This is a genomic window from Aporhodopirellula aestuarii, from assembly GCF_023701485.1.
In the GTDB taxonomy this organism is placed as follows: domain Bacteria; phylum Planctomycetota; class Planctomycetia; order Pirellulales; family Pirellulaceae; genus Rhodopirellula; species Rhodopirellula aestuarii.
In genome coordinates this window covers 1-46,881 of record NZ_JAMQBK010000004.1, presented here as the reverse complement: position 1 = coordinate 46,881, position 46,881 = coordinate 1, and the positions used below count along the sequence as shown (strand labels likewise).

Genomic DNA, 46,881 nt, shown 5'->3' with positions numbered 1-46,881 from the left:
AATGCGACTAAACCTAAGGGTTAGCCTCGCTTTGCCGTCGCTATCCCCTCGCCAACGCAGAATCAGCAAATACGCGTTCGTCGGGATTGGAATCGGCATCTTAGCTGGCGCTGGTTTTGCATCCACTCAATCTCTGAGCTCCGACTTATTTAAATTGATGGTTGCGACCATTGCGTTTGGCGGCACACTTGCGGGTGTCACAATCTCAGTGTTGACGCGAAAGAAGGAAGCGGGTGAGACATTTCTTCCGCAGGCAGGCAACAGCGTCGCTGATAAGTTTCCGCTAGTCTCCATCGTCGTTCAGTCTTTCGTAGTGATTGCAGGCGCACTTTAAATCATTTTTGCGATGTATCGTCACGGACCGAATGGATTCTTTGTCGGTTCACTTGTTGGTTGGGTATTGGGAGGAGCCTGGTGGATTCGAAAACAAGTCAGGGCCAGGAGCGATCGTGAAGAACCTTCAATGCTGTCTTGAGAACGGATAACCATCGCGTACACTCGAAGCGACAATGGAGACTTTTTGCAAGTTTTTGCCTGTTTTCCGCCGCCCGCACAACGCCACCGTTTACCGACTGAAATGAGCTTCGGCTGACATGTCAATGCGAGACCATTTCTATTCGTTGACGTCCATCGAGGCCATTCGAGCGTGCGTTGCGTCTGGCAACGAAAGCGCCGTTGAAGCGATCGTCCGAGGATATCTGGAAGACAGCGATCTCGAACTCGATGATGAGCCCGAATATCGTCACAACGCGGAGACGATGATCATGTGTGAGAAGCCACCTCGCAAAGAACCAGGGTGTTGGTTTCACGTCGTGCCATATTTGGCGGTGCACTTGGGGCTTTCCCCTGATGACAACCTTCCGATAAATGAGGGCTGGAAGCATAGTCACGTCTGGCATCCGTATCGAAAACTGCTCAGACGGCATATCACGCGCGCGTCTCGCCAATATCTCGCCCATTTGGACGATGGTCGTCCATTGCTGGGCAAAGCGATACAATATAATGGATGCGTTTTTTCATGGTTGATCGGAACTGAGGTCCAAGACCTTTACGAATCTCTGTCGAAATTGGATCCGTCCGTCATCACGATCCCCGACCTGACTGGCTTTCATGAAGACTTCGTGGAATCACTTCGTATTGTCGCGTCTCAATCGAGGGATTTATTTGCAGGCGCGTAACTCCAATCGCGGAGAACCATGCCGCGCACGCGGAGCACGGCTTGCGAGGTTTTACAAATGGAAAGTCGTCTCTCCGCACCGGGTGACGGAGGGCGTTCTGTGGGTGAGTAAATCAGCATTGAAACGTGACATGAACATTCGATCGAAGCCTCTTTCCATGCCCCAACGTATCCGAGTATTGGCAGTGCTCGCGGGCGCGGGCGTTATTCAAGTCGCAGCTACTCTTCTTGGTTTTGCTATTGGAATCTCCAAGCCTCTGTGGATGGCTCTTCCCGTCGGTCTCGTCTTGTGGCCGCTCGCATTCTGGTACGTTTTCGTACATGTCGGAAGGAAAGCAGATGGCTTGCCCAAATAGCCGCCACCTCACGTAAAAGAAGTGATGCACGGACGTTCTGTCGCTAAATGATGAGTTCGCCTAACGTTAGGCTGTCGTCACCCATTAACTCCAAAAGAGGATTCACATGTCACGAGTCGCTCGAGCAATCCTCGGCATCGTCGCCGCACTCGCCATTCCTGCCAGCTTTGCTATGGCGTTGGGGTTCCAACTCGGTGAATCGCGAGAACAGCTCAAACTCAAGTACGATATTTCGGTTTATGATCACGACACCGGTCGAGTCACGGTGAAGTTTACGCTCGAGGACGAAGGGCGACTCAAACCGATTACCTCGATCGATTTTCACATCCCCAGCACCGAGGCGCATGACGGTGGTGGGTTCAAATCCGATCTCACAATTTCAATGGCTACCAGCAATGAAGGAACAAAGCAGGTCGGACGAATACACATCCGAAAGGACTGGGCTGAGCAAGCCGAAATCCAAATAAAGACTGGTCACCTTGATGGAAAACAGGAAGCCCGGACTTGGTATTACCACACAATTCCGCTGAAGGATCTCATTGCTCCGGTCAAACCGCACGAGACAGTGAACTAACAGGACAACGTCACTTCGATCGTTCAATAGGCATCTATAGTGTTGTGGGTGCGTTGTTTGCGAACAATGCATTGGCAACCCGCAGCGTGAGAGGGATCCTTCGTAATTCCTTCACTTGCTTACGCGTCGGGTTACCTTTTGCTCGAAAGTGGCATTGTCCAGCTAAGGTGCATCTGCCCGCGAACGCGATTGATGAGTCCGCAATGGTGGCGATATCGCACTTTCGCGGGCTTACCGACGTAACGCTTCTTCCAAACGCTCCCAAACGGCCTAGCTTGAATCGCGCAGAGATCGATGCGCAGAGAGATCGTTTGTCGAAGAATTGTGGTGTGGAAGTCGACGGGCCGTACGACGCAGCCGAACTCTGATAAGGTGAAGAGTTCCGTGCGCTGGACGTTCGTTACAGCTGTGTAAACACAGAAATATTGGTCAGCCTACTTACAGACAATGATCCACATCTTCATGAATGGGGGATCGGCAGTTTCTGGGTGAGAGGATTAATGCCTGTTTCTTGCCGTCCGCAAGGTGGCGGCTATCAAGAATCAACTATTCCGGTACTGGTGTCGTCCACGGTGCGCAGCAAACCCCTGATTAAATTCGTGATCACGACGTACCGGCAGACGAACAGCTTGAGAATTGCGACCTAGAAGACAGATTGTTACGTGGCACTTCCGATGTCCATCAAAGATGAAAAGCTCACCGCGCTATATCCTACTGACGAGTTCCCAACTGATTCATTTTGAGATTAATGCTGGCGTACGAAAACTCATTGCGTCGGAGCGGCGAACTGACGGTTTTTGAAAGCGACATCAACCGTCTCAACGCGGTTTACCTAAGCGTTCTGCAAGAAGAAGATGTCTCTAGCATTGCCCACCAACATCGCAATGCGTAGCAATCTCACGGAGATCCTCTGCGAAATGATGGGCGAGATGCCCAGACCAGTCACAATTCACGTTTGCGACGGAAGACTTACCGATCACCACCTTGATGCCAACGCGTTCCAAGAGACCGTCGCCGTCATCGCCCGATGCCGATTCGTGTATGTCCTTGATGGGATTCGCGGGCGGGTAGAACCGATTGCCGCGTTTGTCGCGAATGAAACAATTGGTCGCGGACAGCTTCGTTACTTAATTGACGGTCGCCCACCTGCGGCTGCGGGCAATTTACCGCGCCACACGACAGACAAATTGGGTGTCTACTTTCGGTCGCGGTTTGCTGATAATGGATGGCTCCGTGCGGTAACGGTTCCGGGCCACGTCAATGCACTCGACGGACTGTTCGGGCTTTGCGTGACGGATGGTGAATCGTCTACGGTATCTTTGAGGGACGCTGGACATCGCCCACTTTCATCGCGGACAATGGCACAACCGAGCGGCCAACCGGAGACACCGAAATCGTGTGCTTTTGAAGACTGATTATCCAGGTGCCTCGGTGGTCGTTCAAGCCGATCGAATTGATCATAATCCCTACGCAAGTCACGAAACGTCTTGGAGTAAGCGAGAAAGTTTGATCCGACGATTGCAGGAACAGACGGTTAAGATCGTCCTTTGGATGCTCGCGAAGCCTATCGACGCAAATGTCACGTTACGAATTAACGAAAGAATTCAACACTGATGAACTGATCGCCCACTCACACCATTTACCGACAACCTTGAAAGGCTCTTGGCCGATGGTCAGTCATCCGATCAGCCTCGGCTATCATCGCCTTTCTCATTCTTCCCAAAATGCTAGACCGAATTATTCAATTGCTTAGCGTTCGCCCGCGATCCCGTATCTGCTGCTTCCACTTCGGGAGATGCGGCAGCACTCTGCTGGGAAACATGCTTGGAAATCACCCCCACTTAGAATGGGCCGGAGAACTGTTCCATGCCCACCATGTAAGGACAGACCGTTCAAACGAATTGGATCCTTATCATTTATTGCAGAACAGGATCAAAACGTCACAATTCCGTAGCTTTGGATTTGAAACTAAGTTCCAACATCTGGATTTCAATGGATTGAATATCGAATTGACTTCATTCCTTGAGAGTTTACTGTCGTTAGGTTTCAACAAATTCGTTTTGCTCAAAAGACAGAATTACTTGCGTCAGGCGATCTCGGTGAGGAAAGGTCAAATATCGGGAATTTGGCACGCCGACCCGTCTGCTGCGATTCGCAACTCTTCCCCTGTCTTTTTGGATCCTACTTGCATTTCACTAGGTGGGACAAACCGAAACATTCTCGACTGCTTTCAATTCCTTGACGAGTCTTACGCAAACGCAAAGCGAATCTTCGAGGCTCTTCGTATTGAATATATTGAAATTGTTTATGAGCATCATCTTGAGAAGCATCCATCCGAAGGATTCGACCTCGCCATTGAATTCTTCGAAATGAAACCTGCAGCTTCAAGAATATCAACCAAAAAACTTGAATCACGTCCTATCAAAGAGATCGTTTTAAACTATGACGACATTTTGGACTGCCTGAAAGACTCGAAATATGAGTGGATGTGTCATCGCTAGGTGGCGCACGATTACAATGTGATGTGCACGATGCCGGAATTGCGTGTGCTTGTTGTTATTGATGAACGCTGGTCCCGGCTCGGTAATTCAAGCCGTTAGCGGACTGAGAAGCGGCGAGCTCAATGAGGTGGGAAAACAATTTCAGCTTATTTTTGATTCGGGTCTCGCCAGAGCTGCCAACAGATGAGGCAGTGACTTGCATCCAGTGATCCGGCGAAAGCCTTTCTCGGCCTCCAGCAACGCGTAGGAAAGCCAACGGCTTGCTTGATCCGTCTCAGCTCGAAAGCGTGTCACGCGGTCGAGCTTGCGGCGTGTGGTGCGGAACGAGTTCTCGATCGCATTGGCGCTCAGTAGGCAACGATGAAGCGTGTTGGGAACGTTCAAGCGATGCAACGCCAGAAGGTCTTCCCCGGCTTCGTGCAGGCTTGTGTGCGTCTCGGCGTTGATCGGCTTGATAAATTTATCCAGCTCATCGAATACTTCTTTAGCTGCCTCGTAGCCTTGGACACTCCGAAGACGCGTGAACAGACGAGAGACCTCGCCCCAATGTCGTTTGGATAGCTTTGCCTTCAGATTTCGCTCTTTGTGAACCAAGCAGCGTTGAACCACTGCATCGGGAAAGTGTTCTTTGACGGCACCACGCAACGCGTCACTTCCGTCGAGAACGACGTACAGACGATGAGAGCAAGTGAACCCGCGGTTGATGATTCGGCTCATTAAATCACTCGCAATTTCCAAGTTTTCGCTACTACCAAGGACAAAGTCCAGGACCTGTTTTCGGCCCTCAGTGTCGATCCCTAACGCGACGACTGCAGTCTGATCGCTACTCAAGCGAATCCCATCAAGCATCAGCACACACCAGCTCTGAGTCCCCAAGTCCTTGCCTCGCAATTCATCGATGAACTTGTGGCCCACCTCTTTCCACAATCGCGATACATTCGACCGGCTGACTTCTGGGGAATTCGGTTTGATGTCCTCAATCGATCGGCTGCTGACGCCGGACACGATCGCCTGGATGATTTGCGTCTGCAACTGACTGGGATCCTTCGCCACTCGATAAGTGGCCAGTTCGACTTCGTGACTGGCCCCGTCATCGCCCCTGCGCCGTACACGAGGCCGAACGACTTCTTCTCGTTCACCCTCGTAAAGAAGGCGACCGGGACTGGTTCCGGCTCGATAGTGATCCCCTTCGTGCGGTGCGTGCTTGGGACCGCAGAGCTGCGTGACTTCAGCCGCCATCACCTCACTGATCATCTCGCGGACGTGGCCACGGATGAAGTCTCGAAAGACTTCCCCGGTGTCTGACGCTGAAACTTGCCCAAGAGATTGCAAAAGACTAACTTCATTCATGATGGTCTCCCCGTCGGTTGCACCCGACGAAAATTGGAAAATTGCGAAGGGCAGATTCTGCCCTCCGGGAGACCATCTTTCAACTTTCAACAATTATTGGAACACTTCCATGTTTAGAGACGCGCCACATGTTGACGATTCGCTTATTTGAGGAAGCCGACTGGAACGCCACCTGGCGGATTGTCGAGCCCGTTTTTCGCGCTGGCGACACGTACCCCTATTCGCCCGATATCACTCGAGATGAAGCATTCGATGTTTGGGTCGCCATTCCGCAAGCGACGTACATCGCGATAGACGACGAGAACGGTGCGATCCTTGGCACGTATTACATCAAACCAAACCAACCAGCGCAGGGATCGCACGTCTGCAATTGCGGCTATATTGTCTCCGACGCCGCACGCGGTCGTGGTGTTGCATCTCAAATGTGCGAGCATTCACAGCAAGAAGCAGTCCGTCGCGGATTTCGCGCGATGCAATACAACCTCGTCGTGGCAACAAACGAGGGCGCAGTCCGCCTGTGGCAGAAACTGGGCTTCCAGATCGTCGGAACGTTGAGCGAAGCATTCAAGCATCCAATACTCGGATACGTTGACGCCCACGTCATGTATAAAAAGCTAACCATATAACCATCGGCTGGCGCGGCGGTGGCGACGGTTTTGGCAAGCGATAATGACATTCCGCCACCCGCGGAATCGTACTGTCTTGTTTAATGAGGACCTCATCCAGATTGAGAGTCAGTTGCCAAACTGCGGTTGCATGCGTCACGCATACAGCGCATGCATCTCGAATGCGGTTGCTACGAGCAAGTGGAATTCGGCGGGACAACATAGGTCCGAAAATCTCATACAGAATTCTCCCAAAGTCCTATCAATGGGGCGAATATTCACTGGCCCAAAATTGGTGAGACGGTCCGGTCCAAGAGCCCGATTTGCGTCGTGACTTGAAACGGCGTGTTCCCGGCCCGAGCGAACACCGTGAGGACGCATGTCCGCCGCTGGCTTGGTGGATTCATTTCTCAAAGGCCAATTCGGCCCGAATTGCGGACATGTGACCGGCTTCCAAGTCGGACGCGGTAGATGTTAGCCTAAGGTTTCGCTACGCGCCGGGTGAGCCAGTGGTGTTTGATTGCACAAGGGTGTGCACGATGCCGCCCGATTGGTTTGCTGGCGATATTGATTTCACGTGCTAACCAAACAATGACTAACTGGACAGCTCCACTTTCGAGCAAAAGGTAACCCGAAGCATTGTTCGTAAACAACGCACCCACAACACTTTAAATGCCTGTTGAATGATCGAAGTGGCGCTGTCTTGCTAACCACTGCCGGGCAAGCCAGCCAGTAGTTGCAACTGAGTAAGAACATGAAACGAAACGCTAAAGTCCTCGTCGCTGTCTTTGCCACCCTCTGCTGCATCAGTCCAGCGATGGCAGGCAAACCGCTGAAAATCTACATCATGGCCGGACAGTCGAATATGGTCGGCACGGGTGGGATCGCAACTTTTGGCCATATCGGAGCCGATCCCGAAACCGCACCGCTGCTCAAGAAGATGCTGGGCCCCGACGGTAAACCGAAAATCTGTGACAGGGTTTGGATCTCGTCGCTCAATGGCAAGATGAACCAGTACGGCGGCGAGGGATTCGGTAGGTTGACCGCCGGTTACGGGGTACGCAGGGAGGATCCCGCGAAGCCCGATGATTTCATCGGACCTGAGTATTTGTTTGGCATCACCATGGAAGAGTCATACGACGGGCCGATCTTAATCATCAAGACGGCTTGGGGCGGCCAGAATTTAAGTGTGGACTACCGATCGCCGGGCTCCGGTCCCTACGTATTGAACGACCAGCAGGTGGAGATGTACACCGAACGAGGCAAGCTCGATCAAATAAGGACGCAAAGAACAGAAGCGACGGGACGGAACTATCGCTACATGGTCGATCACGTCAGGAAGGTTTTGGCCGATATCAATCGGGTGTACCCGGACTACGATCCGGAAGCAGGTTATGAACTGTCGGGCTTCGTTTGGTTCCAAGGATGGAATGACTTCGTTGATACGGCCACGTACCCGGATAGTCTTGGAGAGAACCAGTATGACGAGTACGGCCAACTCTTGGCGCAATTCATCCGCGATGTTCGTCAAGACCTGAATGCTCCCGAGCTTCCTTTCGTGGTGGGGGTGATTGGCGTCTACGGGAACTACACGCCGGGCACTTTTAGAATTGTGAATCAATCTGACCGTCGCATGAAGCTGTTCCGCAAAGCCATGGCGGCACCGGCAGAGATGGAGGAGTTCAAAGGAAGCGTCGTCGCGGTTCAGACCGCGCCATTCCGAGAAGATGCGCTCGGTTTCATCGAACAGAAACAACTCAAAGTGCAATCCCTCGGCAGGCAACTGGCGAAGAAGCATCCTGACAGCGCAAACGCAGATGGATCGATGACGCCAGAGCAGAGAAGAGCGTATCTCGACGATTACAGATCGAAACTTCTTACCCCTGAAGAAATTGCATTATGGGATCGCGCGACCTCGATCGGCGGATTCGTGCACTATTACGGATCGGCCAAATTTCATGCCCAGGCCGGTAAGGCATTCGCCGAGGCGTTTCTGGAGATGGAAGAAAAATCGTCGCTTTAAGGGTTTGGAGTGAGGAGGGATGAGGTGTGGGGAGGGATGAGGTGTTGGGAGAGATGAGGTGGGGCGAGAGATTAGGATTAAGAATATGATTAAGATTAAGAGTGTGGGTTTGGTGGGGATTTGTTTTTGAGTTTCGCGAATGGTTAGTCACAAAGTGACGACATGGTGAAGCCTCGGACGTGAGTCCGAGGTATTGCGAACAAAGCAGAGCGAGACAAGTCGCTGCGTGGCGGAACGTGTCATCGCTTCGCGAATTGCGTTGTGTGACTGCGAATTCGTCCCCGGACTGGCGTCCGGGGCTGGCGCGTGCCGTTGCTATCGCGATTGAGAATCCATGCAAGACTCGCGCAGCCTCGAACTGAACTATAGTGGACGTCAGGTAATCGTCGCTTGGGACGCTGATTGTTTAAATGCTCTTTTTATCGGAACGGCGTTCATTCGAGCGGTGACTTGAGACTTTCTAAAAAAGCGAGCAGCAACTGCTTTTGATCTTCGTTCAGATTGAGGAATCTTCGCTTGGACGTCTCGGCTTCGCCACCGTGCCACCGGATTGCTTCGGCCAGGGTTTCGGCACGTCCATCGTGAAGATAGGGTGCGGAGTCTGCGACACCCCATAGCGGCGGAGTCTTCCATTCCCGCTGCAGAGCATCCCATGAATATCGGAATTGCCCCTGCAGATCAGCGTCACTGATATCGCCGCGGGGAAACTGCGGTTCCGCGGGAGCATCCATCGCAATTGCTTGAGGCGCACTCGCCAAAACAAAGGAACCGGCATCTCTAGCGCCGGAGCGTCCACGATCGGGAGGACGTCCCGTCCGGAAGGAGGATTTCTCGTCACGCCCGTATCGGTTTCTATAGGGGCTGGCGGATACGGCTGTCCGAGTGCCGGTCTGCTGGTACGCGGGAGCCGGAGAAGGATCTTGCAGTTCAACTCCCATGTCGTGCAACAACAAATCGCTGTAGATCTCTCGCGCGGGCAGCAGATCCGCGATGTGACAAGCTGCGCAACCCACCGAGCTAAACACCTGTTCTCCGCGGCGAACCCGTCTGCGCTCTTCCAGCGACAGCAATTGCTTGGATGGAGCTGGCAAGTCACTGACGTAGCTCGTTAAATCTTCGATCTGCGTCGTTGAGATATCCGATGCCAGGCTGATGTAGCGTGGATCTGCTGGATCAACGGCTTGTTGTGCGATGCCGGACACGTTTAACCCCAACTCGGTCGCGCAGGCTCCCACCACAAAATCGGACAACGTGCTGACTTGGCCTCGCCAACCGTACTTCCCTGCCACTCGGCCGGAGATCGCACCACCGGACAATCGGTTTTGAGAGAGCGAGACTGCATGCAATCGATTGATCGAAATTCGCTCGATCTCTCCCATGCCATGGAGCGGTGTTGTGTTGCGTTGGCTGAGGTAGTAATCGAGCGATCCATATCGCCCTGCGACAACGGGTTGCATGGCGATTGCTTCGACGGTCCGCTCCTCAGGACTGAACCATTCGGGCGATAGTCCGTTGGGCACGCCAAAGGACAAACGTTGACGGATGACTTCATAGCCCGGCCGCGTGGATCGGTCATGAACGACTGTCTTGAAGGACAGCAGGTTGCCGGAAACCAGCCCGGGAAAGAAATCCATGACGGAATTTTTTGGATCCCCGCGACCGCCACGGCCGGTCGGCTGCTCAAAAAATGGCGAGCGAGGGTCAACCGTGAGCCGCGTCACATTGTGATTCACACCCGATGCGCCGCCGCTGGGGTGACACGCTGCACAAGAAACAGCGTTATACAGGGGCCCTAATCCGTCGGCCGGGAACTCTTGCCCATCTGCCGCGAAGCCGTGCTCTTGAGGCACAAAGCCTCGCCCATCTCCGGGGAACACCGATGCCAAGCCTCGGCCATTTCCGTCGTGTTCCGGGCGGGCACCTCGCTCCATCCTTCGGCCGTGCCCACGATCTCTGTGATGGGGCATCGGAAGCGTGGAATCCCATTCTCGGATTTCTGGTGCGCGGTCCAAAAATTCCCATTCGCGTTCAAATAACTCACGACCAGCGATTGCATCCTGACCGATCGCTTGAGGAGCAAGGACGAGAACCAAGATCAGCAGCACAGCCAGTCCATACTGATGCCTGGCAACCATAAGACGTTTCCTCTCGACTGGATTCAAATAGAGAAGCGGAAAACTGCACGGCAATTCCCACACCTCAGTAAGGGCCGAAATCGCAATCAAATGCAACGCACACGGCAAAGATTTTCGGATTTCTAAGAATCGCTATTCAGGCATCGCGTGGATACCACGTGTGTCCACTCAGGATGAGTGTTATGAATGCTTTACGGTTGCTTGAACCGGAGGGCTCGCGCCCTGCCGCTAGAAAAAGTTAGCGGAACGGCGAGAGGCGCCCGGTAGATTTTGAACAACTTACTCACTGCAACCGAGCGGCTTGCGCCGCAGCGCTAACGAAGTAGATAGCTTTGGGTTGGCGGGATGGCGATAAGAAGGGCGTAGCGCAAATGCGTGAGGAGAATGGACAGCTGGGATTGGCAATGCGAGGAAGACCTACAACCAAATTACGGCAACAACCTTCTTCGTCAAACAGATTGGCATACCGCGACTACGGTCATGCACAACCGACACAGCTTCCTTTTAAAAGATCGAAGCCATGTTGGAATTCCGTGCGCAAGGACGATTTGCATCCAGCTCGCACCGCCACGAGAAGCGAGCGGTAAACGAGAATCTACCGCTCGTTAGCGTTTCAATACCCTTGCACGTTTGCCAGTATCCAAACCTACGAGTTATCAGTGGCCGATAACATCAAGATCGCGAGAGGCGGGATATTGAGCTTGAGACTTTGTTCGCGTCCATGAGCGGCGACCGGTTCGCTGACAAGTTTGCCCATGTTGCCGACATTGCTGCCACCGTATAGCTGTGAGTCGCTGTTCAAGATCTCGATATATTTGCCGGGTTGCGGAACGCCGATCCGATATCCAGCATGAGGCGCGGGTGTGAAGTTCAGCACGACCACGACGGTGCTTCCGTCGGCGGCGATACGACAGAACGTGAAGATACTCTTGTCCGCATCATCGGCGGCGATCCACGAGAATCCGGCGGCGTCGCAGTCGAGTTCATGAAGCGCCGGATAGTCTTTGTAGATCCGGTTGAGATCGCCAACGAATCGTTTCACCCCGTCGTGAACGTCGAATTGTAGTAGCGACCAATCGAGTTGACTCTCGGCATTCCACTCGGACGATTGCGCAAACTCGCAACCCATGAAGAGCAGCTTTTTGCCGGGCGATGCGTATTGGTAGCCGAACAGCAACCGCATGTTTGCGAACCGTTGCCACTGGTCACCGGGCATGCGTGAGAGCAGCGAACCTTTGCCGTGAACGACCTCGTCGTGCGAAAGCGGCAACATGAAGTTTTCACTGAACTGATACACCGACCGGAATGAAAGCTCATTCTGGTGATACTTGCGATAGATCGGATCGCGTTTGATGTACTCGAGGGTGTCGTGCATCCATCCCATGTCCCATTTCATTCCGAACCCGAGTCCACCGTTGTAGACAGGACTCGAAACGCCGCCAAATGAAGTTGATTCTTCGGCGATGGTCAGAACACCGGGGAAGTCCGCATGCAAATGCGTGTTGAATTGCTTCAAAAATTCAATGGCTTCGAGATTTTCGTTGCCGCCGAATTGATTCGGAACCCATTCACCTTCGTCACGTGAGTAATCCAGATACAACATCGAGGCGACCGCGTCGACTCGCAGTCCGTCGATGTGGTATTCCTTGCACCAGAACCGTGCGCTGGCGTGAAGAAACTCGCGAACTTCGTGTCGCCCATAGTTGAAAATGTGGGTGTTCCAATCGGGATGGAAACCTTGGCGTTTGTCGTGGTGTTCGTAGAGCCCGGTGCCGTCGAAGTACGCCAGTCCGTGTTCATCATAAGGGAAGTGAGCTGGTACCCAATCGATGATCACGCCGATGTCGTTGCGATGGCAGTGATCGACGAAATAGCGAAACTCGTCTGGGCCGCCAAACCGGCTCGTCGGCGCGAAGTAACTGGTTACCTGATAGCCCCACGAACCGTCAAACGGAAACTCGGTAATCGGCATCAGCTCGATGTGCGTGTATCCGAGCTCTTTGACGTAGTCGACGAGCATGGCAGCGAGTTCACGATAGGTGTGATACTTGCGACCGTCCCAAGGGCGTTTCCATGACGACAGTTGCACCTCGTAAACCGAAATCGGTTGCTTGAGCCAATCGACTTGACCTCGACGGCACATCCAGTCTTCGTCACGCCACCGATACTTGTCGAGATCGTGAATGATCGACGCGGTGGCCGGCGGATGTTCGGCGGCGAAAGCAAACGGATCGGCCTTGTCGACGACCACGCCCTCTTTCGAACGGACGCCGTACTTGTAGCGTGTGCCGATGCCGGCTCCGGCAATGAACCCTGTCCAGACGCCCGAATCACTACCGTGCAACCAGTCGGCGCCGTGCTGCCAGCCATTTCCGTCAGTCAAAACACTGACTTCGGTGGCGTTAGGCGCCCAGACGGCAAATCGTGCGCCCGCGACCCCGTCCCGAACTTCCGGGTGTGCTCCCAACCAATGGTAGCGTTCGTTACGTTCGACCGTTACGGGTTCTTTTGCGCTGGTTTTCATCTGGATGGAGGCCCATGAAGTGGATTCGAGAAGGGTATCCAGTGGATTTTACAGGATTCGCAGACACGCGTGGGAGGGGGTGCGACGATGACGCGTGCCCGAGCACGCAATTAGGACAGACCCTCCATCGTTCCGGTGCTGGTCGCGAACTGGTCGACTTCCACACCAAACTTCTGCAGCAGCGACAAGTAGAAGTTCGGCAACGGGTAATTTTCCTTCTGACTAAACGCGAGGTGCCCGGCGTGACGGAACGGGCCGCCGGCGATCAACATCGGCATGTTGCGGTTGCTGTGATTGGACGCGTTACCCAGATTGCTGGTCAAAAACGACGTCGTGTCATCGAGCAGACTGCCGCGTGCATCGTCGGAATTTACGAGCGTTCGCAGGAAACTGCCCCACTGGGCGACGAGAGCCTCTTCGACGAGAGCGAGTTGCTCGAGTTTTGTATCGTCTTGGCCGTGGTGGCTGAGTGAGTGATATCCTTCCTGCACGCCTTCGAGCGGCACCACGCCGCCACCGCCCGGGAGGTGCAAGGTGATGAAACGTGTGGAATCGGTTTGCAGTGCCAAGTGCATCAACTCGCACATCGTCTGAAACCGGCCGATCAGATCGTTCGGGTTTCGAATGTCGACGGGTTTATCCGCGTCTACCTTCGGTTTGGGAAGATTTGCCCAGAGTTCGGATTGCTGCATCCGTCGCTCGAGACCGCGGACACTTGAAAAGTACGCGTCGAGCCGATCTCGATCTCCTCGGCCGAGCGTGCGTTGCAGCGACTTGGCGTCCTCGGCAACCACATCCATGATACTTCGCCCCTGTCGCACGCGTGCCGCCTGTTTCATTCGTTCTTGGCGTGAGTCGTCGACGAACAACTCCGCGAACAGTTGCGCCGCCGAGGTAATGGGCGGAATCATCGCACCGCTCTCGGTATAACACGGACTGTTGGCGCCACCGGTTGCCAACACCAGCGATGGATAACGTGTGGCGTCACCCCGGTGCTTCGCGAGTAACTGGTCCACCGAGATCGTATTCACGGCGCGACCCGAAGTTCCCATCGGGGTTGCCGTCAGAATGCTCGCTTCGGCACGGTGTCCGCCACCGACTCCCGGATGTGACACACCCGATGCAATCGTCATCTGATCTCGCAGGTCGTCTAATGCGCGAAGATACCGCGACGGCTGATATTGTTTACCCTCACCGCTGGGCATCCAGTTTTCGCTGACCAGTCCCAAACCGACGGTCACGGCGACGAGTCGACGAGGGTTCTGCGGCGAGCGGTCGTTGTGATCGGGATCGCGAGCGAACGCAGATCGCATCGCTGAGAGCCACGGTAGACTCATGGAGACACCGCTGCCTCGTAGAACGGTTCGGCGGCCAAGTTGTTTTTGAAAGTTGAACTGGGTCGTTCGGTTATCCATGATCGATACCGTCTATTTTTGGAGGAAGGTGTTGCTCGCTACGACCGCATGCAAGATCGAGCGGATGCCGTAATCGGACTTCTTTGCTTCTGCTACGATGGCATCCACGACCGGCCGATCGGCGAACTGGATCTTGGCACCAGTGGCGTAGGTGAGGAGCTGAGTCGCAAAGTTGGCCGCGAGACATTTTTCGTCGGCAGCGATCAGACTGCGAAACTCTTCGAAGGTTTGGAATTCGTGTCCATCGACCATCCGATAGCTCGCGTCCACGGCGGGTCCGCGTTGGTATTTTCCACCACGGAGTTGTCGATAGTGATCGCGCCATTTGCCGCCAGCGTCGAAGTTTTCGAGTGCGAATCCGGGCGGGTCAAAATTCTTGTGACAGGCCGCGCAAGAGGCGTCCGATTCGTGTTTGGCCAGTAGCTCGCGAATGGTGGTCGCGCCGCGAATGTCTGGCTCGACGGCGGGCACGTTGCTCGGCGGCGGCGGGATTTCTTCGCCTAAAACGCGTTCGCACACCCAGATGCCCCGCAGCACCGGCGACGTGTCGTTGCCGTTGGCGGTCACTTTGAGAATCGATCCGTGAGACAACAATCCGCCTCGATGCCAATCACTTTCGAGCGGAACCATCCGCGTTGCATCGTCGAGCGGATTGCCATCGACATCTCGCGGCGTCTCGATCTCATAGTAACGTGCAAGACGCTCGTCGAGAAACGTGAAGTCGGCATCAATTAACTTTCGTATCGGCAAGTTCTCATCGAGCAGATACTGCAAGAAAGTATGCGTTTCGGCGAGCATCCCGTCTTGGACGACGATATCGAAATCCCGGAACAGCCGACGATCGGGTTCGGTAAAGTCGATATCCACAAGATCCAACCACTGCGCCGAAAACTCTTCGACGAAGCTGCGTCCGCGTGGCGACTTAAGAAGCCGATCGGTTTGTTGACGCAATTGAGCCGGGGTACGTAATTGTCCGCTATCGGCGGCCCTCCGCAACGTCTCATCGGGCATCGATCCGCAAATGAAATAACTCAGCCGAGAGGCTACCGACCAGTCATCAAGTCGGCCGTCCGCGTCGGTGTACTCACAAAGATATAGAAAGCGAGGTGAACACAGAACCGCGCGGTATCCAGCTCGCAACGCCGCCACATAGGCTTGCTCTCGACTCTCGCCGGCTTCCAAGCTCTCTCGCCAGGCAGACTTTGTAAAGTCGACAAACGGCTCCAAGACGTCATCCGTTGTTGGGCGACGAAAGGCGAGTTCTGCGAACCGTACGATCAGGTCGGCGAGACGTTGTTGTATCTTGACGTCACTCAGCCCTTCGATTTCGGGGACAGTGCGTTTTAACTTTTTATCGAAACGCAAACTGGTCTGATGAAACAATTGCTGGCGGACGGATTCGCTGTCGCCACCGGGGTGAATCCGCTCCATCCTCAATCGGTGCAGGGCCACGCCAGGAACATCCTGCTTCTCACCCTCGCCGTATCCCACTTGGCCGCCTTGGAACAATGCTTTCTTAATCGTCGCATCTGCCGGCCGGATTTCGATCATGTGCCCCTTTGGGATCCATGCTTCGTACGTCATTGTCTTCGGATCCGATGTGGCGCGGAAATCGCCAATCCACGTCATCAGCGGAGCACTCGACACGCACTCACCACTGCGAACGCTGCACCAGAGGCCTGGCGGCGAAACATTGCCCACGTTTCCTTTTGCGGCCTTCGGTGGCTTCACAGCCGATGCGGTCACAATGATCCGGTACGTCCCCGATTCTGGGACCTTCGTCGATGAGATACGCCCGTAAAAAACCATTCCGCTAGACCAGGTCACCGCGAGACCTTGACGAAGCTCTGGCTCTCGGTTGCGGCGACCGGGCGGTTTGTTGGCAATTCGTTTTGGGCCGTAGTCGATCGCCCACTGCGCGTTGGGCAACGTGGCTCGATCAAATGCCGCATCCAGGGCGGTGTCGACCAAGGTGAGGTGCGATTGCAGTTGGAAGTGCGACATCGTTTGGGCATCCGCCAAATTCACGTACCCGCTGTTTCGCGTTTCCGCTGGCATCAGACTCGCCAACGGGTAATCAATCTTCAGCAGATCCTGCAAAGTACGCTGCAACTGCATGTTGGTGAGCCGTCGACCTTGGACGCGGCCATCGCGGGCGCGATGGAGCTTGGAGGCACGCTGCAGTGCCCGTTCGGTGGCAGGCAGAAACTCCGCCAATTCGCTTGGTTCGATCTCAACATCTTCGGGCGGTGGCATTTCGCCTTTTTGAACTCGATCGTAAATCCGTACCCAGGACTCGAAGCTCTGTAGACTATCGAGCCGCGGGGACAGCAATGAAACATCGAATCCGCCCTCACCGGATGAACCATCATGGCAATCAATGCAGTTGGATTGCATGAACTCCATCGACGACTCGGGAATCGACTCAGCAACCGACGCGTCGGCGTGCACGCGACCACTTGCTAGAGCGACCAAACAGAGCAACGACGCGATGTGGGTGATTCGCAGGTCAAAGAACGTGCGCATGAACATTGCGTGGGAACGGAGGGGATAGGAGGGGGCCGGAGCAGGGGAGTGAAGTGATGTGCTCGCAGCCGGCGGGGAATCCTATTGTAACGATTGGTATGACAAATGGAAACGGAATCGCGAAAAATGCCCCCTAGTGGCCGTCGTAGGTGAGCGTCGCGGCGGGAAAGTTCCTGTTAGAATCCGGTGAACAAAAAACGCTGAAGTGCGTAGATTGCAAACGCGTCTGATCTCGTCTCTCCCACCCCATACCCGCGCAACCTATGTCGGCTACCGTCTTGCTCGTACTGGCGGCCGCAGGGACCGCGATGTTGATCAGCGGGTTGGTGCTGTTTCCGGTTCGGCACTATGCCCGCCAGCTCGGACTGCTGGACCGACCAGGGGGACACAGCAGCCACACCGTGCCGACGCCGCTTGGCGGCGGGATCGGTATCTACGTCGGGATCGTTGCAACAATCATACCTGGGTTGGTTGCCGCATGGTGGATGCAGGTACCCGAACGTGGTGAATCGCTGAGAGCGATGTTTGGTGGTCTATTGCCAGAAAATTTTTGGAACGCGGCGATCACGCATGCCCCAGGCGTTTGGTCACGATCAAATGACATGATATGGCTGCTCCTCGCCAGCACGGTGCTGTTGATCCTCGGATTGTGGGACGATCGCCGAGGACTTTCGGTCATCGTCCGTTTGGGTTGCCAATTCGGAATCGCAGCCGCCGTCGTCTTCGGTTTAGGCATTGAGTTAACGGCGTACCTTAACGCCGGCTGGCTGACGAAGTCGTTGTCGGTGATCTGGATCGTCGCCGTCATCAACTCGTTCAACATGCTCGATAACATGGACGCATTGTCAGGAGGCATTGCCGCGATCATCGCCATATCGATGGCGGTGGTGATGTTGACGACGACCGACCCGGGGACCAATCATCCGCAATTGCTAGTGGCGGGCTTGCTGCTGGTGGTCGCCGGAGCGTTGCTCGGCTTTTTGTTTCATAATCGCCCACCGGCAAATATCTTCATGGGTGACGGGGGCAGTTACTTGGTGGGATTTCTGATTGCGGTCTCGATGTTGATGGCGACCTTTGTCGGAGGCCCATCCGTCGACGGCACCATTCGACCTCACGCGGTGCTGGCACCGTTGTGTGTGATGGCAGTTCCGCTCTACGACATGGCGACTGTGTTGTGGATCCGCGTTCGCGAAGGACGCAGCCCATTCCAAGGCGACCACAGCCACCTGTCACATCGCCTTGTGGACTTGGGGTTGTCTCGAACCGCGGCCGTCAGCACGATCCACTTGATCACGGCAACGTGCGGATGGTCGGCGATCTTGCTTGCGCATGTCGGTTCCCTCCAAGCGGTGACGGTGCTGGGAATCGTCGGCTGCATGCTCACGCTGGTCGCGATCCTCGAGTCAACGCGCGGACGCGGGGCTAAGAAGTGAGCGGGCGCAAGGCAGGACCGACTAAACCTGCATCGGACACACCCGCCTCAACGCCGTTTCGATCGATGCCATCACCCGAATTATCGCGGAATACATTGCTCGATCTTGCCGCACTCGCCGGGTTCTGCCTCGTCGTTGTCTGGGGCGTTTATCATCCGGCGGACTCAACCGCGTTAGAACAAGGCGATGCGCTGGGGCTGAGCATCTCGCTGATGCTGTGGGCATCGATCACGATGTGGGTCACGCGAGTTTCCCCGACGCTGCAATGGCAGCGTGTCGGGTGGTGGGTTGATGCCGCACCACTGGCCCTCGCCACGTGGGTGTTTGTGGCCGCCTGGGTTTCCGGTGGTGTCATCTTACCGAGTCCGCCTCAAGTCGGCGGTGACCTCCGGGCGGCGACCAACGAGGCATGGTGGTGGATCGCCTGCGGCGCCGCGTTCGTGGCGTTGAGGCGACTGCTCGCTGGTACTCGGCGATCAACCGCAATGTTTGGATTGCTGCTGGGGATGGGGGCGATGCTGGCGGTGCATACTTTGCACCAATACTATGTTTCCTTTCCGCAAATGCTGTCCGACTACCAGAACGATCCTGATGGAATGCTCGCCAAGATCGGCCTCAACGCGGAGCCCGGATCCGCCGCGAGAATGATCTTCGAGAATCGGCTGCGTGACGGAGGTCCCACCGGCACATTTGCGCTTGCGAATTCCTTGGCCGGTCCGCTCGCGATGACATTGACGTTCGCTGGTGGATGCCTGCTCTGCTGGCTGCCAAAAATACGCCAGCGCGACGATCACGCCGCCAGTGGCCTCTTGATCGCGACGGCGGCGAGTTTGGCTGGAATGACGCTCATCGCTCTGGCAAGCACAGGCAGTCGGTCCGGTTTGTTATCGGTGATTGTGGTTGCGGGACTGACTGCGGGACTCGCATTGCTGCGTCGTCGTCCTTTAAGGGTAAAAGGAGAAGGCAACACCCCTCCTGCAAAACCAGCGAAATCGCTTGCCATCGTTGGTTCCGTCTTAGCTGTAGTCGTGCTGAGCCTGTTTGCGGCGTTGTGGAAGTTTGGCGAGTCGATGATGGGGGGTGAATGGGTCACGCAAGCTCCCGCGACGATCCAATTGCGGATGCAGTACTGGCGATCCACGCTCGGGATTGCTGCCGACCACCCTTGGTTCGGCGCCGGGCCCGGCAACTTCCAACTTGTCTATCAAAAGTATCGCGACATTCTTGCACACGAATTGATCGCCGAACCACACAACTTCTTTTTCGAAACACTCGCCTGTGGCGGTTGGATCGCTTCCGCATTGCTGGTCGCTTGGCTCGTCACCGCCATCGTGGCCTATCTCCGTGAAGTTGCTGCTTCTGATCCGGCAACCAACTCCGACGACGCGGGCTCCACATCGACGCGACGCATCGCCATCGCCGTGGGCACCGGAACGATCGCGGGCATCTTCGCGGTTTGGTATCACGGGATCTCGACGGGCAACCTTCCCGATTTCGACGCGCATCTGATCGCGGTACCGGTCGCGTTAGGATCGATCGGCATTTGGTTGCATTCGATGCATCGGACACACGAGCTTCTCACGATGAAGCAATGTCGTCATTTGGCCGGGGCGTCCGCGGCGACGGGATTGATCCATCTGTGTTTCTCGGGAGGATGGACGGTCCCGGGTGTGTCCGTCTTCCTGCTCGCGTTTGCGGCTATTGCAACAGCCACTCCCGGCGACACCGCAAACGGTGAAACACAATCCAACCCAACAGTGATGGCGCCGCGCATCGCGGCCATTTCGATCTTAGCGATACTCGCCGCGACCGCGTTCTTCTTTTCATATCGTCCCGTTAGCCGATCTCGCGCCGCGATGGCCGAGTCGAACATGCTGGCAAGCACAAACCGTGCCGCGGCGGCCGAAGAGACGCTGCGACGTGCGTTGGACTGGGACCCGTTGAATTCGGATCTCGCCATCTGGCTGGCAACCCTTGAGAATCGCAAGTGGCTGCAATCGATTGCAACCACTAGCGCAACGGCACGGCAACAAAGCAGCGTTGAGGCATCCTTTGATGAGGCGATCAAACGATCGGGAAACGATCCCGCTCGCCTGCGTGCAATCTGCGAATTGCTGTTGCAGCGATACCAGGTCGCTGGACAGTTAAGCGATCTTGTGAAAGCGGAGGAGATCATTTCGCGTGCGCGCGAATTATCGCCCACCCACGAAGCGATCACGGCGCAGCACGCCGAGATCTTGCGTGAACTCGAACGCCTTGGCAAACCCAATGGCAATGTATCGGCGAGCGAATTGGCTGAGCGAGCCGAGATGCTCGCCACAAGTGGCGGCGTGATTACTCGAGTGCTGGGACTGCAGCCCATCTTGCCAGCACGAGTGGTCGGACGCGCCGCGATTGACGAGGCGTTCCGCGCGCCGGCCGATACGGTGCTTTTCGACACAGTGTCCGATGACGATTAAATTTCCCAGTTACCGTTTCAATCGAACTCACGCAGTTTGAGATGGCTTCGCTTGCGGATCGGTAACCCGATCGAGATCCGGTATGCCGCGAGCCAATCAGGATACGGCGCACAGAGAGCTGGGAACTCGTCCGCTTTTTCGCACTAAGAAACTGGGTTTATCTTCCCTCTATCTTGGCAAGACTTGCGCAGTAGCGAAGAGAGGGCCGCGACTTCAGCCCGCATGTACCCTTGCGGGGCCTGAAGTCGACCGAACCTCCCAGAGGGAGGTGAATGAAAACCGACCGGCCTTGACGGGAGGGCAATGCAAGGCCGACGTTTAAGCGGTTGTCGAATGGCACAACCGCGTAAACAGGGACAGTCGTGGTTCTATCGAACCGTCGACGATCCTTCGATTTGGGTAGCCGCGGAGGCTTCGGAGTGAGCCGCAGCTGTAGCCGCCGTGTCTTGGGCAGACTCGGTGTACTGGGCAGCAGAAGCGACTTGGGATTGTGCCGAAGCAAACGCCGCGAGCTGGGCTTCCATCATGTCGGCTTGAGCCATCAGTTCGACATCTGCCGACGCGAGAGCTGCATCGCGGATTTGCGAAATCTCCGCCATGCGTTGACGGGCGGCGACGGCGATCATGGCACTCAGATCGACGTTGTTTTGAATCACACCGGCGATTGAGAATTGACCACCGCTATGCGCTTCACCAGCCGCGTCAGACTGAGCTTCGCCCGACGGAGTCGAGGTGACAGCACGAGCACGACCGGTCGTTTCCGCCGCTCCGCTCGCTGCCGAGTCGGCATTACCTTGCGCGAACCCTGTGAAACCTGCTGCCGCATCGGCAGCCGTGCCGGTCGCGGCAGTGGAAGCGGCGTTCGCACGCGTGCGAGCGGACGACTGAACCACACCGGCAACCCGCAGCGGGTTAAATTGACCGAAGATCGAATCGTAAGCGGAAACGTCAGCCGAGGTGATTTCGATCGGTGCGACCGAAGCATTCGCGTTTGCATTGATGGACGCGTTTGTCGATGAAGACATCCGCGTTGATGAGGCACCGCGTGATGCAACAGCGGTGTCGCTGTTGAGATTCAAGCCGGCATTCACATCGAGCCGAGCGCTGCTGGCTGCCGCGTTCGCGGTGCCGATGGCCGCGTCGGCGGTGCTGTTGGCATGTGCTCGGGCACGCAATGCGAGCTGGGCCGCTTGTTGCACCGAAGCTTGGATTTGACTGTTGACGCGAGTTTGAATTCCGTTGGCAACTTGAGCCTGAACTCGTTGTTGCAACTGCGATTGCACTTGAGCCTGTACTTGATTTTGGATCTGCGCCTGCACTCGCTGTTGGACTTGTGCCTGCACCTGTTGTTGAACCTGGCTCTGGGCACCTGGAAGCAAGCCTCCCAATCCTTGAGCGGAACCTGGTACCGCGAACGCTGCTCCGGCCAAAAGGGCCCCGATAAGACAACGCAACTGTTTTCGACTACTCATACTCGTTTTTCGCTCCATGCACGAGAATTTTGTTTTTGAACAATCTTTCAACCATCCAAACTTGGAACCACCGAAATGACCTCGTTCCATAATCTGCACTGGCAATTTTTCGCTCTGGCGTGATAGGAACTCAGATGAGACGATGGCTTATTGTTCACTGAACGCGGAGAGTAGCGAACAGAGAGCGAGGCCCGCCAGCCGAATTCGACTTTTTGATCAGCCGAAAAATGATGCAGCATACGGAAATGACGCGACTATCCCTGGGCCCACGGGGCGCGGCAATCACATCTAGCTTCATGCTCTCCCTTACGATTGCGTTAGTGATAGCGATGTCCCTCGTGGCATCGGCGCAAACCTACACGCCCCCGGTTTCCCAACCTTCCGCCGGGCAACTGAAAATGTTGTCGATGATGCAGCAACGGGTCGCCGATTCTCCGCACCACAGTGAGTCGTGGCGGATGCTCGCGAAGTTGCAATTCACGCTCGGTCAGCCCAATGAGGCGATCGCATCGGCTCGCCGCGCGGTCGAGGAAGATCCTCACAACGCGGCCGCTCATTTCGACATCGGTCAATTCTTGGAAAAGACCGGTGAGGGTGCCCAATCCAAAATTCACTACGATCGGGTGTTTCAGATCGCGCCGCAGAGCTCCTATGCCGCCCAGCTCCGCGAACTCGGGCTGGAGGCCCCGCCGACCGGCATGGCGAATCTCCAAATTCCGCGAATTGAGGGCGCAGCAGCCAGTGCACAAAACGCCACTGACCTGCCAGACCTTCCGTTTGGCCGATCCGCCGTGCAACCAGCCAGCTATGAGATTCAGACATTTGACGGTTCCGATGACGTGGAACTTCGACTCGAACAACTGGAAGCCGAAGTCCGCGCGCCCGCCAACCGGCTTCGCGTTTTCATGAAAACAGGTGTCCTCTACAACTCCAATGTCACGTTGACCCCGATCAGCCGTGAACTCGCACAAAGTGACAGCGGTAGCTTTCAAGGCTTCGCTAATCCCGACATCGATTGGAAATGGTTGCGCACCGACACCATGCGGGCGGGCCCATTGTTCCGCGGCTACTACACGGTGAATGAAGCCCACATGTCCGACTTTGATTTGGCGAGCTATCAACCGGGCGGATTTTTTGAACGCGATTTCAAGCTAGGAAGCAACCAGGCGATCGGAAGAATCGATTACGTCTTTTCAGCTGACTTTTTTGACGGAAACGCCGTCGGCACCCGTCACTCCGGCACGACATCGCTCACGCTGATCCGACCGGATCTCGATGCGATCTATCTGTACTTCACTCTCGCGCAGTCTGATTTCGAGGATGACGGCACGACACCGCTCCAAACCTCTCTGGACGGAACCACGATCACGACCGGGGTCACTCGATTTTTTCAAACAGGCTGGGAGCGACTGCCGATGCACGCACTCGGAATCGACTTGGAGTCAGCTGATACCGAAGGAGCTGATTATCGGTACCTGTCCTACAACCTGCACGGCTCGACGAGCTGGAAAATTAGCCCCAAGTGGGAACTGATCCCGACCTGGGGCATCGGATACCGTGACTACGGCGACTACACAGGAACGGTTGATCGAAGCGAATTTTTCTGGAGAGCCCACGCCAGGCTGCAATACCAATGGAATGACAGGCTGAGCATCGCTGCGGTGTGCGGGCACGACCGGTTTGCTTCCGACAATGACGACTTTGACACCGAGCGCACCGAAGGCGGCATCGAGTTCACGTTCACTCGTTAGCGACGCCGAGCGACATTGATAGCTTTAGTGCTCTTTCTAGCGGAACGGCGCGAGCCGTCCGGTCCCGCGTCACCGGACGGCTTGCGCCGTTCCGCTACTTTTGAAATCACGCAGTAATTAGATCGACGTTTCACGCGTCGATGGCCACGCCGCATACTGCGCGGTCGCTGATGCCTGCAGGCCGTGTCCAAGACACAGAGTTTACCGTAGCCAATGACTCGCGATCAACTTGAGCGAGCTCGGTCGGCTAAGCACCGAAGAGACCGAGAGATTCCGCTCGCCGACTGCCCTTCCGATTGAAAACTCTCATAAATTGGACTTACCGGCATGTGGCCTAGCACGCGATCAACGACCTGATAGAAGACGGCTTTATCCAACGGCTTGAGCACGACAGTGGTACCGCCAAAGCTCTGCACGACTTCGCCTACTTGCTCGTCGAGAAGGCTCGTCACGACAATCGCCGGAACATCCTGAACACAGGATTCGGTGTCAGCACGCATGTTGCGAATCAACTCCAGTCCGCTCATCCCAGGCATCTCGATGTCGGTGATCAACAAATCACACGTGTCTTGCTGGATCGTTTCCCAGGCCGCTTCCCCATCCGATTCACACGAGATGGAGAAGCCGATTTCCTGCATCCAACGGCTAATCACTTCACGTGAACTTCGGACGTCATCAGCGATCACGCATCGACGCCCTTCAAAAACTGACTGCATACAGTGATCTATCGTGGCTGGAGGTGGGGGAAAAGAGATGCTGAAAACACGCACAATAGCGTCGCAACTTCCATACCGGCATCGTCACGCGATTTTACCGACCACTAGAACAATTTCCAGGCCTGAATTCGCGTTCAAAGAGCCCAAAACCGGGTTAAATGGGCTGTACTTTGAGCGGTCAGCGAGTGGACACTGGGCACTCATGCGATTGGCCCCCAGCCTGGGAGCCAGCCAATGCATGGGCGATCAAGGACTTAGGTCGAGCCGAACCAGTTGTCGCGAACTCGTTATTTCCATCGCCATCGGCGATAGAGACCGATCGCATGTGGCCACGCATACACGCCTAGACGTCTGCTCATTCGATGAGGAATGACAGCTTGGGAGAAGTGATCCGGGATACTACACCCGCTCGTGTTGTCGCTGAAATCCGACAGGCTACTAGACCTCGTTAAGCCGCCTCGAAACCCACGGCGAGCTGACGCCACTTTGTCGAAATTTTTTCGAATGCGATCGAGTTGGTGGTGCCAATTCAACCGATTCGGCGGAAACAGAATCAACGCACCAGTGCGTGGATCCGCTCACCTCAACAGCAGCAATGCCATTAGCACTGCGACCAACATCGTCACCACCGCATTAGCTGGACCGCACCACTTTTCGCGCAGCTCGGCCTCACGGAACGTTGATTGTTTTAGTGCCATTTTCAGCGTAACGGCGCAAGCCGTCGAACTCCTGAGTCACCGGACGGCCCGCGCCGTTCGGCTACTTTTGAAATCCTTCAGTAATACAACCGACGTCCCCCAGCGAATAGGTTCACAGCCTAGCAGGGGCTCAGCTACGTGAAGGGCAAAAGCTTTCAGTACATCTGCCCGAAAGAGGCGCTGCCCGGTTAGAACATTGGCATTTCATAAGTAGTGGTGTCATTCAGTCGCCAATGCACGACCAATGGCGGCTGGAAGCCAGCACTACTGGTTTGCACCACCAAGCATGCTGGAACATGCCCTCAAGAACGCTTATGCAGCTGCTCGGTATCGGACGCCGGTCTTATCGCGTGACGTCGACTCAATCGCCCCCGCGTGCCGCATCACATACGCAATCCGCTGCGCGATCCAGCGAGCACACCCGATCGCGGCGGCTAAATCGAGCGTGTTGAATTCAACATCGACCAGATGACTGGGTATGAACTGCTCTCGCGTCGCCGACGACGCCTGATCTGGATCGGCCAGTAGACGCCACAGGTCCGCCGCCTCTCGCAACTCGATGGACCCGTGCACTCGCGTTAACTCCGTGTCCACCACGACGAAACCGGGGTCACGTCGCCGGCGACGCTTTCCTTTGGTGACCAATCGATGTTGGTCAACGTCAACGACTGGGACCTCGAGTGTCAATCGTGGATGCGGGAAGACGTCACGGAGATAGATCAGCTCTTCGAACAACTCATGGGGATGACCTCGCTTGGGACTCAACCTACGTGAGACTGGCTCGCCAGCTTTGCGATCACGCTTGCAAATCCGCGTCCGCGAGACTGACGGCTTGACGACTCGGACATCGTGCCGCTGCAGCAGATCAGTGATCTTTCGCCGGATCGCAGATAACGACGCACACTGAATCTCGATCAGTTCGTCGCCTCGCACCACGTCAATCCGGTACGCCCCCATCGTTACCTCGATCTGATCCGAGGAGACGGCGTAATACGATTTGAGCTGCTGGTGAAGCGACGTTTCCAACAGGAAAACTCGTTGATCGGAGAGACTTAAAATCAGCCCTGACAAACAGAGCACATCTGACCGAGAGCGGTCTTACCAGAATGCACAAAAAAACCCCAGAGCTTTCTCGCGAAAACTCTGGGGTCATCAATGCCGCTCGTTTCGCCCCGGACAGGTCGACTGGCGGTCGATTCGCCTCGCGACCCGGATCAGAGGTCCGCTGCGTGACGAATCACTGCTCCATTTGCGGGACCGGAGTTCACCGGCCCCGCCTTGTCAGCTTCGACTAGAAGTTGAAGTCGGCACCCACATAGGCACCGTGCAACAGCAGGCTCGAGTCGGCGTGCAACGCACTGGCCGAAGCGGACGAGCTGTAGTCACGCGAGTAGTTGTCGGCCATGGCCAACCCGGTGACACCCATCACACGGTAACCACCGCGGACGGCGAGCCCGTCAGCGACTCGTAAGCCGAGCCCGAGGTCAAACTCGCCGAGGGTCGAGAGCACGGTATCTTTGGTGTGATAGTCGATCGTCGAACCCGGCATCGCAGCGAGCTCAGCAAGGTTTTCTTGCGTGCCCAAGCGGTGACGGAACTCGGCGCGGTTGCCGTAAACACCAAACTTGCCGCCAACGTTCAGGTTCACGCGGCTGGCCAAGCAGTAGACCAACCGGCTGCCGAACTGATAGCCGAACAGATCGTTTTCGGTCGCGGTGAAATCGTGCAAGTCGTGCATGGTGAATCCGGCACGCCCGTCGATGTCGTACGCGAAATCAATGGTGTCGTTGACTTGGAACCAACGCAAACCGTGGCTGGTGACGATTTGGACTTTGCCCGTGCTAGGTCGCACGAGCGGCCCACCCGCTCCACCAAAGCCGCGAGCTGGGCGACAAGGTTGGCATGGCTGTGCACATGGATCGTTGTACCCACCGTAGCCACCACAACCTCCGTAGCCGCCACCGTTGATCATCGAACCGAGTCGGCTGGTGCCGCAGTTCATGGTCGCTGCTCGTTGGGCACCCATCAAGCCGAAGCTAAACAGGTTGATTTCGAGGCCTTGGATATCGACGTCGCGACGTGCCTGGAACAGCACCGCTTCGGCGTACGATTCCGTTGATCCGGTGGTGGTACCGTCGAAGTCCGCGTCGAGGTCACCACCGGCGGCCGCCGCTGCACCTGCACGACCGTCGATGATGTCGTAGACGGTGTAAGGCGAAGCAGCACCTGTGATTTCTTGATACCCTGCACCGGAGTCACCAGGCTGAGTTCCATTGTCGAACCAGTATGCCATCGTAGCACCGTTGTACTGAGGCATCCCGGAAGCACGCAAGTTGCCTTCACCCGCTGCAGTGAACAGCGGAGTGTACACAGGTGAGGTGAAGACTTCTTCATCTGGGTCGTAGTTGAAGTAGCTCACGCCGACGCCGTACTGGCCGCAGCCGAAGTAACGACCGAAGTTGAGCTGGTACCCGAGAGCCGAGCCAGGGTCGATCGAATCGATGCCCATGTATGGCAGGTACGGACGAGTCGGGTCGGTCGCATCATAACGCGAGACGACGTTACGATACTTGCCGTTTCCGTCCATGTTCAAGAACAACAAATCAAACGATCCGAACCATGGGAACAGTTGCGGACGCACTGGGGCGGCCGCGGGCATTCCGCACGATTGGGCTGCGTAGGAAGTGCCTTCCCACGGCTGTGATGCCGCTGCGGTGAACTGACTCTCGTAGGTCGGAGTCTGGTTGCACGATTGGCAATACGAATCGTCTACCGGAGCTCCGACGTGAACTGGCGAACCTTGCGCAATCGGGGCCGGCTGATGCTGGGGAACCGGTTGCTGCATCGGCGGAGCCGAATACTGCTGGTTGGCACCATAGCTCGGTTGTGGCGTTGGAATCTGTTCGGGGGCTGGCATTCCGCCGTCGTAACTGCCTGTCGAGGCAGGTTGGAACAACTGCGGACCGCTGTTGCTGCTGGTCCCGAAATTACTCCACTTGGCCGGAGCCTGGTAGTTGGAACCGCTGAATGTTTGCACGGCTTGTGTGCGAGGCACGCCGAGTTGGCTCGATGAATTGTCCGCGCCTTGTTGCGCGAACTGACCGGGCTGCCCGAATTGGCCGGGCTGAGAATATTGCCCAGGCTGCGAATATGGCGTCGGCTGTTGGCCTTCGTATAAATATGGCCCTTGGGGTGCCTGGTTATATTGTGCAGATGCGATCGTGCAGAGACCCATCGAGAGGGTCGCCGCGACGCTTCGCAAAATGTTGTACTTCATCTTTCGACTCCTTCGCTATCGTTTGCTTCGTGCATTAGACCTGTCTGCGGGTCTCGCGAAGGAGCGATCACAACCGGTGATTCGGTTTGCGGCGATGAAGATCGATCAAGCCTCGGGCCGGCGTCTGTCGCCGTACCGAACGGCTGGGAGGCACCTGCAAGATCTCTCTCTCTTCACATCCGCATTCCTGCGCTCGAGACACCTCCTATCAGGGAACCGTCTCGAACGCTCACGGGCAGCATCGCACTCACGAGTGCAGTTAAGCCATGGAAAGGGAATTGCAGGAAAAGCCCATGCCCGTCAGGACACGAGATTTCCTACGAGGAGTTTCTTCGGCCCCCACGACAGGCTCGTCGCAAATCAACCGTGCCAATGTGGACAAACTACCGGCCGGAGGGATGCATATCGGGAACGATCACATCGTCTTCCGCGACCGCTAGCCTCACACCGCAGTCCGCTACCGGCACAATCGGAACAACTTGCCAGCCCAAAGAGGCGCAGACCACAATCCACTAGCGATCGGACCACGCACAGAGCCATAAAATGCAAAAAGCCCACGCAAACGCGCAGGCGGCAAGCGGCGAACTCAAATTCGCCATATCCAAAGTCGACAACAAGAATCGCGATTAAGCGGCTTCGCTTTCCGATGTTAAACTGAGCCGATTGTAGAGCGTTTTAAGGCTCACGCCGAGCTCTTCAGCGACGGCTTTCTTGTTGCCATCATGACGTTTCATGGAGCGGTCGATGGCGAGCTGCTCGAGTTCTTTCAATGACATCGGTGCCGTCCCGACGAGGTCGTCTCGCAGCTTGCGTCGCGAGAAATGCGACGGCAGATGCTCGACTCCCACGGGCAGGGCGTCGCAGAGCACCGACGCATGCTCGATCACATTGGCGAGTTCGCGGACGTTTCCTGGCCACTGATGACTTTTTAGTTCTGCGATGGCTTCGGGCGTAAACAGTTGCTCGTCAACGCCATCACTTCGATGCCGGCGCAACAGGTGCGTCGCCAACGGAAGAAGGTCATCGATCCGCTCACGAAGCGGCGGCACGCTTAGCTCAAATGTGTTAATGCGAAACATCAAATCTTCACGGAAGGCTTCGTCGCTGACCATCGCTTCGAGATCACGGTGTGTTGCACAAACGATCCTCACGTCGACATGCAAACTTTCGTTGTCGCCAAGACGTCGAATATCGCCAGTCTCCAACACCCGCAGCAGCTTGGCCTGCACCGCCAACGGCAATTCACCGATCTCGTCGAGGAACAGCGTTCCCCCGTTGGCAACTTCGAACAAACCGACCCGCGTGGTATCGGCACCGGTGAAAGCGCCTTTGACATGGCCGAACAACTCACTCTCGATCAGGTTCTCGGGCAGTGCGCCGCAGTTGACTGCGACGAAGGGTTTTTCCGCCCGGAGACTTTGATCGTGGATGGCTCGTGCAACCAGCTCTTTACCGCATCCGGTCTCACCCCGGATCAGAACAGTCGACTCCGTCGGCGCGACACGTCCGATCAATTTGCGAACAGCCTCCATCGACGCATGACCGCCTATCAAATCGCTGTGTCCTTCGGCCCGTTTGAGACGATGCATCAACGCCGCCAGCAATCGCTTTCCCTCGCGGCGTTCACTCACACGGCCGAGCAATGTAGCGATGTCTGCCAGACGAGTCGGCTTAGTCAGATAATCGAAGGTACCATACTTAATCGCATCGATCGCCGTTTCAGTCGAAGGGTTCGCGGTCATGATGATCGCTTCGATTTCCGGGCGAATCTCACGAGCCTGAGCGATCACTTCGATGCCGTTGAAGCCGGGCATGTTCAAATCGACCAACAGACAATCAATCCGCTCCCGTTTGATTGCTTCGACTGCGGTAATCCCGTCGGGGCAGACGGTCACGCGATATCCCATTCGCGGCAACTCTTTCCGCATCAACTCTTGCAGTGGTTTTTCATCGTCGGCAAACAGAATATGCATACTGGCCGCCGCATTGGCCTTGGCAGCCGCGTCCTTCGCCGATGTCTTTCGCTTTTCATTCATGGGTTTGCTTCCGGGTTCAAGATGGGAGGTCACGTGGTAGCGTGTTTCGTTACGATATTTACAAACGTCTAGGCAGCTTGCGGGGTCGCGTCTTGCCACTTCCGACCGGTCTCAACATTGGAGGCTGAACTCTTTGCGGTGCCGCTGACACTCGCGCGAATGGGCAATCGCAGTTCAAACTCCGAGCCACAACCTTCGCCGTCACTTCGCGGTATCAATTGCCCGCCGTGCTGGGAAACGATCCGGTAGGAGATACTCAGCCCCAACCCGGTACCGGTGCCGTCGCGCCGACGCGTGTAGAAGGGTTCGAACAGATGCTGCATGACATCGGGAGTCATCCCACATCCCGAGTCGCGGACTCGAATACTGGCAAACGCCCCGTCATTTCGCAGAACGATATCGACCCGGCCGTCGCTGTCGACACTTTCCATCGCGTTGGTGACGAGGTTCAACACCACCTGACGAATCTCTTGCGAGTTCGCATAGGCAATCACATCTTCGTTCACATCGACGGAGATCTTTTTGCATTTGTACTTTCCGAGCGTTCCGATCATCTCAACCACATCGCTGACCAATGGCCCCACGCTGATACTGTCGCGGTCGACATGACCGACGCGGCTGAAACTCAACATGCGTTCGGTAATCGATTTACACCGATACGCTTCGCCCTGGATCCGCTGCAAATTCTCCTGCATCGTCTCCATGAACTCCGAGTCAAGGAATCGTTCATCTTCGGGGTACATCAACAGATCGTTGACACGTGACTCAAGTGCCTCGGCACTCCACGCGATCGCGGCCATCGGGTTGTTGATCTCATGGGCAAACCCCGCGGCGAGGAATCCGACGCCGGCGAGTTGCTCGTTACGGATGACTTCGCGAGAGCGCACCTTGACCTCTTCGTCCTTCTCTTTGCAGATCTTTTGGATGTGCAACATGCTGTGCCGAAATCGGTCAGTCATTTGGTTGAGTATTTCGCCGAGTTCGCCGATCTCGTCTTCACTGCCCATTTCGATCCGGTGACGATACTGACCACGGGCAACTAAGCGAGCCCCCATCACCAAGTTGCTGAACGGGCCGATGACCATCATCTGGAAGTACCAAACCATGGTCGCCGTGATCAGTGCCGCGATCGCGAGCGCAATCCACGCACCCGCGATGCCGGCCTGATGCTGCAGCTTGACGTGATCGCTGAAGCTAGCCATTTGGCTGTGGATGAGATCGAGGTGCTCTTGCGTTTGATAAACCAACTGAGCGAGCCGGCCTGACAATTCGTTGCAGCCGTTCTGCGCGTACACCGCCACCGCGCGAGGATCTTGCCGCATCCGGTCGGATTGATGGATGGTGTTGCCGATTGCGACCACCGACGCACGTTGCTCTTGGGTGTCGATCAGCGTTGCCGAAAGCCCTCCCACGTTATCCGCCTGCATACTCGCGGGCAGCGCACAGTCGCGCATCGAGTAATCCAGTCCGATTGCATCGGCGTAGCGGTTGAACGTCAGCAGCAACTCGAACATCGCCTGATCAAAATTCGCGCGTTCGAGTTTCAGATCCGATTCCGCAAGCACGGACGAGTCGATCATCCCTTCACGAGATTTCATCAGACAAATTCGCGTGTTGCTGTCTCGCGCCGCCGTCGCCCATTGACTCAGCTCCGTCGCCAATGACAACTCAGTTGCTCGAGTGCTGATCGCGTCGGCGAGAGACCGGTAGCGGTAGAAACCGACCAAACCGACGATGGTCAATAACACGATGGTGAACACGAGCGTCACGACACCAAAAAACAACTTGGTACGGATCGAATGCCGTTGGAGCAAACCGGTCACCGGTGCAGCACGCTTCCATTGCCCGGAATCCGCAACGTTCGTGACGGCAAATGAACCGCCAGACGTGACGCTGGAATCGAATGCTCCCCAGACGCTTGCATCGTTCGAGCCGCTGGCATTTAGGTCGACATGCGTACCGTCAAGATCAGATCCGTCGTCCGCTTTGTTCGTTGCCGCAACAGCCTGATCACCGCTGAATTGACCGGCTGGCGACGCAAAGTCGGGAGCTTCGCCGCGGCGGCTCGAATCGTCCTTCGAGAAGAGACGAATGCCAGAACGCAAGAAATTTCGAGGTTTGCGCATCGTACGGCCTCCCAGGCCCATGACTCGCGTGAAACATCCATGTAACTCGAGCCCACAGGGTATCGCCGGCCCGATCAGATATCAAGGTCGCTTTGTCGTGAAACCGCGGCGGTGCACCGAGGCGGTCCCGCAGGGCAAAGGCATGCAGGGGCTGAGAATGGACGGATCAACCATTTGTTCGTGACCCGAGACGGGAATTTTCGCCTCATTCGCTTCACCACCCACGACGCATCGGTTTTTCGCCGGACACGACAACTCCTCGGGACATCACGATCCTTGGATATTTCCGGTTGGTCATCGAATGTCGCGCTATAATCGAACTCACTCGTGAAAATAGAGGGCATTTTGACGCGGAATGACCGCCGTACGATTGACCAAATCCTGTGAGGCAAATACTCTTTCCGGCTAATTCCCGGTACTGAACCCGGCGTGAGTGAGCGCCTCCTGACGGCAAGACTGCCGTCGATCTGCGGTTTGGGCCGAATCGGATCCCAAATCATGAACCCCCACAGGGACATTTAGCGACGATGGCAAAGAAATCTGACGCAGCCAAAATGGTTTATTACTTCGGTAAAAAGAAAACCGAAGGCAAGGGTCACCCGAAAGCACTCTTGGGCGGCAAAGGTCTCAACCTCGCCGAAATGACCTCAATCGGGCTGCCTGTGCCTCCCGGATTCACCATCACCACCGAAGTTTGTGGTGACTATTACAAAAGCGGCAAGCAACTTCCGGCTGGCCTGATGGACGAAGTTCACGAGGCTGTGAAAACCCTCGAAGACGAACTCGGCAAGAAATTCGGCGACAACGACAACCCTCTCCTGGTCAGCGTCCGCAGCGGTGCGGCAGTCTCGATGCCCGGGATGATGAACACGATTCTCAACCTTGGTCTCAACGATGCCGCCGCTGAAGGCCTCGCCAAAGCGACCAAGAACGAACGATTCGCGTACGACGCCTATCGCCGTTTGATCAACATGTACGGCGACGTTGTGATGGGCTTGCCTCACCACAGCTTTGAAGAAGCGTTCGACAAGATCAAGAAGAAGTACAAGGTCACCGAAGACACCGACGTGCCAGCCGAAGGTCTTCGCGAACTTTGCGACGCTTACAAGGCCGTCTACAAAAAAGACGCCGGCGAAGATTTCCCACAAGATCCGATCAAGCAATTGCAACTCGCGATCGAAGCCGTTTTCGGTTCGTGGAACGCCGATCGTGCGATCTCGTATCGCCGAATCGAAGCCGCCAAGGGCAACTCGGAAATCGCAAACTTGATCGGTACCGCCGTCAACGTCCAAGCCATGGTTTATGGCAACATGGGCGACGACTCGGGAACGGGCGTCGGTTTCACCCGCGACCCGAACACCGGACAGAACAAATTCTACGGTGAATTCTTGATCAACGCCCAAGGCGAAGACGTCGTCGCTGGGATCCGCACCCCACAACCGGTTGCCGAAATGGGCAAGTGGGACAAAGCGGCTCACAAGGAATTGATGGAAATCAAGAAGACGCTCGAAACGCATTACAAAGAAATGCAGGACATCGAGTTCACCATCGAGAAGGGCAAGCTGTTCATGCTGCAAACCCGTACGGGCAAGCGGAACGGCATCGCTGCCGTCAAGATCGCCTGCGACATGGTCAAGGAAGGACTGATCACGGAGAAGGAGGCCGTCCTTCGCGTTCCTGCTTCGGACTTGACTCACTGCCTCTTGCCGTCGTTCAAACCGACCGCTCGCAACGCAGCCGACGTTCTCTGCCGCGGCCTCAACGCTTCGCCCGGTGCAGCCGTTGGTAAACTCGCTTTCACCGCACACGAAGCCCGTAGTCGCTTTGAAAACGGCGAAAACGTGATCCTCGTTCGTCGCGAAACCAGCCCCGAAGACGTCGAAGGCATGTCGGCCGCGGTTGGAATTCTGACCAGCACCGGTGGTGCCACCAGCCACGCTGCTGTGGTTGCTCGCGGTTGGGGCAAGTGCTGCGTTGCCGGTGCCGGCGACATTCATATCAATGAAAAAGCCAAGAAGATCACCGTCACCGATGCCGAAGGCAACAACCGCACCTTCACCGACAAGGACACCATCAGTCTTGACGGCACGACGGGTGAAGTCATGGCTGGCGAAGTCGAAACCCAAGAACCAAAACTTTCGGGTGACTTTGCCAAACTGATGCAATGGGCCGACAAGTATCGCACCCTCAAGATCCGCACCAACGCGGATTCGCCTGCTGATAGCAAGCGGGCACGTGACTTCGGCGCCGAAGGTATCGGTCTTTGCCGTACCGAGCACATGTTCTTTGAAGCCGATCGCATCATCCACATGCGTTCGATGATCCTTGCGGACACCGAAGCAGATCGTCGTGCGGCACTCAAGAAGTTGCTTCCTTTCCAACGCAAAGACTTCGAAGGCATCTTCAAAGCGATGGCCGGTTGCCCGGTTACTGTGCGTTTACTTGACCCACCATTGCACGAGTTCTTGCCTCACGAAGCAGCCGCTCAAAAGCAAATGGCGGAAGAACTCGACGTTAAACCTGCCGAGATCAAGAAACGCAGCGCGGCTCTTCACGAGTCCAACCCGATGCTCGGTCACCGCGGTTGCCGCTTGAGCATCACGTATCCCGAAATTCTCGAGATGCAAGTTCAAGCGATCGTCGAAGCCGCAATCTCGTGTGCCAAGAAGAAGATTGACGCACAACCAGAGATCATGATCCCGCTCATCGGAACCGCTGCGGAACTCCGGATCCTCCGCGAGAAGGTCGAGCAAACGATCGAGAAGACTGTTGCCGCGAAGAAGTTCGAAGGCAAGTTGAACATTCTGATCGGAACGATGATCGAAATCCCACGTGCTTGCTTGACAGCAGACGACGTCGCCGAGTACGCCGACTTCTTCAGCTTCGGCACCAACGACTTGACCCAAATGACGTTCGGCTACAGCCGTGACGACGTCGGCGGTTTCTTGCCCGATTACATCGAGCACAAGATCGTTCCTGTCGACCCGTTCCAATCGCTCGACCAAAACGGTGTCGGACAATTGGTCGAAATGGGCGTCTCGAAAGGACGCAGCACCAAGACCAAACTCAAGATCGGTATCTGCGGCGAACACGGTGGCGACCCCGCCTCCGTCGCGTTCTGCAACAAGGTCGGTCTGGACTACGTCTCGTGCAGCCCGTTCCGTGTGCCGATCGCACGATTGGCTGCCGCCCAAGCTGCCCTGCAGCAAGCAAAGTAGTTTGATTCGCCTCGATTGAGGCGTTCAATGAATAAACCGCACCCTCCCCGTGCAATTGGCCGGGGAGGGTGTTGCGTTGTTTTTCCCCCTATCTTTCAACTCTGCGAAACACCCCTGTCATGTCCGATATTCACGCTCAGTACAACGAAGTTGAAAAACTGATTGATGACGAGAAGTTCGACGAAGCCGCAGCCGAACTCGAAAAGATTCTCGCCGAAGACGACACCTTCGTACTCGCCCACCTCGCTTTGGCACGCGTTTACACCAAGACCGGTGATCACGAGAAAGCGGTTAAGCACGGCGAAAGAGTCTGTGAACTCGAACCCGAAGACGCGTTCAACTTCACCGCCATGAGCGTCACCTACCAAAAAGCCTGGGCGGGCACCCAGGACCAGGAATACATCCGCAAAGCCGAAGACGCGATGGCTCGAGCCCAACAGCTCAACGCGCGTTAGTCTGACGGCGAGACCGTTCCGACGCGTCCCGTTCGATTCACTCTTTATCCCGGCCGGTATGTCCGGCCTCTTCCGCGACGTGATTTGGTTGCCATGAAAGCCTACCCACTTCAATTCAAACCCGTCCTGAAGCAAACGATTTGGGGAGGCCGCCTGCTCGGCGAACGCCTCGGCAAACCCATCGGCGATGAATCGGACTACGCCGAGAGCTGGGAGGTTGTCGATCACGGAGCGGACCAAAGCGTCGTCACGTCGGGAGAACTGGCAGGCAAGACGCTGAAAGATTTATTGACGGACCATTGCGATTGGCTGATGGGTGAAGCCGCCCAGAGCAGCTTTCCGTTGCTGCTGAAGTATCTCGATTGCAACCGAGTGCTCTCCGTCCAAGTTCACCCGTCAGACGAATACGGCGCCCGCATGCCGGTGCCGGATCTCGGCAAAACGGAAGCTTGGTATATCGTCGACGCCAAACCAGGCTCGGTCATCTACGCCGGCCTGAAATCGGGAGTCGACGCGCCGGCTCTCAAAGAGGCGATCGAACAAGGACGGGCCGAAGACGTGCTGCATCAATTCGAACCTCAACCCGGCGATTGCGTTTTCATCCCCGCTGGAACCGTCCATGCCATCGGCGCCGGACTGCTCGTCGCGGAAATTCAGCAATCCAGCGACACGACCTTCCGTCTCTACGACTGGAACCGGGTCGACGCCAACGGTAACGGTCGTGAGCTGCATATTCAGCAAAGCCTCGACGTGACCGATTTTGAACGTGGTCCCGTCGAACCGGTCCGTATCGACCGGTCCTCAAACGGCTGGCAAACACTCGTCGAATGCGACAAGTTCAAGCTCCGCGCGATCAGCAACGGAAGCGAAAGCGTGGGAGGTGACAACCGCTTCCACATCATCACCGTCCCACAAGGGCAAGCCACGTTGATAACGGATTCGCAGCGTTATGACCTCACTGCCGGTGACTCGGTACTCCTGCCGGCTGCCCACGACGCCGTCACGCTTAACCTCAGCGACGACACTGTTGTCCTGACGATGACGTAGCCAAACGGCCGGGATACCATCACACGTATCTATGACGTTCGGCGTCGCAGCGATGACGCCATGGGTAATTCGATATGGCCACTTCCTCAAACCGAGCTTCTGGATTCGCCTGCATTTTCACGGGCGGGCGTAGTATGTTAGGCCTGCGTGTGCTCGCGATCGCTTTTTTGAGCATCTGGCTGGGCTCGCTGTATCTTGCCTACGACATCTTCTATCACCTCGGCATCAATCCTGCCGACGGCTACGACGGAAATCTCGCACCGTTATCGCATCGCATCGGACTTTCCTCGTTTGTTGGTGTGTCGATATCCAGCGTCTACTTTTTCATGGTGTTCATCGAGCACCACGTTGTCACCCAAATACTGCTGTCCGACGACAAGCAAACACTCCGCTTCAAGACGATGGGCTGGCTAAGTTGGCGTCCAATCGATATCCCACCAAATGACTTGATCAAAGCGACCGAGCAACATCACGCCAGTGGCGACTCATCCGTAACGGTTCCGCGATTGAGGTTGCGTATCCGTAATCGTAAATGGTCCCTGTGGATACAATTGCCGGGCAAAGTCGTGGACGAGAAAGCGTTCAGGCGATACGTGCTGCGGAAGTAAAATTGAGCTGTCTTAATTCTCACGTCACACGGATCGCAGAGCGTCGCGGGTGCCCCTCCGATTCGCGTACTTCACGACTGACGCATATAATCAAACGCGTCGTTTGCCTGAACTTGAGGGTTGCCTGAACCGGAGGTCTCACCCCTATTTTCAATGCTGATGAAGCACGAGATGACCTGGAAAACGTTCCAGACGCTCGAGATAGATACCTCCCGATCCATAGAACGGGCCCAGCGCGTCGCGCCATTTGAGCACAACGACCAAGTCGACGTCCGCACCACCCATCTCCAGATGCACCGCGATACGATCATGAATCATCGGATCCTCATGAATCAGACCGATTGACTTGGCGCCCACGTCGCGAGTGATCATCTCAAAGGGATCACTCGTTGGCTGATTCAGCTCATCGACTGCCACGCCGACGACTGGGACCGTCATTGGAAAACGCTCTTCACGACGACGTTGGCGTCCCTTGTACAAGGTCGCATTGACAAACTGACGTCTTGCGAACGCGACGAGCTCGGGAGAAAGCGTCCCCGAATAACCGAAATTGTCGATTGTAAGGCTCAACGGTCTACCTATTGAAAGGAGTTCAATGGCGTTCCTGGGCTAAACGCGAGACTGACTAACAAGCGGGGCACTACAAATATGCGTGACAATCCAAGCACGCAACGGCAAAAACTCCACGTTTGGACTCAACACTGACTGTGACGCCTCCGTCGACCTAACGATTATCATCGTTTTTCACGTTGTTCCTCCCAACGACCTCACCCAACGTCGGTCGCCAGTGCCGAGCATCTCAGGACCGAGCGGAAATTGGACCAAGTCGTAGAGCATGCTCAAACCCTACTGTGCCTCGGCAGCCTGCTTTCGATTCGTCTTCTTTTGCACGTTCTTCTTCTTCGCGGGTGGCTTGGGAAGCACGTCCGCTGACCTAGCCCACTGAAGCCACTGTTTCCTCAGGGTTTCGGCCAATTCAGGCTTCTGCTCGATGAGATCATGTTGCTCAGTACGATCGCCGGCCAAGTCAAACAGTTCCCATTGCCCTTTCGCGCCACGACGAACCAATTTGTTATCGCGGACACGGATAGCTGCGTTCCCTTCGTGCTCCCAATACAACGTTCGCTCGGCGAATTCGCCTTCACCCGTCAACAGTGGTCGCAGACTTTGGCCCTGCATCGGGGTGATCTGATGATCTTTGTATTCGGAAGGATAGGCCGCGCCGGCGAGATCGACGCACGTCGCCATGATGTCGATCAAATGAGTCGGTGATGTGATCCATCCATCGGCTCCCCTGCGAGGTTTGACCTCTGCCGGCCAATGAGCGATCAACGGCGTGGCGATACCGCCCTCGTGGTTGTAGTGCTTGTACATGCGAAAAGGCGTATTGTTCAAATGAGCCCAGCACCGGCCGACAAACACGTTCGAGTGCGGGTCGCCCGGATGATCGCCTTCATATCGACCATTAATTCCCGCCTCTGCATTCCCGCCGTTGTCCGAGAGAAACAGAATCAGCGTGTTATCGAGCTGGTTGCGTTCTTTTAATGCGGCCACCAGCTTGCCAATATTCTTGTCGACTTCGTCAATCATGGCAGCGTAGATCGCCATGATGTCGTCGTAACGTTTTTGCTCCTGGGTCGAGAGCGAATCCCACGCCGGGATTTCCTCGGGACGGGGTTCTAGTTCCCAGGTCTCCTCGATCAAACCCGATGCGATCTGACGAGCGTAGCGTTGCTCTCGGAGCTTGTCCCAGCCCTGGATGTACTTCCCACGATACTTGGCGATCGTTTCCTCGGGTGCCATGCATGGGAAGTGAGGCGCCGCATGCGCCAGATACCAGAAGAACGGTTGTTCGTCTCGGATCGCTTCATCGACGAACTCGATTCCCGCTTCCGTCCAGAGATCCGCCCCATACCAAGGCGGATTGAACTGCGGATCATCACGTGAGATTTCCTGACCGTTGAGCATCAATTTGGTGCCCCCCTTCGATCCGGTCTGATTCGAGAAGTGCAATCCTCCCGCGGGGGTGTTTAAGCTGCGATCAAAACCACGCGTCGATGGAGTGCAGCCACTGTTGGAACCAACATGCCACTTGCCGGTCATCACGGTGAAATACCCAGCCCCGCCCAACACTTCTGCCATCGTCACGCAGCGATCGTTGAGATGCCCTCGGTAACCGGGAACTCCCTGGTCGGTTGTCATGTGACCAATTCCCGCTTGATGTGAATACAGACCCGTCAACAGCGACGCCCGGGTCGGACAGCAGCGACCGGTATTGTAGAACTGTGAAAAACGCACGCCATCGTCCGCGAGTGAATCTAAGTTTGGCGTCGGGATCTCACTGCCATAGCTGCCGATATCGGAAAATCCCATATCGTCGACCATGATCACGATGATATTAGGTCGTTCGGCGGCTGACGCGGAGGCTGGGTGGACGCACAAACAAACGAGCGTCAGCAGAAGGAGGTTTTTCACTGTCAGGTCCAGGTTTGGGGGAATCTGTTTTAACGTCATCATGGATTTGCTTTCCACGCCGGATGACCCGCGTCGATCGGCAACCCCGCATTCCAATCCATCAACGCCTTGTGCAATCGAGCGGCAACGGCAGAGTTCTCGCTGCAAACGTTGTTCGACTCTGACACATCGGCTTGCAAATCATACAACATCGGCGTGCTGCCATCATAATTGACGAGGTACTTCCACTTGCCGTCACGCACCGCGAGGTCCGGATTGTCCTCTTTCATACCGTGCCCAAACCCAGGCCGGTCAGGTGGCCTTCGCCAAAAGATTGGCGAGTCCCGTTTCTTTTTCGTTTTGCCGAGCAGACAATCGGCGAAGTCTTCGCCATCGAGCAGCACACCATTAGGCAAGTCCGCGTTGGTGATCGCGTACAGCGAGCGGTTGATGTCGAGAGCACATAGCACCGATTCATCATTGGTCGTCCCCGCCACGCCGTCTGCGAGCAATCCCGGTCCCCAAACAATCAACGGCGAACGAATGCCTCCTTCGTACAGCCATGTTTTTGATCCACGCAGCGGATCGGCGGACCCAGCACCGTCCTCGGGACCGTTGTCGGACATGATCAAGATCAACGTGTTGTTCTTTAAACTCGGATCTTCTCGAATGCGATCAAACAGTTTCGCGAGCTGCTGGTCCATCGCGTCCAAGACGGCGTAATACAACTCACGTTTACTCTCATCCGTTCGGTCCCGCAAAACCTTGGGTGGAAAAAACGGTCCGTGAACATCATCCGGCCACACGTTCACAAAGAATGGTTTGCCATCCGACTGAGTTTGATTGATGAACGACAACGCCTCGTCAACAAACGCCGCCGTCACGACGGAACGATCTTCCCAGCGAATCGGACCGCGACCGAGATTGTCCGAACCGAGCGCATGTTTCTTCGGTGGCTTGCCATCATACGCATCCTTGAGTGGTAAGACTCTCGGCCCCAATCCCTCAAAATTGGTGAGGCTTTGGTCAAATCCGTACTCGGTAATTAAGGGTGCTTCGCCAACATCCCGCTGTCCACCCATATGCCATTTCCCGAAATGCCCGGTCGCGTACCCCGCCTCGTGAACTTGGCGAGCGAGCATGGGGGCTTTCAAATCCAACCACTGATCCATCCCGCGTTGGCGATTGATTTGGCGATTGCTTAGAAACGAGCTGATCCGCCAACGATGCGGGTATTGTCCGGTCGACAACGCCACGCGAGAAGGCGAACAGATTGGCGAGTTGACATAGAAATTCGTGAACCGAATCCCTTCGGCAGCGACCCGATCGATGTGCTCCGTCTTCGTCCGCCTCCCATCAAAACACGACAGGTCAGACCACCCCATGTCGTCGATAAACACCGTCAAGACGTTGGGATGTTCGTTCGCGTGAAGCGACGTCGTCACGCACGTCAGGCACGCGAACAACAAAAACTGAATTCGATCGAGAATCATGAGCAAGTCCGGGTTTTCTAGATTCGCAATTGGTCAGCGACTGGTCTGCCACACCAACCTCTTCCATACGCGTCGCAAGCCAAAATCTCGACAAGAGAATCGCGACATTCTACCGAATTGCCGCTACTCAAAGGCGATCCCACCGATTCTGCCCTCACGGCCACCTTTAGCTGCGGACGCCAGCAACTTGCGTCCAACGATCTGGCAGGGTCAGACGCGATGTGAATTCGCTCTACCAAGTCCCCCGTTGCTACGGCAAAAAAGACAACTCCGCTTTTCCCGCGTCCTTCAAATCGCTTCCAATCTACGCAGACGTCTCGTCGCCGCGTTATCATGAGGAAAACGACGCGTGCCGACTTCCTCACGCCTTCGTTTTTTCCCTCCCCACGTTCCAGCGTCCATCTCTCACGCTGCTTCCATACCCTCCCTGGCAACTCCGCCCCCAAAAACCTCCACCCCACCTTTGGTCATGCGTACAGAATCATTGCAACGACGCCCATTTCAGCGGCGTCATTTGTTGCGAGCCGCCGGCGTTTCGATCTCGCTGCCATTCTTCGCCTCGTTGAAAGCATCGGGAGATCGACCACCGACCCGATCAACGAAACAGCGAATGGTATGTATCGGCAACATGCTCGGTTTCTACCCCGACGCATTCTGGCCCCAAGTCGAACCGACAACGACCACTTCAACATTGAAAACCGAGGGATGGTTGGAGACGAAAGACTTTCAGTGGGGACGCACCACCGCTGGTCTCGAACCGCTACGTGATCATCTGAGTGTGATCTCTGGTCTGGACCATGGACTCAAAGGCGGTCACTTCGCCATCCATGCTTTTCTTTCGGGCGTCAGACAAATCGATGCGAAATCGATGCCGATGGCGAACGTCACCATCGATCAGTACGCCGCGGACTTCATTGCTGGACAAACGCGGTTCCCAACGTTGACGATCGGAAGCGAATCAGGCATCCATCAAGGGTGTCAGTTGTCATGGACGAGGAGCGGAACGCGTGTGCCACCAATCCCAGGCCCGCAACAACTGTTCGAGAAACTGTTTATTGGAAACGACGCGAAGAGCCGCGACGCGGAACTCGATCGCGTCCGGATGCAAAACTCGATCCTCGACCTAGTCCGCGACAGCGCCAAAGATCTATCACGAGGACTCAACCGCCGCGACCAAGAGAAACTCGACGAATACATGACGTCGGTACGTGATGTAGAAAAACGAATCGCGCTGCGACGCAATTGGATCGATATCCCCAAGCCCGACGCTCCATTTGCCCAGCCCAAGAACCGCAACATGGTTGAAGACCTACCCTTGCTTTATGATCTCATCGTACTCGCGTTACAAACCGATTCGACACGCATCGCGACGCTAGAAATTGGCGGCGATTTTAATCCGAACGATCTCGGCGTGAGTGGTGGTTACCACGGTCTCTCTCACCACGGCCAGCGGACTGAGAACATTGAGAAACTGATCACGTTGGAAACCTACCAAGTTGAACAATTCGCCCGCTTCGTCGACAAACTCAACGAGTTGACGGACGAGAACGGCACGCTGCTGAGCCAAACAACGGTGCTGTTCGGCAGCGGCATGGGAAACGCCAACTCGCATACGAACACCAATCTGCCGGTCATCTTGGCTGGTGGCGGATTCCAGCACGGTCGACATTTGGCATTCGACCCCAAATCCAACTCCCGACCGCCGTTGACCAATCTCTTTGTCTCGATGCTTCAGAACTTCGGATTGGAAACTGAGCAATTCGCGACCAGCACGGGAACGCTGCGAGGGCTGGCATGATGCGTTCCCGATTCTCGTACCGATCTTGGGTCCGCCCCGCAATGATCGTTGCGGCACTGATCTCGCCTCCGACAGTGCTTAAGTCAACCGCCGCGGACTCATCCCCGGCCGCGTTCCTTGATCGATACTGCATCGAATGTCACGCAGCGGATGATCCATCTGGAGAGCGTGAATTCGAGTCGTTGGAACTTTCGAAATCGCACGTTGACAACCAAGTCGCGATTCAAGAAATCATCGACCAACTCACCCTGCAAACGATGCCTCCCGATGACGCTGACCAGCCTTCCACCCAAGAACGTCTCCACGCGATCAACCAGCTGACGAATCGCTTGTCGAAAATGCGACAACAAACGGTGAGCACCGGCGGACAAACCGTATTGCGGCGTCTTTCGAACCGCGAATACCGCCGCACCATCGGCGACCTTCTGGGAATCGACATGACGATGTTTGATCCCACGATCGAGTTCCCGGGAGACAACCTCTACGGCCAATTCGACAACGTCGGCGACGCGCTCGTCATGTCCGAACATCTGATGCAAAGGTATCTCGATGCGGCAGACGTCTGCGTGGAAAAAGCCTTCGCAATCACAAATCAAATTAAGCCGCATACCTGGTCATACAGCAAGGATTTTTTCCAACAAGCCGAACTCAATGCGGCACATAAGCGTGCCTTCCAAAGCAAGTTCATTTGCCTTTACGACCACCCGTTCAATGACAAACCAGAAGGAGCCTACGGTCACCTGTCAAACTTTCCAAACGGCGTGCCCGTCGATGGCGTGTATGAAATCCGCGTGCTCGCCAAGGCAATGAACCGCGATACACCTTACAGCAACAAGGCGGTCCGCATCGATCTGAGCGAACCGTTTCGAATGGGCATTCGACCGGGCGATACAGCGATCGGTGACATGGTCCACACCCAACCAATCGATGTCAAACTTGCCGAGACGATCGTGTCGGATGACGATTTCCAGTGGTACACGTTCCGCATTCCGCTCGATCGCGGCTTTGCTCCGCGATTCACATTCGAAAACGGAGCACACGACTTCCGTGGTTCGATCGGGCGCGTCTATCGGCTGCATCGCGACCTACTGCCCGAACCGGCAAAGAAGGCCAAGGGCATCTTCGATCAACGCATTCAACTGATCACCTACGGTGCGATGCCGCATATTCGGATCGACCAAGTCGAAATACGGGGACCGTTGAACAATGACGAATTGACGCTCAGCCAGAATCTGCTGCTGGGCGATGCGGAATTCGATGAATCACGAAAAATGGAACTTTTGACGCGTTTTGCCGAACGGGCGTTTCGTCGCCCGATCAGTGAAGACGAACTCAGCCGCTTCGAAGCATTCTATCAGTCGCGACGTGACGACGGACGAGACGCCACCGACTCGTTCAAAGACACGCTCAAAGCAATCCTATGTTCACCGAACTTTTTGTATTTCCAGCATTCAAACACCGCGGCTGGTCTGTCCCCGCACGCACTCGCCGAACGATTGTCCTATTTCCTCACGTCGTCAATGCCCGACGAGAAACTGCGGGACGTTGCCGATCGTGGTGAACTTACGCGTGCCGACGTCCGACGACGCGAGGCCAAACGGCTTCTCGCCGACGAACGTTCGGACGCATTCATTGCCGACTTCCTAGACAGTTGGCTGGGGCTGCGTTCGCTCGGTAGCATGCCGCCGGACCCGAACGAGTTTTGGTTCTACTACGCCGCCGATTTGCAGCGTGACATGAAGACCGAAACACAAATGTTCGTGCGTGATCTCATCAACCGAAACGCTTCGGCGCTCGAATTAATCGACGCCGACTATTCGTTCATCAATCGTGATTTAGCCAGGCTGTACGGCGTCGAGCAACGCGTTTCGACGGAATCCGCGGAAGTGTTTCACCGAGTCAAATTTGAAGACCGCCGACGTGGAGGACTTCTCGGCCACGCGAGCATTTTGACCGTGTCGGCAAATGGCATCGAGACATCGCCGGTCATTCGCGGCGTCTGGCTCCTCGAAAACATCCTTGGCACGCCAACACCCCCGCCACCAGACAACGTGCCCGCGATCGAACCGGATACTCGCGGTGCGTCAACCATTCGCGACCAGCTGAGTAAGCACCGTTCGGATGCAACGTGCAATCAATGCCATCGCAAAATCGATCCACTCGGTTTCGCATTAGAAGTCTTCGATCCGATCGGGCAACATCGAGCGTTTTATGACTCCAAACGCAAGAAGCCAATCGACGCTTCCGGACAACTTCCCGGAAGCGATCCTTTCGTCGGTCCAGCGGGTCTACGACGACAACTGCTTCATCAGAAAGAGTTCTTCGTTCGCACGCTCACCGAAGCGTTACTGACGCAAGCTCTCGGACGACGAATCGAACTCACCGACCGAGCATCAATCGATTCCATTCTCGCGGGACTCTCACACGACGATTACCCGATGGGCGATCTCATCGAATCGATCGTTGCGAGCGATCTGTTTCGACGATAACGCCTCCGACGGATTGCGGGCGTGTTAGCTGGATAAAACCACTTTTCATGCAGCTCGCTCTCTCGGGACATTGATTGCTTTATTGCTATTTTCAACGGAACGACGCAACCCATCGGGTCCCGCGTTACCGGACGGCTCGCGGCGTTCCGCTAGTGCGCCTGT

Annotated in this window: 29 protein-coding genes; 15 read left to right on the top strand and 14 right to left on the bottom strand. The window is 55.8% G+C overall.

Annotation, left to right across the window (positions count from 1 at the left end; all coding sequences use genetic code 11):
* The first annotated feature begins 593 nt into the window (after positions 1-593).
* From NB063_RS01110 to NB063_RS01095, 4 genes are all read left to right on the top strand, one after another.
* Complete coding sequence (locus tag NB063_RS01110) at positions 594-1,178, top strand: hypothetical protein (protein ID WP_250926887.1); 585 nt, start codon at positions 594-596, stop codon at positions 1,176-1,178.
* A gap of 461 nt (positions 1,179-1,639) precedes the next feature.
* Positions 1,640-2,107 (top strand): hypothetical protein, encoded by a 468-nt coding sequence (locus NB063_RS01105; protein ID WP_250926886.1) that lies wholly within the window; start codon positions 1,640-1,642, stop codon positions 2,105-2,107.
* An 884-nt stretch (positions 2,108-2,991) separates the two neighbouring features.
* Positions 2,992-3,522 (top strand): hypothetical protein, encoded by a 531-nt coding sequence (locus NB063_RS01100; protein ID WP_250926885.1) that lies wholly within the window; start codon positions 2,992-2,994, stop codon positions 3,520-3,522.
* Positions 3,523-3,831: 309 nt separating this feature from the next.
* Entirely contained in the window at positions 3,832-4,608 is a 777-nt protein-coding gene (locus tag NB063_RS01095; protein ID WP_250926884.1) for a hypothetical protein, read from the top strand.
* A gap of 141 nt (positions 4,609-4,749) precedes the next feature.
* Here the strand turns inward: NB063_RS01095 and NB063_RS01090 are convergent, their stop codons facing one another.
* Positions 4,750-6,051 carry an IS256 family transposase gene (locus NB063_RS01090; protein ID WP_250926883.1) on the bottom strand — a complete coding sequence of 434 codons (1,302 nt, stop codon included), beginning with the start codon at positions 6,049-6,051 and terminating at the stop codon, positions 4,750-4,752.
* Positions 6,052-6,086: 35 nt separating this feature from the next.
* Between NB063_RS01090 and NB063_RS01085 the strand changes: the two genes are divergently transcribed.
* Together NB063_RS01085 and NB063_RS01080 are read left to right on the top strand one after the other, a co-directional pair.
* Positions 6,087-6,584, top strand: coding sequence for a GNAT family N-acetyltransferase (locus NB063_RS01085; RefSeq protein ID WP_250926882.1), 498 nt, complete (start codon positions 6,087-6,089; stop codon positions 6,582-6,584).
* A gap of 796 nt (positions 6,585-7,380) precedes the next feature.
* Positions 7,381-8,586 carry a sialate O-acetylesterase gene (locus NB063_RS01080; protein ID WP_250926881.1) on the top strand — a complete coding sequence of 402 codons (1,206 nt, stop codon included), beginning with the start codon at positions 7,381-7,383 and terminating at the stop codon, positions 8,584-8,586.
* A 434-nt stretch (positions 8,587-9,020) separates the two neighbouring features.
* Here the strand turns inward: NB063_RS01080 and NB063_RS01075 are convergent, their stop codons facing one another.
* From NB063_RS01075 to NB063_RS01060, 4 genes are all read right to left on the bottom strand, one after another.
* Positions 9,021-10,721 carry a di-heme oxidoredictase family protein gene (locus NB063_RS01075; RefSeq protein WP_250926880.1) on the bottom strand — a complete coding sequence of 567 codons (1,701 nt, stop codon included), beginning with the start codon at positions 10,719-10,721 and terminating at the stop codon, positions 9,021-9,023.
* Positions 10,722-11,367: 646 nt separating this feature from the next.
* Entirely contained in the window at positions 11,368-13,245 is a 1,878-nt protein-coding gene (gene glgB, locus NB063_RS01070) for a 1,4-alpha-glucan branching protein GlgB (protein WP_250926879.1), read from the bottom strand.
* 110 nt (positions 13,246-13,355) lie between these two features.
* Entirely contained in the window at positions 13,356-14,660 is a 1,305-nt protein-coding gene (locus NB063_RS01065) for a DUF1552 domain-containing protein (RefSeq protein ID WP_250926878.1), read from the bottom strand.
* A gap of 12 nt (positions 14,661-14,672) precedes the next feature.
* On the bottom strand, positions 14,673-17,192 hold the full coding sequence (locus NB063_RS01060) for a DUF1592 domain-containing protein (protein WP_250926877.1): 2,520 nt from the start codon (positions 17,190-17,192) through the stop codon (positions 14,673-14,675).
* 257 nt (positions 17,193-17,449) lie between these two features.
* On the opposite strand from NB063_RS01060, the gene NB063_RS01055 reads away from it, so the two are divergent.
* Entirely contained in the window at positions 17,450-18,622 is a 1,173-nt protein-coding gene (locus NB063_RS01055; RefSeq protein ID WP_250926876.1) for an MraY family glycosyltransferase, read from the top strand.
* A 65-nt stretch (positions 18,623-18,687) separates the two neighbouring features.
* Positions 18,688-21,081 (top strand): O-antigen ligase family protein, encoded by a 2,394-nt coding sequence (locus NB063_RS01050; RefSeq protein WP_250926875.1) that lies wholly within the window; start codon positions 18,688-18,690, stop codon positions 21,079-21,081.
* A gap of 368 nt (positions 21,082-21,449) precedes the next feature.
* Here the strand turns inward: NB063_RS01050 and NB063_RS01045 are convergent, their stop codons facing one another.
* Positions 21,450-22,553, bottom strand: a complete 1,104-nt coding sequence (locus NB063_RS01045; RefSeq protein WP_250926874.1) for a hypothetical protein — start codon at positions 22,551-22,553, stop codon at positions 21,450-21,452.
* A gap of 296 nt (positions 22,554-22,849) precedes the next feature.
* Here NB063_RS01045 and NB063_RS01040 point away from each other — a divergent pair, with 296 nt between their 5' ends.
* A complete protein-coding gene (locus NB063_RS01040) occupies positions 22,850-24,304 on the top strand; it encodes a tetratricopeptide repeat protein (protein ID WP_250926873.1) in 1,455 nt (484 codons plus the stop codon).
* A 224-nt stretch (positions 24,305-24,528) separates the two neighbouring features.
* Here the strand turns inward: NB063_RS01040 and NB063_RS01035 are convergent, their stop codons facing one another.
* The 5 genes from NB063_RS01035 to NB063_RS01015 form a co-directional block, all read right to left on the bottom strand.
* Positions 24,529-25,020, bottom strand: a complete 492-nt coding sequence (locus NB063_RS01035; RefSeq protein ID WP_250926872.1) for a response regulator — start codon at positions 25,018-25,020, stop codon at positions 24,529-24,531.
* A 1,010-nt stretch (positions 25,021-26,030) separates the two neighbouring features.
* A complete protein-coding gene (locus NB063_RS01030) occupies positions 26,031-26,744 on the bottom strand; it encodes a hypothetical protein (protein WP_250926871.1) in 714 nt (237 codons plus the stop codon).
* A gap of 265 nt (positions 26,745-27,009) precedes the next feature.
* Positions 27,010-28,995: a hypothetical protein gene (locus NB063_RS01025; protein ID WP_250926870.1), complete on the bottom strand. Its 1,986-nt coding sequence runs from the start codon at positions 28,993-28,995 to the stop codon at positions 27,010-27,012.
* Positions 28,996-29,621: 626 nt separating this feature from the next.
* On the bottom strand, positions 29,622-30,968 hold the full coding sequence (locus tag NB063_RS01020) for a sigma-54-dependent transcriptional regulator (protein WP_250926888.1): 1,347 nt from the start codon (positions 30,966-30,968) through the stop codon (positions 29,622-29,624).
* 131 nt (positions 30,969-31,099) lie between these two features.
* The gene (locus tag NB063_RS01015) at positions 31,100-33,157 is read right to left on the bottom strand and encodes a sensor histidine kinase (RefSeq protein ID WP_250926869.1); all 2,058 of its coding nucleotides are present in this window, start codon (positions 33,155-33,157) and stop codon (positions 31,100-31,102) included.
* A 527-nt stretch (positions 33,158-33,684) separates the two neighbouring features.
* Here NB063_RS01015 and ppdK point away from each other — a divergent pair.
* From ppdK to NB063_RS00995, 4 genes are all read left to right on the top strand, one after another.
* A complete protein-coding gene (ppdK, locus tag NB063_RS01010; protein WP_250926868.1) occupies positions 33,685-36,375 on the top strand; it encodes a pyruvate, phosphate dikinase in 2,691 nt (896 codons plus the stop codon).
* 119 nt (positions 36,376-36,494) lie between these two features.
* Positions 36,495-36,830: a tetratricopeptide repeat protein gene (locus tag NB063_RS01005; RefSeq protein WP_250926867.1), complete on the top strand. Its 336-nt coding sequence runs from the start codon at positions 36,495-36,497 to the stop codon at positions 36,828-36,830.
* A 93-nt stretch (positions 36,831-36,923) separates the two neighbouring features.
* On the top strand, positions 36,924-37,877 hold the full coding sequence (locus NB063_RS01000; RefSeq protein ID WP_250926866.1) for a type I phosphomannose isomerase catalytic subunit: 954 nt from the start codon (positions 36,924-36,926) through the stop codon (positions 37,875-37,877).
* Positions 37,878-37,951: 74 nt separating this feature from the next.
* On the top strand, positions 37,952-38,485 hold the full coding sequence (locus NB063_RS00995; protein WP_250926865.1) for a TMEM70/TMEM186/TMEM223 family protein: 534 nt from the start codon (positions 37,952-37,954) through the stop codon (positions 38,483-38,485).
* Between the two features lie 150 nt (positions 38,486-38,635).
* Here NB063_RS00995 and NB063_RS00990 read toward each other — a convergent pair whose 3' ends face one another.
* From NB063_RS00990 to NB063_RS00980, 3 genes are all read right to left on the bottom strand, one after another.
* Positions 38,636-39,055, bottom strand: a complete 420-nt coding sequence (locus NB063_RS00990; protein ID WP_250926864.1) for a hypothetical protein — start codon at positions 39,053-39,055, stop codon at positions 38,636-38,638.
* Between the two features lie 276 nt (positions 39,056-39,331).
* Complete coding sequence (locus NB063_RS00985; protein ID WP_250926863.1) at positions 39,332-40,960, bottom strand: arylsulfatase; 1,629 nt, start codon at positions 40,958-40,960, stop codon at positions 39,332-39,334.
* Positions 40,961-40,998: 38 nt separating this feature from the next.
* The gene (locus NB063_RS00980; RefSeq protein WP_250926862.1) at positions 40,999-42,432 is read right to left on the bottom strand and encodes a sulfatase-like hydrolase/transferase; all 1,434 of its coding nucleotides are present in this window, start codon (positions 42,430-42,432) and stop codon (positions 40,999-41,001) included.
* A 469-nt stretch (positions 42,433-42,901) separates the two neighbouring features.
* Between NB063_RS00980 and NB063_RS00975 the strand changes: the two genes are divergently transcribed.
* Together NB063_RS00975 and NB063_RS00970 are read left to right on the top strand one after the other, a co-directional pair.
* Positions 42,902-44,230, top strand: a complete 1,329-nt coding sequence (locus NB063_RS00975) for a DUF1552 domain-containing protein (protein WP_250926861.1) — start codon at positions 42,902-42,904, stop codon at positions 44,228-44,230.
* A complete protein-coding gene (locus NB063_RS00970) occupies positions 44,227-46,719 on the top strand; it encodes a DUF1592 domain-containing protein (RefSeq protein ID WP_250926860.1) in 2,493 nt (830 codons plus the stop codon). Before NB063_RS00975 ends, NB063_RS00970 begins: the two co-directional genes overlap by 4 nt.
* Positions 46,720-46,881 lie beyond the last annotated feature (162 nt).

Bases quoted from the DNA above. Each gene is read 5' to 3' on its own strand.
- glgB (WP_250926879.1), bottom strand. From the start codon at position 13,245: ATGAAAACCAGCGCAAAAGAACCCGTAACGGTCGAACGTAACGAACGC.
- NB063_RS01035 (WP_250926872.1), bottom strand. From the start codon at position 25,020: ATGCAGTCAGTTTTTGAAGGGCGTCGATGCGTGATCGCTGATGACGTC.
- NB063_RS01105 (WP_250926886.1), top strand. From the start codon at position 1,640: ATGTCACGAGTCGCTCGAGCAATCCTCGGCATCGTCGCCGCACTCGCC.
- NB063_RS01055 (WP_250926876.1), top strand. From the start codon at position 17,450: ATGTCGGCTACCGTCTTGCTCGTACTGGCGGCCGCAGGGACCGCGATG.
- ppdK (WP_250926868.1), top strand. From the start codon at position 33,685: ATGGCAAAGAAATCTGACGCAGCCAAAATGGTTTATTACTTCGGTAAA.
- NB063_RS01100 (WP_250926885.1), top strand. From the start codon at position 2,992: ATGCGTAGCAATCTCACGGAGATCCTCTGCGAAATGATGGGCGAGATG.
- NB063_RS01005 (WP_250926867.1), top strand. From the start codon at position 36,495: ATGTCCGATATTCACGCTCAGTACAACGAAGTTGAAAAACTGATTGAT.
- NB063_RS01025 (WP_250926870.1), bottom strand. From the start codon at position 28,995: ATGAAGTACAACATTTTGCGAAGCGTCGCGGCGACCCTCTCGATGGGT.
- NB063_RS01080 (WP_250926881.1), top strand. From the start codon at position 7,381: ATGGCAGGCAAACCGCTGAAAATCTACATCATGGCCGGACAGTCGAAT.
- NB063_RS01095 (WP_250926884.1), top strand. From the start codon at position 3,832: ATGCTAGACCGAATTATTCAATTGCTTAGCGTTCGCCCGCGATCCCGT.
- NB063_RS01050 (WP_250926875.1), top strand. From the start codon at position 18,688: ATGCCATCACCCGAATTATCGCGGAATACATTGCTCGATCTTGCCGCA.
- NB063_RS00980 (WP_250926862.1), bottom strand. From the start codon at position 42,432: ATGATTCTCGATCGAATTCAGTTTTTGTTGTTCGCGTGCCTGACGTGC.
- NB063_RS01085 (WP_250926882.1), top strand. From the start codon at position 6,087: ATGTTGACGATTCGCTTATTTGAGGAAGCCGACTGGAACGCCACCTGG.
- NB063_RS01060 (WP_250926877.1), bottom strand. From the start codon at position 17,192: ATGTTCATGCGCACGTTCTTTGACCTGCGAATCACCCACATCGCGTCG.
- NB063_RS00970 (WP_250926860.1), top strand. From the start codon at position 44,227: ATGATGCGTTCCCGATTCTCGTACCGATCTTGGGTCCGCCCCGCAATG.
- NB063_RS00975 (WP_250926861.1), top strand. From the start codon at position 42,902: ATGCGTACAGAATCATTGCAACGACGCCCATTTCAGCGGCGTCATTTG.
- NB063_RS01040 (WP_250926873.1), top strand. From the start codon at position 22,850: ATGCTCTCCCTTACGATTGCGTTAGTGATAGCGATGTCCCTCGTGGCA.
- NB063_RS01015 (WP_250926869.1), bottom strand. From the start codon at position 33,157: ATGCGCAAACCTCGAAATTTCTTGCGTTCTGGCATTCGTCTCTTCTCG.
- NB063_RS01020 (WP_250926888.1), bottom strand. From the start codon at position 30,968: ATGCATATTCTGTTTGCCGACGATGAAAAACCACTGCAAGAGTTGATG.
- NB063_RS00995 (WP_250926865.1), top strand. From the start codon at position 37,952: ATGGCCACTTCCTCAAACCGAGCTTCTGGATTCGCCTGCATTTTCACG.
- NB063_RS01065 (WP_250926878.1), bottom strand. From the start codon at position 14,660: ATGGATAACCGAACGACCCAGTTCAACTTTCAAAAACAACTTGGCCGC.
- NB063_RS01110 (WP_250926887.1), top strand. From the start codon at position 594: ATGTCAATGCGAGACCATTTCTATTCGTTGACGTCCATCGAGGCCATT.
- NB063_RS01045 (WP_250926874.1), bottom strand. From the start codon at position 22,553: ATGAGTAGTCGAAAACAGTTGCGTTGTCTTATCGGGGCCCTTTTGGCC.
- NB063_RS01000 (WP_250926866.1), top strand. From the start codon at position 36,924: ATGAAAGCCTACCCACTTCAATTCAAACCCGTCCTGAAGCAAACGATT.
- NB063_RS01075 (WP_250926880.1), bottom strand. From the start codon at position 10,721: ATGGTTGCCAGGCATCAGTATGGACTGGCTGTGCTGCTGATCTTGGTT.